Origin of the sequence: Streptomyces beihaiensis (assembly GCF_026274175.1) — a bacterium.
In the GTDB taxonomy this organism is placed as follows: Bacteria; Actinomycetota; Actinomycetes; order Streptomycetales; family Streptomycetaceae; genus Streptomyces; species Streptomyces beihaiensis.
Genome location: NZ_JAPHNL010000057.1, coordinates 1 through 50,763, shown reverse-complemented (window position 1 = coordinate 50,763; position 50,763 = coordinate 1). Strand labels below are relative to the sequence as shown.

The 50,763-nt window shown below is 70.9% G+C and carries 77 protein-coding genes and 2 tRNA genes (1 of these 79 only partly in view); 65 read left to right on the top strand and 14 right to left on the bottom strand.

What is annotated here, in order from left to right; genetic code table 11:
- Both efeB and efeO read right to left on the bottom strand, forming a co-directional pair.
- Positions 1-1,260: the 5' portion of an iron uptake transporter deferrochelatase/peroxidase subunit gene (gene efeB / locus OFY01_RS07580; RefSeq protein ID WP_266597586.1), read on the bottom strand. Its footprint begins 90 nt before the window's first position; only the first 1,260 of its 1,350 coding nucleotides appear in the window; its start codon is at positions 1,258-1,260; its stop codon lies off the left edge, out of view.
- 46 nt (positions 1,261-1,306) lie between these two features.
- A complete protein-coding gene (gene efeO, locus OFY01_RS07575) occupies positions 1,307-2,449 on the bottom strand; it encodes an iron uptake system protein EfeO (protein WP_266597584.1) in 1,143 nt (380 codons plus the stop codon).
- Positions 2,450-2,690: 241 nt separating this feature from the next.
- On the opposite strand from efeO, the gene OFY01_RS07570 reads away from it, so the two are divergent.
- The gene (locus OFY01_RS07570; protein WP_266597621.1) at positions 2,691-3,377 is read left to right on the top strand and encodes a PhzF family phenazine biosynthesis protein; all 687 of its coding nucleotides are present in this window, start codon (positions 2,691-2,693) and stop codon (positions 3,375-3,377) included.
- On the opposite strand, the gene OFY01_RS07565 is transcribed toward OFY01_RS07570, so the two are convergent.
- Both OFY01_RS07565 and map read right to left on the bottom strand, forming a co-directional pair.
- The gene (locus tag OFY01_RS07565; RefSeq protein ID WP_266597582.1) at positions 3,340-3,990 is read right to left on the bottom strand and encodes a biliverdin-producing heme oxygenase; all 651 of its coding nucleotides are present in this window, start codon (positions 3,988-3,990) and stop codon (positions 3,340-3,342) included. The genes OFY01_RS07570 and OFY01_RS07565 overlap by 38 nt on opposite strands.
- 224 nt (positions 3,991-4,214) lie before the next feature.
- Positions 4,215-5,078: a type I methionyl aminopeptidase gene (gene map / locus OFY01_RS07560; RefSeq protein WP_266597580.1), complete on the bottom strand. Its 864-nt coding sequence runs from the start codon at positions 5,076-5,078 to the stop codon at positions 4,215-4,217.
- A gap of 66 nt (positions 5,079-5,144) precedes the next feature.
- Here map and OFY01_RS07555 point away from each other — a divergent pair, with 66 nt between their 5' ends.
- The 3 genes from OFY01_RS07555 (at position 5,145) to OFY01_RS07545 (ending at position 6,817) form a co-directional block, all read left to right on the top strand.
- Positions 5,145-5,387 (top strand): hypothetical protein, encoded by a 243-nt coding sequence (locus OFY01_RS07555; protein WP_266597619.1) that lies wholly within the window; start codon positions 5,145-5,147, stop codon positions 5,385-5,387.
- 389 nt (positions 5,388-5,776) lie between these two features.
- Positions 5,777-6,493: an NADPH-dependent F420 reductase gene (gene npdG, locus OFY01_RS07550; RefSeq protein ID WP_266597578.1), complete on the top strand. Its 717-nt coding sequence runs from the start codon at positions 5,777-5,779 to the stop codon at positions 6,491-6,493.
- A gap of 138 nt (positions 6,494-6,631) precedes the next feature.
- The gene (locus OFY01_RS07545; protein ID WP_266597576.1) at positions 6,632-6,817 is read left to right on the top strand and encodes a hypothetical protein; all 186 of its coding nucleotides are present in this window, start codon (positions 6,632-6,634) and stop codon (positions 6,815-6,817) included.
- A gap of 83 nt (positions 6,818-6,900) precedes the next feature.
- Here OFY01_RS07545 and OFY01_RS07540 read toward each other — a convergent pair whose 3' ends face one another.
- Positions 6,901-7,701: a site-2 protease family protein gene (locus tag OFY01_RS07540; protein ID WP_266597574.1), complete on the bottom strand. Its 801-nt coding sequence runs from the start codon at positions 7,699-7,701 to the stop codon at positions 6,901-6,903.
- Between the two features lie 142 nt (positions 7,702-7,843).
- Between OFY01_RS07540 and OFY01_RS07535 the strand changes: the two genes are divergently transcribed.
- Positions 7,844-11,428: an AfsR/SARP family transcriptional regulator gene (locus OFY01_RS07535; RefSeq protein WP_266597572.1), complete on the top strand. Its 3,585-nt coding sequence runs from the start codon at positions 7,844-7,846 to the stop codon at positions 11,426-11,428.
- Positions 11,429-11,483: 55 nt separating this feature from the next.
- Here the strand turns inward: OFY01_RS07535 and OFY01_RS07530 are convergent, their stop codons facing one another.
- From OFY01_RS07530 to panB, 3 genes are all read right to left on the bottom strand, one after another.
- Positions 11,484-12,326: an ABC transporter permease gene (locus tag OFY01_RS07530; protein WP_266597570.1), complete on the bottom strand. Its 843-nt coding sequence runs from the start codon at positions 12,324-12,326 to the stop codon at positions 11,484-11,486.
- Positions 12,323-13,345, bottom strand: coding sequence for an ATP-binding cassette domain-containing protein (locus OFY01_RS07525; RefSeq protein WP_407700293.1), 1,023 nt, complete (start codon positions 13,343-13,345; stop codon positions 12,323-12,325). Before OFY01_RS07525 ends, OFY01_RS07530 begins: the two co-directional genes overlap by 4 nt.
- Positions 13,346-13,527: 182 nt before the next feature.
- Positions 13,528-14,415: a 3-methyl-2-oxobutanoate hydroxymethyltransferase gene (gene panB, locus OFY01_RS07520; RefSeq protein ID WP_266597567.1), complete on the bottom strand. Its 888-nt coding sequence runs from the start codon at positions 14,413-14,415 to the stop codon at positions 13,528-13,530.
- 243 nt (positions 14,416-14,658) lie between these two features.
- On the opposite strand from panB, the gene OFY01_RS07515 reads away from it, so the two are divergent.
- The 3 genes from OFY01_RS07515 to OFY01_RS07505 all read left to right on the top strand — a co-directional run bounded on the left by OFY01_RS07515 (position 14,659) and on the right by OFY01_RS07505 (position 18,254).
- The gene (locus tag OFY01_RS07515; protein WP_266597565.1) at positions 14,659-16,254 is read left to right on the top strand and encodes a DHA2 family efflux MFS transporter permease subunit; all 1,596 of its coding nucleotides are present in this window, start codon (positions 14,659-14,661) and stop codon (positions 16,252-16,254) included.
- A 126-nt stretch (positions 16,255-16,380) separates the two neighbouring features.
- Positions 16,381-17,055, top strand: a complete 675-nt coding sequence (locus tag OFY01_RS07510) for a TetR/AcrR family transcriptional regulator (RefSeq protein WP_266597563.1) — start codon at positions 16,381-16,383, stop codon at positions 17,053-17,055.
- A 176-nt stretch (positions 17,056-17,231) separates the two neighbouring features.
- Positions 17,232-18,254, top strand: coding sequence for an endonuclease/exonuclease/phosphatase family protein (locus OFY01_RS07505; RefSeq protein ID WP_266597561.1), 1,023 nt, complete (start codon positions 17,232-17,234; stop codon positions 18,252-18,254).
- A 258-nt stretch (positions 18,255-18,512) separates the two neighbouring features.
- On the opposite strand, the gene OFY01_RS07500 is transcribed toward OFY01_RS07505, so the two are convergent.
- Positions 18,513-19,412 carry a hypothetical protein gene (locus OFY01_RS07500; RefSeq protein ID WP_266597559.1) on the bottom strand — a complete coding sequence of 300 codons (900 nt, stop codon included), beginning with the start codon at positions 19,410-19,412 and terminating at the stop codon, positions 18,513-18,515.
- Positions 19,413-19,551: 139 nt separating this feature from the next.
- The gene (locus tag OFY01_RS07495) at positions 19,552-20,043 is read right to left on the bottom strand and encodes a hypothetical protein (protein ID WP_266597557.1); all 492 of its coding nucleotides are present in this window, start codon (positions 20,041-20,043) and stop codon (positions 19,552-19,554) included.
- A gap of 149 nt (positions 20,044-20,192) precedes the next feature.
- Here OFY01_RS07495 and OFY01_RS07490 point away from each other — a divergent pair, with 149 nt between their 5' ends.
- The 52 genes from OFY01_RS07490 to OFY01_RS07235 all read left to right on the top strand — a co-directional run bounded on the left by OFY01_RS07490 (position 20,193) and on the right by OFY01_RS07235 (position 44,594).
- Positions 20,193-20,441, top strand: coding sequence for a helix-turn-helix transcriptional regulator (locus OFY01_RS07490; protein WP_266597556.1), 249 nt, complete (start codon positions 20,193-20,195; stop codon positions 20,439-20,441).
- Positions 20,442-20,559: 118 nt separating this feature from the next.
- Positions 20,560-20,748: a hypothetical protein gene (locus tag OFY01_RS07485; RefSeq protein WP_266597554.1), complete on the top strand. Its 189-nt coding sequence runs from the start codon at positions 20,560-20,562 to the stop codon at positions 20,746-20,748.
- A gap of 81 nt (positions 20,749-20,829) precedes the next feature.
- Complete coding sequence (locus OFY01_RS07480) at positions 20,830-21,054, top strand: hypothetical protein (RefSeq protein WP_266597552.1); 225 nt, start codon at positions 20,830-20,832, stop codon at positions 21,052-21,054.
- The gene (locus OFY01_RS07475; protein ID WP_266597550.1) at positions 21,047-21,388 is read left to right on the top strand and encodes a LapA family protein; all 342 of its coding nucleotides are present in this window, start codon (positions 21,047-21,049) and stop codon (positions 21,386-21,388) included. The genes OFY01_RS07480 and OFY01_RS07475 overlap by 8 nt, the downstream gene beginning before the upstream one ends.
- Complete coding sequence (locus OFY01_RS07470) at positions 21,385-21,714, top strand: hypothetical protein (RefSeq protein ID WP_266597548.1); 330 nt, start codon at positions 21,385-21,387, stop codon at positions 21,712-21,714. The genes OFY01_RS07475 and OFY01_RS07470 overlap by 4 nt, the downstream gene beginning before the upstream one ends.
- Complete coding sequence (locus tag OFY01_RS07465; protein WP_266597546.1) at positions 21,714-22,184, top strand: hypothetical protein; 471 nt, start codon at positions 21,714-21,716, stop codon at positions 22,182-22,184. The genes OFY01_RS07470 and OFY01_RS07465 overlap by 1 nt, the downstream gene beginning before the upstream one ends.
- 499 nt (positions 22,185-22,683) lie before the next feature.
- Entirely contained in the window at positions 22,684-23,625 is a 942-nt protein-coding gene (locus tag OFY01_RS07460; protein ID WP_266597544.1) for an AAA family ATPase, read from the top strand.
- Positions 23,622-24,164, top strand: coding sequence for a Holliday junction endonuclease (locus tag OFY01_RS07455; protein WP_266597542.1), 543 nt, complete (start codon positions 23,622-23,624; stop codon positions 24,162-24,164). The genes OFY01_RS07460 and OFY01_RS07455 overlap by 4 nt, the downstream gene beginning before the upstream one ends.
- On the top strand, positions 24,161-24,673 hold the full coding sequence (locus tag OFY01_RS07450) for a hypothetical protein (protein WP_266597541.1): 513 nt from the start codon (positions 24,161-24,163) through the stop codon (positions 24,671-24,673). Before OFY01_RS07455 ends, OFY01_RS07450 begins: the two co-directional genes overlap by 4 nt.
- A gap of 13 nt (positions 24,674-24,686) precedes the next feature.
- Positions 24,687-24,983 (top strand): hypothetical protein, encoded by a 297-nt coding sequence (locus tag OFY01_RS07445; protein WP_266597540.1) that lies wholly within the window; start codon positions 24,687-24,689, stop codon positions 24,981-24,983.
- A gap of 48 nt (positions 24,984-25,031) precedes the next feature.
- Positions 25,032-26,399, top strand: a complete 1,368-nt coding sequence (locus OFY01_RS07440; protein WP_266597539.1) for a hypothetical protein — start codon at positions 25,032-25,034, stop codon at positions 26,397-26,399.
- Positions 26,396-26,695 carry a hypothetical protein gene (locus tag OFY01_RS07435; protein ID WP_266597538.1) on the top strand — a complete coding sequence of 100 codons (300 nt, stop codon included), beginning with the start codon at positions 26,396-26,398 and terminating at the stop codon, positions 26,693-26,695. The genes OFY01_RS07440 and OFY01_RS07435 overlap by 4 nt, the downstream gene beginning before the upstream one ends.
- Positions 26,696-26,715: 20 nt before the next feature.
- Complete coding sequence (locus OFY01_RS07430; protein ID WP_266597537.1) at positions 26,716-26,913, top strand: hypothetical protein; 198 nt, start codon at positions 26,716-26,718, stop codon at positions 26,911-26,913.
- 48 nt (positions 26,914-26,961) lie between these two features.
- Entirely contained in the window at positions 26,962-27,213 is a 252-nt protein-coding gene (locus OFY01_RS07425) for a hypothetical protein (RefSeq protein ID WP_266597536.1), read from the top strand.
- Positions 27,210-27,653: a hypothetical protein gene (locus OFY01_RS07420; protein WP_266597534.1), complete on the top strand. Its 444-nt coding sequence runs from the start codon at positions 27,210-27,212 to the stop codon at positions 27,651-27,653. The genes OFY01_RS07425 and OFY01_RS07420 overlap by 4 nt, the downstream gene beginning before the upstream one ends.
- A complete protein-coding gene (locus tag OFY01_RS07415) occupies positions 27,650-27,904 on the top strand; it encodes a hypothetical protein (RefSeq protein WP_266597532.1) in 255 nt (84 codons plus the stop codon). The genes OFY01_RS07420 and OFY01_RS07415 overlap by 4 nt, the downstream gene beginning before the upstream one ends.
- 76 nt (positions 27,905-27,980) lie before the next feature.
- The gene (locus tag OFY01_RS07410) at positions 27,981-28,727 is read left to right on the top strand and encodes a VWA domain-containing protein (RefSeq protein WP_266597530.1); all 747 of its coding nucleotides are present in this window, start codon (positions 27,981-27,983) and stop codon (positions 28,725-28,727) included.
- Positions 28,728-28,848: 121 nt separating this feature from the next.
- Positions 28,849-29,214 carry an HU family DNA-binding protein gene (locus OFY01_RS07405; RefSeq protein ID WP_266597528.1) on the top strand — a complete coding sequence of 122 codons (366 nt, stop codon included), beginning with the start codon at positions 28,849-28,851 and terminating at the stop codon, positions 29,212-29,214.
- Positions 29,215-29,217: 3 nt separating this feature from the next.
- On the top strand, positions 29,218-29,700 hold the full coding sequence (locus OFY01_RS07400) for a WhiB family transcriptional regulator (protein ID WP_266597526.1): 483 nt from the start codon (positions 29,218-29,220) through the stop codon (positions 29,698-29,700).
- Entirely contained in the window at positions 29,697-30,266 is a 570-nt protein-coding gene (locus OFY01_RS07395; protein ID WP_266597525.1) for a hypothetical protein, read from the top strand. The genes OFY01_RS07400 and OFY01_RS07395 overlap by 4 nt, the downstream gene beginning before the upstream one ends.
- A 10-nt stretch (positions 30,267-30,276) precedes the next feature.
- Positions 30,277-30,519, top strand: coding sequence for a hypothetical protein (locus OFY01_RS07390; RefSeq protein WP_266597523.1), 243 nt, complete (start codon positions 30,277-30,279; stop codon positions 30,517-30,519).
- Positions 30,516-30,728 (top strand): hypothetical protein, encoded by a 213-nt coding sequence (locus OFY01_RS07385; RefSeq protein WP_266597521.1) that lies wholly within the window; start codon positions 30,516-30,518, stop codon positions 30,726-30,728. Before OFY01_RS07390 ends, OFY01_RS07385 begins: the two co-directional genes overlap by 4 nt.
- Before the next feature lie 3 nt (positions 30,729-30,731).
- A complete protein-coding gene (locus OFY01_RS07380) occupies positions 30,732-31,958 on the top strand; it encodes a hypothetical protein (RefSeq protein ID WP_266597519.1) in 1,227 nt (408 codons plus the stop codon).
- 3 nt (positions 31,959-31,961) lie between these two features.
- Positions 31,962-32,252: a hypothetical protein gene (locus tag OFY01_RS07375; RefSeq protein ID WP_266597517.1), complete on the top strand. Its 291-nt coding sequence runs from the start codon at positions 31,962-31,964 to the stop codon at positions 32,250-32,252.
- Positions 32,249-32,491: a hypothetical protein gene (locus OFY01_RS07370; protein WP_266597515.1), complete on the top strand. Its 243-nt coding sequence runs from the start codon at positions 32,249-32,251 to the stop codon at positions 32,489-32,491. The genes OFY01_RS07375 and OFY01_RS07370 overlap by 4 nt, the downstream gene beginning before the upstream one ends.
- A 2-nt stretch (positions 32,492-32,493) precedes the next feature.
- Positions 32,494-32,760 carry a hypothetical protein gene (locus OFY01_RS07365; RefSeq protein WP_266597513.1) on the top strand — a complete coding sequence of 89 codons (267 nt, stop codon included), beginning with the start codon at positions 32,494-32,496 and terminating at the stop codon, positions 32,758-32,760.
- Entirely contained in the window at positions 32,757-32,978 is a 222-nt protein-coding gene (locus tag OFY01_RS07360) for a hypothetical protein (RefSeq protein WP_266597511.1), read from the top strand. The genes OFY01_RS07365 and OFY01_RS07360 overlap by 4 nt, the downstream gene beginning before the upstream one ends.
- On the top strand, positions 32,965-33,723 hold the full coding sequence (locus OFY01_RS07355) for a WhiB family transcriptional regulator (protein ID WP_266597509.1): 759 nt from the start codon (positions 32,965-32,967) through the stop codon (positions 33,721-33,723). The genes OFY01_RS07360 and OFY01_RS07355 overlap by 14 nt, the downstream gene beginning before the upstream one ends.
- The gene (locus tag OFY01_RS07350; protein WP_266597507.1) at positions 33,716-34,168 is read left to right on the top strand and encodes a hypothetical protein; all 453 of its coding nucleotides are present in this window, start codon (positions 33,716-33,718) and stop codon (positions 34,166-34,168) included. Before OFY01_RS07355 ends, OFY01_RS07350 begins: the two co-directional genes overlap by 8 nt.
- Positions 34,155-34,721 (top strand): hypothetical protein, encoded by a 567-nt coding sequence (locus OFY01_RS07345; protein ID WP_266597505.1) that lies wholly within the window; start codon positions 34,155-34,157, stop codon positions 34,719-34,721. The genes OFY01_RS07350 and OFY01_RS07345 overlap by 14 nt, the downstream gene beginning before the upstream one ends.
- Before the next feature lie 184 nt (positions 34,722-34,905).
- Positions 34,906-35,256 (top strand): hypothetical protein, encoded by a 351-nt coding sequence (locus tag OFY01_RS07340; RefSeq protein ID WP_266597503.1) that lies wholly within the window; start codon positions 34,906-34,908, stop codon positions 35,254-35,256.
- Between the two features lie 28 nt (positions 35,257-35,284).
- On the top strand, positions 35,285-35,530 hold the full coding sequence (locus OFY01_RS07335; RefSeq protein WP_266597501.1) for a hypothetical protein: 246 nt from the start codon (positions 35,285-35,287) through the stop codon (positions 35,528-35,530).
- A gap of 111 nt (positions 35,531-35,641) precedes the next feature.
- A tRNA-OTHER gene (locus tag OFY01_RS07330) sits at positions 35,642-35,715 on the top strand.
- 32 nt (positions 35,716-35,747) lie between these two features.
- Entirely contained in the window at positions 35,748-36,254 is a 507-nt protein-coding gene (locus OFY01_RS07325) for a hypothetical protein (RefSeq protein WP_266597499.1), read from the top strand.
- 25 nt (positions 36,255-36,279) lie between these two features.
- Positions 36,280-36,349 (top strand) — tRNA-OTHER (locus OFY01_RS07320).
- Between the two features lie 89 nt (positions 36,350-36,438).
- The gene (locus tag OFY01_RS07315; protein WP_266597497.1) at positions 36,439-36,624 is read left to right on the top strand and encodes a DUF4236 domain-containing protein; all 186 of its coding nucleotides are present in this window, start codon (positions 36,439-36,441) and stop codon (positions 36,622-36,624) included.
- Between the two features lie 14 nt (positions 36,625-36,638).
- Entirely contained in the window at positions 36,639-36,833 is a 195-nt protein-coding gene (locus OFY01_RS07310; protein WP_266597495.1) for a hypothetical protein, read from the top strand.
- Complete coding sequence (locus OFY01_RS07305; RefSeq protein ID WP_266597493.1) at positions 36,830-37,204, top strand: hypothetical protein; 375 nt, start codon at positions 36,830-36,832, stop codon at positions 37,202-37,204. The genes OFY01_RS07310 and OFY01_RS07305 overlap by 4 nt, the downstream gene beginning before the upstream one ends.
- An 18-nt stretch (positions 37,205-37,222) precedes the next feature.
- A complete protein-coding gene (locus OFY01_RS07300) occupies positions 37,223-37,741 on the top strand; it encodes a hypothetical protein (protein WP_266597491.1) in 519 nt (172 codons plus the stop codon).
- Positions 37,738-38,109: a response regulator transcription factor gene (locus tag OFY01_RS07295; RefSeq protein WP_266597489.1), complete on the top strand. Its 372-nt coding sequence runs from the start codon at positions 37,738-37,740 to the stop codon at positions 38,107-38,109. Before OFY01_RS07300 ends, OFY01_RS07295 begins: the two co-directional genes overlap by 4 nt.
- On the top strand, positions 38,106-38,579 hold the full coding sequence (locus tag OFY01_RS07290) for a hypothetical protein (protein ID WP_266597488.1): 474 nt from the start codon (positions 38,106-38,108) through the stop codon (positions 38,577-38,579). The genes OFY01_RS07295 and OFY01_RS07290 overlap by 4 nt, the downstream gene beginning before the upstream one ends.
- Positions 38,576-38,764: a hypothetical protein gene (locus tag OFY01_RS07285; protein WP_266597487.1), complete on the top strand. Its 189-nt coding sequence runs from the start codon at positions 38,576-38,578 to the stop codon at positions 38,762-38,764. The genes OFY01_RS07290 and OFY01_RS07285 overlap by 4 nt, the downstream gene beginning before the upstream one ends.
- Complete coding sequence (locus OFY01_RS07280; RefSeq protein WP_266597486.1) at positions 38,761-39,015, top strand: hypothetical protein; 255 nt, start codon at positions 38,761-38,763, stop codon at positions 39,013-39,015. Before OFY01_RS07285 ends, OFY01_RS07280 begins: the two co-directional genes overlap by 4 nt.
- A gap of 107 nt (positions 39,016-39,122) precedes the next feature.
- Positions 39,123-40,850: a hypothetical protein gene (locus tag OFY01_RS07275; protein WP_266597485.1), complete on the top strand. Its 1,728-nt coding sequence runs from the start codon at positions 39,123-39,125 to the stop codon at positions 40,848-40,850.
- Complete coding sequence (locus tag OFY01_RS07270; RefSeq protein WP_266597484.1) at positions 40,847-41,080, top strand: hypothetical protein; 234 nt, start codon at positions 40,847-40,849, stop codon at positions 41,078-41,080. Before OFY01_RS07275 ends, OFY01_RS07270 begins: the two co-directional genes overlap by 4 nt.
- Before the next feature lie 2 nt (positions 41,081-41,082).
- Positions 41,083-41,469, top strand: a complete 387-nt coding sequence (locus OFY01_RS07265) for an HTH domain-containing protein (protein ID WP_266597482.1) — start codon at positions 41,083-41,085, stop codon at positions 41,467-41,469.
- 85 nt (positions 41,470-41,554) lie between these two features.
- Positions 41,555-42,256 carry a hypothetical protein gene (locus tag OFY01_RS07260; protein ID WP_266597480.1) on the top strand — a complete coding sequence of 234 codons (702 nt, stop codon included), beginning with the start codon at positions 41,555-41,557 and terminating at the stop codon, positions 42,254-42,256.
- Entirely contained in the window at positions 42,253-42,831 is a 579-nt protein-coding gene (locus OFY01_RS07255; RefSeq protein WP_266597478.1) for a DUF6248 family natural product biosynthesis protein, read from the top strand. The genes OFY01_RS07260 and OFY01_RS07255 overlap by 4 nt, the downstream gene beginning before the upstream one ends.
- On the top strand, positions 42,828-43,049 hold the full coding sequence (locus OFY01_RS07250) for a hypothetical protein (RefSeq protein ID WP_266597476.1): 222 nt from the start codon (positions 42,828-42,830) through the stop codon (positions 43,047-43,049). The genes OFY01_RS07255 and OFY01_RS07250 overlap by 4 nt, the downstream gene beginning before the upstream one ends.
- On the top strand, positions 43,046-43,360 hold the full coding sequence (locus tag OFY01_RS07245; protein ID WP_266597474.1) for a hypothetical protein: 315 nt from the start codon (positions 43,046-43,048) through the stop codon (positions 43,358-43,360). Before OFY01_RS07250 ends, OFY01_RS07245 begins: the two co-directional genes overlap by 4 nt.
- 98 nt (positions 43,361-43,458) lie before the next feature.
- Positions 43,459-43,722: a hypothetical protein gene (locus OFY01_RS07240; protein ID WP_266597473.1), complete on the top strand. Its 264-nt coding sequence runs from the start codon at positions 43,459-43,461 to the stop codon at positions 43,720-43,722.
- A 182-nt stretch (positions 43,723-43,904) separates the two neighbouring features.
- Positions 43,905-44,594, top strand: a complete 690-nt coding sequence (locus OFY01_RS07235) for a DUF4145 domain-containing protein (protein ID WP_266597472.1) — start codon at positions 43,905-43,907, stop codon at positions 44,592-44,594.
- Between the two features lie 7 nt (positions 44,595-44,601).
- Here the strand turns inward: OFY01_RS07235 and OFY01_RS07230 are convergent, their stop codons facing one another.
- From OFY01_RS07230 to OFY01_RS07220, 3 genes are all read right to left on the bottom strand, one after another.
- A complete protein-coding gene (locus tag OFY01_RS07230; protein ID WP_266597471.1) occupies positions 44,602-45,381 on the bottom strand; it encodes an endonuclease domain-containing protein in 780 nt (259 codons plus the stop codon).
- Between the two features lie 953 nt (positions 45,382-46,334).
- A complete protein-coding gene (locus OFY01_RS07225) occupies positions 46,335-46,811 on the bottom strand; it encodes a DUF3761 domain-containing protein (protein ID WP_266597469.1) in 477 nt (158 codons plus the stop codon).
- A gap of 78 nt (positions 46,812-46,889) precedes the next feature.
- Positions 46,890-47,111, bottom strand: coding sequence for a hypothetical protein (locus tag OFY01_RS07220; RefSeq protein ID WP_266597467.1), 222 nt, complete (start codon positions 47,109-47,111; stop codon positions 46,890-46,892).
- Between the two features lie 143 nt (positions 47,112-47,254).
- Between OFY01_RS07220 and OFY01_RS07215 the strand changes: the two genes are divergently transcribed.
- Positions 47,255-47,407, top strand: coding sequence for a hypothetical protein (locus OFY01_RS07215; RefSeq protein ID WP_266597465.1), 153 nt, complete (start codon positions 47,255-47,257; stop codon positions 47,405-47,407).
- Between the two features lie 231 nt (positions 47,408-47,638).
- Here OFY01_RS07215 and OFY01_RS07210 read toward each other — a convergent pair whose 3' ends face one another.
- Positions 47,639-47,854, bottom strand: a complete 216-nt coding sequence (locus OFY01_RS07210) for a hypothetical protein (RefSeq protein ID WP_266597463.1) — start codon at positions 47,852-47,854, stop codon at positions 47,639-47,641.
- A gap of 43 nt (positions 47,855-47,897) precedes the next feature.
- On the opposite strand from OFY01_RS07210, the gene OFY01_RS07205 reads away from it, so the two are divergent.
- From OFY01_RS07205 to OFY01_RS07190, 4 genes are all read left to right on the top strand, one after another.
- Complete coding sequence (locus OFY01_RS07205; RefSeq protein WP_266597461.1) at positions 47,898-48,137, top strand: hypothetical protein; 240 nt, start codon at positions 47,898-47,900, stop codon at positions 48,135-48,137.
- Between the two features lie 152 nt (positions 48,138-48,289).
- Positions 48,290-48,616 carry an HNH endonuclease gene (locus OFY01_RS07200; RefSeq protein WP_266597459.1) on the top strand — a complete coding sequence of 109 codons (327 nt, stop codon included), beginning with the start codon at positions 48,290-48,292 and terminating at the stop codon, positions 48,614-48,616.
- Between the two features lie 147 nt (positions 48,617-48,763).
- Complete coding sequence (locus tag OFY01_RS07195; RefSeq protein ID WP_266597457.1) at positions 48,764-49,132, top strand: hypothetical protein; 369 nt, start codon at positions 48,764-48,766, stop codon at positions 49,130-49,132.
- A 103-nt stretch (positions 49,133-49,235) separates the two neighbouring features.
- Complete coding sequence (locus tag OFY01_RS07190; RefSeq protein WP_266597455.1) at positions 49,236-50,606, top strand: hypothetical protein; 1,371 nt, start codon at positions 49,236-49,238, stop codon at positions 50,604-50,606.
- The last annotated feature ends 157 nt before the right edge of the window (positions 50,607-50,763 follow it).

Genomic DNA, 50,763 nt, shown 5'->3' with positions numbered 1-50,763 from the left:
CGCGAAGACCGCCGAACCCACGTGCTGGATGTACTCGTTGAGCGCGTCGTGCGCGGAGAGCTTGCGCTGCAGCGGGATGAACCCCTGGCGCACGTCCCGCTGGTACGCGATGAAGAACAGGCCGGCGTCGAGCCGCCCGAGCCCGTCCGTGCCGTCGGTGAAGGAGTAGCCGCGGCGCAGGATCGTGATGCCGTCGTTGGCGTCCGGGTGCGCGAGCCGCACGTGCGCGGTCGGCTTCATCGCCTTCAGGAACGGCTTGTCGCGTTCGTGAGCCTTGCCGACCGGGGCACCGGTGCCCTTGTCGCGACCGAAGACGTCCTCCTGCTCCCGCAGCGACGCACGGTCCCAGGTCTCGATGTTCATCCGGATGCGCCGGGCGACCAGATAGGAGCCGCCGGACATCCAGGCCGACTTGGCGTCGGTGTCGGCATCCTGCACCCACACGTGCTTGTTCAGGCGATCGGTCTCGGTGCCCGCGATGTTGTCGGTGCCGTCCTTGAAGCCCATCAGATTGCGCGGCGTCTGCGCGTCCGGCGTCGTCGAGGACGTCTTGCCGAAGCCGAGCTGCGACCAGCGGATGGCGACCTTGCCGAAGCCGATCCGGGCCAGGTTGCGGATGGCGTGCACCGCGACCTGCGGGTCGTCGGCGCACGCCTGGATGCACAGGTCACCGCCGCTGCGGGTCTTCTCCAGGTTGTCGCCCGCGAACCTCGGCAGGTCGACGAGGGCCTCGGGCCGCCGGTCCGCGATCTGGAACGCCTTGCCGTGCCGGTCGAAGAGCGAGGGCCCGAACCCGATGGTCAGCGTGAGGCGTGACGGCTTGAGGCCGAGCGCCTCACCGGTGTCGTCCGGCGGCGCCTCGGGCAGCCCGCCGTACGCGCCGTCACCGACGGTGTGCGCCTGCGTCATCCGGGCGGCGGCCTTCGTCCAGTCCTTGAGGAGCTGGACGAACGCGTCGCGGTCGTCGGTCGTCACGTCGAACGCCGCGAAGTGCAGCCGGTCCTGGACGGCCGTGGCGATGCCCGCCTGGTGCGCGCCGTGGAAGGCGACGGCGCCACCCATCTCGGCGGCGGTCTTCATCATGTCGTCGCCGTCGTCGCCGCCGGAACGGGTCAGGGCGACGGCGCCACCCGCGGCCGCGGCCCCGAGCGCCAGCCCGGCTCCGCCGACGGCCAGCAGCGCCCGACGGGACGGGGCGGCGGAAGCAGGGGGTTCGCTCCTCGAAGCAGGGGATTCGGTCTTCGGCGCGTCCTGCGACATGGTGGTCTCCTCCGTGTCCTTACGACTCACTGGCTTCACTCGTCGCCTACTTCACGACCGCGGCGGCCAGCTTCGACAGCGGCTCCGCGAGAGCGTTGACGGCGTCGGACAGCTCCTTGCGCTGCTGCTTGCCGACCTTGTCGTAGGAGATGAAGTCGTAACCGCCCTTGTCCTGGCGGTACTTGTCGAGCAGCGTGTCCAGGGCGGCGAACTGCTTGTCGAGCTCCTTGGCGAGGGCCGGGTCGTTCTTGGCGGCGACCGGCTTGAGCAGGTCGTACGCCTTCTCCGCGCCCTCCACGTTGGCCTTGAAGTCGACCAGGTCGGTGTGCGAGTAGCGCTCCTCCTCGCCGGTGACCTTGCCGGTGGCGACCTCGTCGAGCAGTTCCTTGGCGCCGTTGGCCATCGAGGTGGGCGTGATGACCGCCTTGCCGACCCGCTGCTGCCAGTTCCTGAGGTCCTTGTCGAGCTGCGTGGCCAGCGCCTTCTCGTCCGCGCCGATCTTCTTGTCCTGCCACAGCGCCTTCTCCAGGCGGTGCCAGCCGGTCCACTTCTGGCCCTGTTCGAGGCCGTCGGCGCGGGTGTCGGTCTTCGGGTCGATGTTCCCGAACGACTCGGCGATCGGCTCGGTGCGCTCCCAGCCGATGCGCGAGGGCGCGTACGCCTTCTTCGCGCCCGCCAGGTCGCCCTTGCGGATCGCGTCGGTGAACGTCTTCACCTTCGGCAGCGTCTGGTCGGCCTGCTCCTGCGCGTAGGTGCGGTAGTCGGCGACGGCCTTGTCCAGGCGCGGGTCGCGCTCGGCGACGGTGCCGCCGGTGGCCGTCACGTCCTGGCGGTGGCCCTTGCCCTTCATGCCGGGGACGCAGGCGATGCGGTAGGAGCCGCTCTTCACCTCGGCGGTCAGGCTCGACTTGGTACCCGGGCCGATGTTCTCGCGCTCGGAGACGATGCGGTCGTCGGGGAAGAGCAGTTCGACCTCGGTGACCCGGGAGCCCTTGTTCTCGATGGCGAGCTGGACGTGCCCGGCGGGAAACTTCGTCGTGGACACCTTGCACGCGTCGTCGGTCGCGGTCACCTTGACGGCGCCGGAGCCGTCGGCCTCGGCGTCGCTCTTCTGGGTGCAGCCCGTGACGGCGGTCAGCGCCGTGACCGTGGCGACGGCGGTGGCGGCGGAGAGGCGGACGGCTCGCATGCGGGCTCCCGGTAGGTACACAGCTTTATTTAGGCGAACCTAACTTATATGAGGCTTGCCTAAGTACTGCCCACTGGGGTCGTGATTCACCTCTCATCCGAGTCCGCACCGGCGGCGGGGCCGCGGCGGTGCGTGGTTCACTGCCCCGGTGAACGACGTCACCGAGACCGAGACCGAGGTCGGGACCGAGACCGAGGTCGGGACCGAGGCCGGGGCGAGGACCTGGGCCGGGACCGGCGTACTGGCCGAGTACGACGTGCTGGCCGTCTTCTGTGGCCCCGACGGCCGGTACGGCAACGAGCTCGGGGTCGTCCGCGACGGCTCGCGCATGCCGGACCGGACCGACCGTCAGGCCTTCGCGGGCAGACTCGGCTTCAGCGAGACCGTGTTCGTCGACGATCCCGAGCGCGGTGCGATCGACATCTACACGCCGACCCTGCGCCTCCCGTTCGCCGGGCATCCCTGCGTCGGCACGGCCTGGCTGCTCGACGTGCCCGAACTCGTCGTGCCCGCGGGCGTCGTCGGGGCCCGGCTCGACGGCGAGTTCAGCTGGATCGAGGCGCGCCCCGAGTGGGCGCCGCCGCGCACCCTGCGGCAGTACGGGTCCGCCGCCGAGGTGGACGCGCTGGCGGTACCCGCCCCGGGGGAGTGGATCTACGCGTGGGCGTGGGAGGACGAGGCGGCGGGCCGGGTGCGGGCCCGCGGCTTCCCCGGCCGCGACGACGGCATCGTGGAGGACGAGGCGACCGGGGCGGCGGCGCTGCTCCTGACGCACGAGCTGGGCCGCGCCCTCAACGTCCGCCAGGGGCGCGGCTCGCAGCTCCTGACGGCCCCGCAGCCGGACGGGCTGATCGAGGTCGGCGGCCGGGTGCGGCTCGGCCGATCAGCGTCTACGCGGCCGGCCGGAACTCCTCGCCCAGCGCCCTGAACACATCGGTGTTCAGGGCGAAGGCCCGCTTGCACTCCGCCACGACGCGCTGCTTCTCCAGCTCGTCGACGCCGATCCCGTCGAGCAGCTCGCGGTAACTCCGCTTGAACGCCGCCGGGTTGCCCACGCCCTCGAAGACGTAGAACCGCACCCCGTCGCCCTTGCGCGCGAACCCCCACGTCCGCTCCGCCTTGTCGCGGATGATCTGGCCGCCGGACAGGTCGCCCAGGTAACGGGTGTAGTGGTGCGCCACATAGCCGCCCGGCCAGGACGCCGCGCAGTGCGCGACCCGGTCCGCGTACACCCGCGTCGCGGGCAGCGCCGACACCGTCTCCCGCCAGTCCGCGCCCCGCAGATGCGCGAGGTCGCGCTCCAGCTCGGGCACGCGCAGCAGCTCCGGCCGGATGAAGGGCCCGGCGACCGGGTCGTCGGCGAGTCGCTCCGCCGCGTCCTCCAGCGCCCGGTACACGAACCACAGCTGCTCGGTGTAGCGGGCGTACGCGTCCACGCCCAGCGCGCCGCCCAGCAGGTCGCTCATGAACGTCGAGGTCTCGGCCTCGGTGTGCTGTGCGTGCGACGCGGTGCGGATGAGCGTGGAGAACGGGGTGTCCATGGGGAAAGGACCTCTCTTGGTTTCCCGTCTTGGTTTTCCGACGGTCTGTCGGTAAAAGAGCTTACCCGTTTCCCGACAGGTTGTCGGCAAAAACTTCCGCACACGGGACGCGGAGCACGGACGCGGAGCACGGACGCGGAGCACCGAACAGCGCGAAGCCCGCCCCTCGAAGGAAGGAGGGACGGGCTTCGCGTACGCCGGGGGAGGGGAGGGGAGGGGAGGGGTCAGGGCAGCGTCAGGATCTCCGCGCCGCTGTCGGTGACGACGAGCGTGTGCTCGAACTGCGCCGTCCGCTTACGGTCCTTGGTCACGACGGTCCATCCGTCGTCCCACATGTCGTATTCATACGTGCCGAGGGTCAGCATCGGCTCGATCGTGAACGTCATGCCGGGCTGCATCACGGTCGTCGCGTGCGGCGAGTCGTAGTGCGGGACGATCAGGCCGCTGTGGAACGACGTGTTGATGCCGTGCCCGGTGAAGTCCCGTACGACCCCGTACCCGAAGCGCTTGGCGTACGACTCGATGACCCGGCCGATGATGTTGATCTGGCGGCCCGGCTTCACGGCCTTGATGGCGCGGGCGAGGGACTCGCGGGTCCGCTCGACGAGCAGCTTCGACTCCTCGTCGACCTCGCCGACGAGGTACGTGGCGTTGTTGTCGCCGTGCACGCCGCCGATGTACGCCGTCACGTCGAGGTTGATGATGTCGCCGTCGCGCAGCACCGTGGAGTCCGGGATGCCGTGGCAGATGACCTCGTTGACGCTCGTGCACAGCGATTTCGGGAAGCCGCGGTAGCCGAGCGTGGACGGGTAGGCGCCGTGGTCGCACATGTACGCGTGGGCGATCCGGTCCAGCTCGTCCGTCGTGACACCCGGCGCGATGGCCTTCGCGGCCTCGGCCATGGCCTGCGCCGCGATCCGTCCGGCGATCCGCATCGCCTCGATCGTCTCCGGGGTCTGCACCTCGGGTCCCTTGTACGGGGTCGGCGCGGGCTTGCCGACGTACTCGGGGCGCCGGATGGCACCGGGAACGGAACGGGTGGGGGAGATCTCCCCCGGCACGAGCAGTGACTGCGACTGGGCGGACATGCCAGCGAGTGTAACGAGCGCCGGTGGGGGAGCATGGCCCTGACGACCTCAGGAGAGGAGCGGGCCGTGGCCCTGTTCAAGAAGCGGACCGTAGGCAAGCCCGGCGAGTGGTTCTACTGCCTGAAGCACCACAAGGCCGAGGAGGGCCCCGAGTGCCCCTCCAAGGACCGGTTCGGTCCGTACGCGTCCCGCGCGGAGGCGGAACACGCGATGGAGACCGCGCGCGAACGGAACCTCGAATGGGAGAACGACCCGCGCTGGAACGACGACACGTCGGGGCGCGGCCAGGACGGCGACCAGGCGCCGTAGTGGCCGGGCGTCCTCGTCGGCCGCGGGTCAGTCGTGGCCGCGCGCGGTTCCCGGGGATCGCCCTCCCTCCGTGATCGACCACCTCCTCGGCGGCGGCGCCGTCAGCCGGTCCGCCCGCCGGGGCGGCTGGTCCCGGACGGCTGGTCCCGGGGGGCGGCGCCGCCCCGCCTCCCCCCGGGCGGAGACGGGCGGCGCCGCATACGCCCCGGCTGCGGCCGTAGTGACCGGGTGCCGCGCCTTGCCCCGGCGACGCTCTCCGCGCCACGCCGCGTGCGGCGTCGGCGCCGGCTCGGGCGTGCCCGACCAGGTGGACTCGGCCACCGGGTCCCGGCGAGTTCGCCCGAACTCCGCCCGAACTCCGCCTGAACGGGGCCGACTAAAGTCACCGCATGACCTCTACTGAAAGCACCCAGCAGGCCCCCGCGAAGGCCCCGGCGAAGGACCCCTGGGACCTCCCGGACGTGTCCGGTCTCGTGGTCGGCGTGCTCGGCGGCACCGGCCCCCAGGGCAAGGGCCTCGCCTACCGGTTCGCCCGCGCGGGCCAGAAGGTGATCATCGGCTCCCGCGCCGCCGAGCGCGCTCAGGCGGCGGCGGACGAACTCGGCCTGGGCATCGAGGGCGCCGACAACGCCGAGTGCGCGCGGCGCAGCGACATCGTGATCGTGGCCGTGCCCTGGGAGGGGCACGGGGCGACGCTGGACGCCCTGCGCGACGAGCTGTCCGGCAAACTGGTCGTCGACTGCGTCAACCCGCTCGGCTTCGACAAGAAGGGCGCGTACGCGCTCAAGCCCGAGGAGGGCAGCGCCGCGCAGCAGGCCGCGGCCCTGCTCCCGGACGCGCGTGTCACCGCCGCCTTCCACCACCTGTCCGCCGTGCTGCTCGCCGATCCGGAGATCGACGAGATCGACACGGACGTGATGGTGCTCGGCGAGAGCCGCGCGGACACGGACATCGTGCAGGCGCTCGCCGCCCGCATCCCCGGCATGCGGGGCGTCTTCGCGGGTCGGCTCAGGAACGCCCACCAGGTCGAGTCGCTGGTCGCGAACCTGATCTCGGTGAACCGCCGCTACAAGGCCCACGCGGGCCTGCGGATCACGGACGTGTGACGGGCGGGCGCGTACGTACGACCGGCCCATGACGACGTCCGGGGTCCGTTCGGGGCCCGGCGGGGGCATGGGGGACACTGGTCGGCGAACACCGGCGTATCACCGCCGCACCGCCGTGCCGTATTGGAGCCGCCCCCCATGCCCCGCATCGCTCTCTTCGCCCTCGTCCTGTGCGTCCTGGCCGTCGTGGCGGCGGTGGTCTCCTTCGTACAGGGCAGTTTCCTGGGGATCGTGTGGGTGCTGATCGCGGGCGTCACGTCGAACATGACCTGGTTCTACGCGCGCAAGGCGAAGTCCGAGAAGGCGGCGCACAGGCCCGCCTAGCCCGGCGAAGCCGCCCCAGACCCGCGGCGCCAGACCTGCGGCGCCAGACCTGCGGCGCCAGACCTCCCCGTCAGACCTCCCCGTCAGACCTGCGGCGTGCCCTGCCAGAACCGGTAGAACTGCTGCCCCCAGTACGTGTCCCAGTCGCTGACGCCCAGATCGCGCAGCACCGCGTGGACCAGGTCGAAGAACCACTGGTTGACCGACGGGATCCACAGGAACGCGAAGACGGCGAGCAGCCCGAACGGCGCGAACGGCTCCACCTGGCGGCGGACACCGTGCGACAGCCAGGGTTCGATCACCCCGTACCCGTCGAGCCCCGGCACCGGCAGGAAGTTCAGGATCGCCGCCGACACCTGCAACAGCGCGAGGAATCCGAGCGCGAAGCGGAACACGGCGGGCACCCCGTCGAGCGCGTGCAGCCAGAACGGGGCCGTGCACACGATCGCGAACAGCACGTTCGTCAGCGGTCCCGCCGCCGAGATCAGGCTGTGCCTCCAGCGGCCCCGGATCCGGTTCCGCTCGATGAAGACGGCGCCGCCGGGCAGACCGATCCCGCCCATGATCACGAAAAGGACCGGGAGCACGATGCTGAGCATCGCGTGCGTGTACGCGAGCGGGTTCAGGGTCAGATAGCCCTTCGCGCCGATCGAGATGTCGCCGCTGTGCAGGGCGGTGCGCGCGTGCGCGTACTCGTGCAGACAGAGCGAGACGATCCACGCGCCCGTCACGAACAGGAAGACGGCGAGGCCGGGCTGCGAGGCGAAGCCCGCCCACACCGCCCAGCCGGACACGGCCGTGACCGCGGCGATGCCGAGGAAGACGGGGCTGATCCTGTTGTGGCCGCCGCCGGTGCGACCGCGACGGGACGGGGCGGTGATCATGGACGGGGCTCCTGGGGTGACGGGGGTGAGGGACGGGGACAGCGCCACTGAACGTACCCGCCGTAGCGGGAAACGTGTCGGGCGAGGGGCGAGTTCCTCGCGCCGCCGCCCGCTCTCCCGACCCCTCGGGGACAATGGGCCCGTGCGCTACCGCATCCTCGGCATCACCCAGGCACTCCACGACGACGGCACGGCCGTTCCCGTCGGCGGGGCGAGGCTGCGCGCCCTGCTGACCGTCCTCGCGCTGCGGCCGGGACGCGCCGTGCCGGGCGCGGTCCTGGCCGACGAGATCTGGGGCGCGGACGGGCGGCCCGCCGACGTGCCGGGCGCGTTGCAGGCCCTCGTCGGCCGGCTACGCCGGACGCTGGGCGCGGGAGCGGTCGTGTCGGTCGACTCCGCGTACCGGCTCACGGCCACGGCCGACGACGTCGACCTCTTCCGGTTCGACCGGCTCGCCTCCGACGGTGTCCGGGCGCTCGACGACGGCGATCCGGGCAAGGCGCTCGCCCTGCTCGACGAGGCGCTCGCCCTGTGGCGGGGCCCCGCCCTCGCCGACCTGCCCGACCGTACCGCCGAAGCGGCCCGCTGGGACGCCCGCCACCTCGACGCCCGCCGCGCCCGCCTCGCCGCCGAGGTGGCGCTCGGCCGGGCGGAGGCGGTGCTGCCCGAACTGACGTCCCTGTGCGACGCGCACCCGCTGGACGAACCGCTCCAGGCGCTCCGGCTGCGCGCCCTGCGCGACGCGGGCCGCGCCGCGGAGGCCCTGGCGGCGTACGACCGGATACGCACGACCCTGTCCGACGCCCTCGGCACGGACCCGAGCCCGGAACTACGCTCCCTGCACGCTCAGTTGCTGGCCCCGTCCGACGACCTGACAGGCGCGCGCAGCCGCGCCGCCGCCTCGAACGGCCCGCTGCCCGGCGCGGCGGTGCCGCCGAGGCACACCCCGGCGCGGCCGCCCACACCGGACGCCCCGAACCCCGTCACCCCCACACCCACCGCTTCAACATCTGCGGCCTTCGCGCCTGCGCCCCCCGATCGCGGCGCTTCCGTGCCTGCCGCCCCCGTGCCTGGCGCTTCCGTGCCTGCCACTCCCGTGCCTGGCGCCTCCGCGCCTGCCGCCCCCACGCCTGGCGCTTCCGTGCCTGCCACCCCCGGCCCCGTCGCCGCCCCAGCCACCCCGCCCCCCGGCAACCTCCGTGCCCGCCTCACCTCCTTCGTGGGGCGCGGTGCCGATCTGGAGGCCATTCGGGGCGAGCTCAGGCGTGCCCGTCTGGTCACCCTTCTGGGGCCGGGGGGTGCGGGCAAGACGCGGCTCTCCCAGGAAGCCGCCGAAGGGCTCGCCCGGAGCGGCGACGGTGCCGCGCCGGACGGCGTCTGGCTCGCCGAGCTCGCGCCGGTCACCGACCCGGACGCCGTCCCCGAGGCCGTCCTCGGCGCGCTCGGGGCCCGCGAGACCGTGCTGCGCGGCGCGGGCGCGGAGGAACTGCGGGTGGCGGGCGAACGGCACGGCGACGACCCCCTCGTACGCCTCGTCGAGCACTGCGCGGGCCGCCGCCTCCTGCTCGTCCTCGACAACTGCGAGCACGTCGTCACCGCGGCGGCCGCCCTCGCCGAGCACCTGCTCGCCCACTGCCCCGGCGTCACCGTCCTCGCCACCAGCCGCGAACCCCTCGGCGTACCCGGCGAGTCCCTCCACCCCGTGGAGCCGCTGCCCGAGCCGTACGCCCTGCGGCTGTTCGGCGAGCGCGGCGCCGCCGTACGCCCCGGATTCGACCCGGCCCAGGACGAGCCCACGGCCGCCGCCGTCGCCGAGATCTGCCGCCGCCTCGACGGGCTCCCGCTCGCCATCGAGCTGGCCGCCGCCCGGCTGCGGATGCTCACCCCGCGCCAGATCGCCGACCGCCTCGACGACCGGTTCCGCCTCCTCACCTCCGGAGCCCGCACCGCCCTGCCCCGCCAGCAGACGCTCCGCGCGGTGGTCGACTGGTCCTGGGACCTGCTCGACGACGCCGAACGCGCCGTCCTCGCCCGCCTCTCCGTCTTCAGCGGGGGCTGCGACCTCGCCGCCGCCGAAGCCGTCTGCGGCCCCCACACCCTCGAAGCCCTCGGCTCCCTCGTCGACAAGTCGCTCGTCGTCGCCGCGCCGGACGACAGCGACCGCCCCGGCCGCCCCGGCGAGATGCGCTACCGCCTCCTGGAGACCGTCGCCGAGTACGCCGCCGACCGCCTCACCGAGGCCGGCGACCGCACCGCCGCCGAGCGCGCCCACCTCACGTACTACCGCGAACTCGTCCGCACCACGGACCCGTTGCTGCGCGGCGCCGGGCAACGCGCCGCCATCGCCCGCATCGAGCGCGACTACGAGAACGTACGCAGCGCCCTGCGCCGAGCCGTCGCCGACCGGGACGAGCAGGAGGCGCTCTGCCTGGTCCTGTCGCTCTCCTGGTTCTGGCAGATGCGGGGCCTGCGCACCGACGCGCGGAACTGGTCGCGGGAGGCCGGGGCGCTCGGCCCCGACCCGTTCGCGGGCCCCGTACGCCCCGCCCCACCGCTGCACACCAGTTGCACCGAGAACCCGCCGCCGCTCACCGGCGACCTCCTCGACGAGGCCCGCCGCGAGGCCCACCTCACCCGGCTCGCCTACATGGACATGGAAGTGGACATGTGGCAGAGCGAGGAGGGCCAGGCCCGTCTGCGCGCCATCACCGAGACCTACCATCCCGGTCTGCCCCAGGCATGCCGGCCGCCCGGCAGCCTCTGGTACTACGCGGTCATGATGTCCGGCGACACGGGCCGGCTGAGCGAGCTCACCGACGAAGCGGTGCGCACCTGCCGCGCCCTCGGCTACGAGTGGGAGCTCGCGCTCACGCTGCACCTGCGCGCCAACGTCCTCGCCAACACCGCCGTGTCCGCCGATGCCGGGCTCGCGTACGCCGACGAGTCGATCGCCCTGTTCTCCCGGCTCGGCGACGAGTGGGGCGTCGCCGAGGCGTTGTCCGCGCGCGGAGAGTGCCACGAGCGGCTGGGCCGGTACGCGGCGGCGGGCGACGACTACACCCGCGCCAAGGAGGCCGCCGAGAGTCTGGGCGCCCACGCCCAAGCCGCCATCCTCAAGGTCCGGCTCGCCCAGGTGGCCATCGAGGAGGGGCACGCCGAGCGCGGCGAGCGCATGCTGTGGGAGGTCCTCGACCCGGAGCACCGGCACACCCACGAGGCCCATCCGGCCGCCCGGATGTTCCTCCTGACCCACCTCGCGCTCAGCGGCCGCACCGCCGAGGCCCGAGAACAACTCGACCTCATGCGCAGCGAGTCCAAGGCCATGGAGTTCGTCTTCTTCCGCGGAATGAGCGCCGGGTTCGAGGCGCTGATCGACGTGCTCGACGGACGCGCCGAGGCCGCTCTGCGCAACGCGAGGGCCGCGCTGGAACTGGCCCTCGACAGGCTGGCCCTGGTGATCGTCCCGCACCTGGCCTCGCTGCACCTGCTGACCGCGGCCCGCGCGCTCGTCCTGCGTGCCGGGGACGGTGACGCCGCCCTCGCGGCGCGGCTCGTCGCCGCGGCCGACGCGGCGCTGCCGCCCATGCACGTGCCGGCCCGCATGGAGCGCGAGTGGCGTGCCGGAGCCGAGGCACGGGCGCGGGCGGTGCTGGGCGACGCCGCGTACGAGAGCGCGTACGCCGAGGGCGGTGGCCTCACCGCGGAGGAGGCCACCGCCCTGCTGTGACGCGTACCGAATCGACAGGCGGTACGTCGGACAGGCAGACCGTAGGTCGGCTCGTTCAGCTCTTCTTCGTGAACTTGCGGATCGCGACCGGCGCCATGACCAGCGTCAGTCCCGCCGTCCAGGCGAGCGTCACCGTCAGGCCGTGGGCGATCGGGTGGCCGCCGCCGAGCATCAGACCGCGCGCCGCGTCCGCGAGCCCGGACATCGGGTTGTACGTGGTGAAGCTCTGCAGCCAGCCGGGCATCGAGCCGGTCGGCGCGAAGATCGACGAGCCGAACTGCAGCGGCATCATCACCAGGAAGCCCATCGCCTGCACGGACTGGGCGCTCTTCATGGTCACACCGAGCACCAGGAAGATCCACATGACGGCCGAGCCGAACAGCGCCGACAGGCCGACGGCGGCGAACAGGCCGCCCCAGTGGCCGTTGATGTCGAAGCCGACGAGGACCGCCACGACCATCACGACCGAGGTGGCGACCAGCAGGCGCAGCAGCTCCACCGAGACCTTCGCGATCAGGACCGACGCGCGGCCGATGGGCAGGGACCGGAAACGGTCCATGATGCCCTTGTGGAAGTCCTCGTTGAAGCCGGTGCCGACGGCCTGCGCGATGTTCATGCTCATCATCGCGACCATGCCGGGGATCACGTACTGGACGTAGGCGTCCTGGCCGCCGCCGAGGGCCTGGCCGATCGAGCCGCCGAAGACGTAGACGAACAGCAGCGTGAAGACGACGGGCATCAAGATCGCGTCGAACATCGACTCCGGGTCCTGCCTGATCCACAGCAGGTTGCGGCGGATGAGCGCGCCGGTGTGGCGCAGATGACCGCGCAGGCCGATCTTCGGGTCGGCGTCGACCCTGATGGTGGGGGCGGCGGGGGACAAGGTGGTGGCGCTCATACGGCGACCTCCTCGAGCTCGGGCCTGGCGTCCTGCGGAGTGGACGCCTTCTGGCCGGTGATGGAGAGGAACACCTCGTCCAGGCTGGGCAGTTCGGTGGCGATCGAGCCGATCGTGATGCCGCGCGCGGTGACCGCGCCGACGACGGCCGTGAGCTGCTCGTCGCTGAGGACCGGCACGAGGACCGTGCCGGACTCGGGGTCCGCCGTGGACGTGGCCAGGCCGGTCAGGCCCGACTCGTCCAGGGCGGCGGCCAGCGGGCGCAGCTCCCGCGGGTCGGCCGGGCGGACGCGCAGGGTGCGGCCGCCGACCTTCGCCTTCAGCTCCTCGATGCCGCCGCTGGCGATGACCTTGCCGCGGTCGATGACGGTCAGCTCGGAGGCCAGCTGCTCGGCCTCCTCCATGTACTGGGTGGTGAGCAGGACGGTCACGCCGTCTCGCACCATCGCCTCGACCTCGTTCCACACCTCGTTGCGGGTACGGGGGTCGAGGCCGGTCGTCGGCTCGTCCAGGTAGAGGACGTGCGGGCGGCCGATCATCGAGGCGGCCAGGTCGAGGCGGCGGCGCATGCCGCCGGAGTACGTGCGGGCGGGGCGGGTCGCCGCGTCGGTGAGCGAGAAACGCTCCAGGAGGGCGTCCGCGCGGGAGCGGGACTCCTTGCGGGACAGGTCGAGCAGGCGCCCGATCATGTACAGGTTCTCGCGGCCCGAGAGCTTCTCGTCGACCGAGGCGTACTGCCCGGTGAGGCCGATCACGCGGCGCAGCTGCCGCGGCTGGCGCACCGCGTCGTAGCCGGCCACGATCGCGGTGCCGGCGTCGGGGGTGATCAGGGTGGACAGGCAGCGGACGAGCGTGGTCTTGCCGGCGCCGTTGGGCCCGAGCACGCCGAGGACGGTGCCCTCGTGCACATCCAGGTCCACGCCGTCCAGGGCCTTGGTCGCACCGAAGTGCTTGACAAGGCCCCGCACGGACACGGCGACCTGGCGGTCGCTCGCGGAGGTGTTGTCGATTCGCGTCATGCCCACCAAGGTGTCAGCCGCCACCGACAACCCACCGACAGATCACCGACAGCCCACCTACGGATACCGACAGCCGCCGATATATCGCCGACAGGTCTCGCTGCGACGCGCGCCGGTCCGCCCCTACAGCACGCGGCCCGCCGACGGGGGAAGATCGGCGGGCCGCGGTCGTGCCGCTGTGGCTAGTGGACGGAGTGTTCCTCCAGAGGGAACGTTCCGCCGATCACGTCCTCGGCAAACGCCTGCGCCGCGTCGGACATGACCGACCGCAGGCTTGCGTACTGCTTCACGAAGCGCGGCATCTTGCCACCGGTCAGGCCCAGCGCGTCCGTCCACACCAGGACCTGCGCGTCCGTGTCGGGGCCCGCGCCGATCCCGACGGTCGGGATGTTCAGGACCCGGGTGACCTCCGCGGCGAGTTCGGCCGGAACGAGTTCCAGTACGACCGCGAACGCGCCCGCGTCCTGGACCGCCTTCGCGTCCCGCAGCAGCTGCGCCGCCGCTTCCTCGCCGCGGCCCTGTACCCGGTAGCCCTGGGTGTTGACGGACTGCGGGGTCAGGCCGATGTGGGCCATGACCGGGATGCCGGACTCGACGAGCAGCCGGATCTGGTCGTACGAGCGCTCGCCGCCCTCCAGCTTGACCGCGCCGACGCCCGCCTCCTTGACCAGGCGCATCGCCGAGCGCAGCGCCTGCGTGGGGCCCTCCTGGTAGGAGCCGAAGGGCAGGTCGCCGACGATCAGGGCGCGGCTGGTGCCGCGGACCACGGCCGCCGAGAGCATGGTGAGCTGGTCCAGGGTGACCGGGACGGTCGTCTCGTAGCCGAGGTGGCAGTTGCCCGCCGAGTCGCCGACGAGGAGGACGGGGATGCCGGCCTCGTCGAAGACCGACGCCGTCATCGCGTCGTAGGCGGTCAGCATGGGCCACTTCTCGCCGCGCTCCTTGGCGAGGCCGATGTCCCGCACGGTCAGGCGACGGCTCGTCTTTCCGCCGTACAGCGCCTTGGGGTTGCTGCTGCCGGACGGCTGCGGCGCGGACTCGTTCCGCGCAGCCGAAAGCTGCTGCGTCATCGCAACGCTCCTTCATGTCGTCTCGAGGCGCCCTCACGGCGTCCCCGGATCGCCTCCCATGGTGGCATCGCGTGCCGCCCGCGCGCCAGGGGACCCGGTCCCCGTGACGGTGCGCAACGGTCCGTGTCGCAGCGCGCGGAGTTCCGTGAAGCCCCGCAAAGCCTCGTAAAGGCTCGGTAACGCTTCGAGCGTTCGTTCAAATACGAGACGGTTCCGTATCGAAATGGGTTTAGGCTCGTACGCATGACCAATCCCGCCGTTCCGCAGGCCCCGCGCATACCCGAGGCCGTGCACCGCCGTCGGTGGGCGATCCTCGGTGTGCTCATGCTGAGCCTGCTGATCGTCGTCCTCGACAACTCGATCCTCAACGTCGCCATCAAGACCATCTCGACCCCGGCGCCGACCGGCATCGGGGCCACCCAGAGCGAACTCGAGTGGGCGATCAACGCCTACACGCTCGTCTTCGCCGGGCTCCTCTTCACCGCCGGGCTCCTCGGCGACCGTCTCGGCCGCAAGAAGGTGCTCCTCGGCGGGCTCGCCGTCTTCGGACTCGGATCCGCGATGGCCGCCGAGTCCGGCTCACCGGCCCAGCTCATCGCCTTCCGCGCGGTCATGGGGCTCGGCGCCGCCTTCGTCATGCCGGCCACGCTCGCCGTCCTCATGAACGTCTTCGAGCGCGAGGAGCAGCCCAAGGCCATCGGCATCTGGGCGGGCGGCGTCGGCCTGGCCATCGCCATCGGGCCGATCACCGGCGGACTGCTGCTCGACCACTTCTGGTGGGGCTCGGTCTTCCTGGTCAACGTGCCGATCGTGATCCTCGCCATCGTGCTGATGATCGTGCTCGTGCCCGACTCCAAGGATCCCAGGCCGGGCCGGATCGACCCCGTCGGCGTCCTGCTGTCCATCGTCGGTCTCGTCCTGCTCGTCTACGGGATCATCAAGGGCGGTGACAAGGGCGACTTCGCCAACGCCACCGTCCTGTCGACCATCGCCGCGGGCCTCGTCGTCCTCGTAGGCTTCGTCGTCTACGAGAAGCGCTGCGACCACCCGTCGATCGACATCGACTACTTCAAGAACAAGGTCTTCTCCGCCGCGATGGCCGCCATCGCGCTCGTCTTCTTCGCCCTCATGGGCATCACGTTCTTCTCCGTGTTCTACACGCAGAGCGTGCGCGGATACTCGCCGCTGCAGACCGGAGCCCTGATGCTGCCGCTCGCCGCCGCCCAGCTGATCTTCGCGCCGCGCGCCCGGCTCGTCGTCGCCAAGATCGGCGTACGCGCCACTACGACCGGTGGCCTCGTGCTCCTCGCCGGCATGCTCGCCGCGTTCAACATCCTCGACAAGACCACGCCCATCTGGATCCTCGAGGTCATGTTCTTCCTCATGGGTACCGGCATGGCGCACGTCATGACCCCGACCAGTGTGGTGATCATGCAGGCGCTGCCGCGCGAGAAGGCCGGTTCCGCCTCCGCGCTCAGCAACACCTTCCGCCAGGTCGGCGGCGCGCTGGGCATCGCCGTGCTCGGCTCCGTGCTCGCCACCGCCTACCGCGGCGGCATCGAGAGCAAGCTCGGCATGCTCCCGGCCGGGCTGCGCGAGACGGCGGGCTCGTCCATCGAGGCGACGCTGGGCGTCGCGCAGAAGCTCGGCCCCAAGGGGCAGGCGCTCGTCGGCCCGGCCAACGACGCCTTCCTGCACGCCATGCACGTCACCGCGCTGTGGGCGGCGGGTGTCGCGCTGCTCGGCGCCGTCGTCACCGCGGTGTTCCTGCCGGGCAAGGCGCCGGCCCGGCCGGCCCCCGACGGCGATGTGCAGGAGAAGGTCGGCGCGGGCAGGTAGCCCTGGCGGAAGGGGAAGCGGGGGAGAGGAGAACAGCCCTGGGAGAATCGCTCCGGAGACCGGAGACCGGAGACCGGAGACCGGAGACCGGGGGGCGGGAGACCGGGGGTCGTAGGAAAGGCGGAAATGGTGGAGACCCAAGAGGCGACGACCGCTCGACGGGCGCGGTACGGCGGTCGGGCCCAGGGCGTGCCGGAACGCGGCGCTCCGGCGCGGGGCAGGCCGCGCAGTGAGGCCGTGGAACAGGCCATCGTCGAAGGGGTCGTCCAGCTCATCGAGGACGGAGTGCCGCTCGCCGAGCTGTCCATCGAGCGCATCGCCCGCACCGCCGGAGTGGGCAAGGCCACCATCTACCGCCGCTGGAAAGGCCGGGAGGCGCTCTTCGTCGACGTCGTGGCCTCCATGGAGGTGCCGGACGCGGTGCTGCCCGGCACCTCCATGCGCGACGACCTGATCCGTCTCCTCGAACACATGCGCAGGCGCGGCCTCAACATGCGCTCATCGGCGCTGCTGCACAACGTGTTCGCGCAGATGAAGACCCTGCCCAAGCTGTGGGACGCCTACCACGAAGTGGTCGTCGAACCGCGCCGCCGCGTCATGTACGACGTGCTGCGGCGCGGCCTGGCCGACGGCGAACTCGCGCCCGGCACGGACGTCGAGCTCGCGGCCGACCTGTTCACCGGACCGATGCTGCTGCGCAGCGTCATGCGCCCCGACGGGCCGCTCGCCGAGGACCTCGCCGAACGCATCGTCGACGGCGTCCTGACCGGCCTGCGCACGCAAGCGCCGACAACTGCCTGACACCCCGCCGAATATGCGGGTTTCGTCACAGAGTCCGTCATGCCCCTGGCGTCCGGAACTTCGAACACCGATCCGCTCGTCCTCGTGGCCGTACGGATGTGATGGAGCACCGTCGCCGATCGCCTAGTGTTTTCCGGGCGGGGCGGCGGGACGGCAGGCAGTGAGGCGACGAGGGCATGGCGCAGGCGCACGGCGGTGGATACGGCGACGGAACGGTGCGGCACACCGGACCGGGGGCCAGAGTCCGGCGCTTCGGCGAGCGACTGCGCACCGACCGCGGCTACTGGCGGCGTGGCGTCGTCGTCGCCGTGCTGGCGGCGCTGCTCGCGCTCGTCATGCTGGTGCACGCCCACATCCCCAACACCATCGGCAATCTGGGCTCCTTGACCGAGACGTTCCTGCCCTGGCTCGGGCTGCTCGTCCCGGTGCTGCTGGTCCTCGCTCTCGTACGGAAGTCGGCGACCGCCGTGCTCGCGGTGCTGCTCCCGGCGATCGTCTGGTTCAACCTCTTCGGCGGGCTTCTGACGCACAAGCAGCACGGCGACGGCGACCTCACCGTCGCCACCCACAACGTCAACGCCGACAACCCGGACCCGACCGGCACCGCCAGGTCGGTCGCCGCCTCCGGCGCGCAGATCCTCGCCCTGGAGGAACTGGCCGCGCGTGACGTGCCCACGTACGAGAAGGCGCTCGCCGCGACGTACCCGTACCACAAGGTGGAGGGCACCGTCGGTATCTGGAGCCACTACCCGCTCTCCGGTACCGAGCCCGTCGACATCAAACTGGGCTGGGTCCGCGCGCTGCGCACCACCGTCACCACACCGCACGGCCGGGTCGCGGTGTACGTCGCGCACATGCCGTCCGTCCGCGTCAAGCTGCACTCGGGGTTCACCGCCAGCCAGCGCGACACCAGCGCGAACGCGCTCGGCCGCGCCATATCCCGTGAGAGGCTCGGCAAGGTGATCCTGCTCGGCGACCTCAACGGCACCATGAATGACCGGGCGTTGAAGGCCGTGACCTCCCAGATGCGCTCCACGCAGGGCGCCACCGGCACCGGCTTCGGCTTCAGCTGGCCCGCGTCGTTCCCGATGGCCCGCATCGACCAGATCATGGTCAAGGGGATCGAACCCAGGTCGTCGTGGACGCTGCCGAGGACCGGGAGCGACCATCTGCCCATCGCGGCCCGTCTGGAGCTGTGAGGCAGCGGTCCATGTCTTCGTAACCTCGCGGGACACTGGGTGCGGGACACTTTGTTCCGTGCGTAAACTTATGGACTCCGGCCCCCGGACTCCGCTCGTCCCCACCACCCCAGGAAGATGCTTCATGCCTCTCGCCCTGCTCGCCCTCGCGGTGGGCGCCTTCGGCATCGGCACCACCGAGGTAGTCATTCGCCTGTGGGTAAAAACTGCGGCCGCCCCCGTATTCCGGTGACGGCCGCAGCCTGTGGTCAGCGATCTTCAGCCGTGGGCGCCCTTCCCGTGGGCAGCCGCGGCAGGACCTGGCTTGGGTCTGCCCCGCGCCTGACCGGGGGGCGCGGAGGGCCTGCTGTGGCCGCCCTCTCTGCTCTGGCCGTGAGGGGCAGGTTTGGGCGAGCTGCCGCGGTTGCCCCCCTCGCCTTTCCGGCTGCCTCTGCCATGCGGGGCATGCTGGTCGCTGAGCCGGTGGGTCCTGGGGGGAGCGGTTCGGGCGGGATCGGGGCTGCCGGCCACCACGCTCGGGAACGGCGAGAGTGTGAAGGCTTCTGACGGGCTGACGCTCGGCAAGCTGTCAGGGGAGGGCGGCTGGGTGAGCGCGCCGGTGGTCGGGCTGCTGCTGGGCGTGGGCGAGGTCTGGTGCCGAGTGGGCCGGGTGTAGGGCGAGGCCAGGCCGGTGGGGGCGGAGGCGGGCGCCTCGCTGTCTTCGGCGCTCCAGGGCTGCATGGTGATCAGGGCGGCCGTGGCCGAGGTGACGGCGACGCCTGCCACCGCTGTGGTGGCCTGGGCGGTGTGGAGGCGCAGCGCCTGACGGACGATCGTGGTGACGGACGTCAGGGCTGCGGCGATGCCGCCGATGTGGAGCCCCAGGTGGCCTTTGCGCCGCACCGGCCGAGCCACCTCGGCCTGCGGCTCAGTGATCGGGGCGTAGCCATTTGCCACCGCCCTCTGTGGCAGGGGGTCGTCCCCGTGCCTGTCGTCATCCTCGTCTTGGGCGAGCAGCTGTCTCAGAAAATTCTCACGGGCACGCTGGGCGCGCATCTGCCTGTCGCACCGTGTGATCTGTCGCCTCAGCTCGGCGATTTCGCCGAGGAGGCGCCGCAAGAACAGACCCCCACAGATCATGATGCCGCCGAGCACGCTCGCGACGATGGCCAAAATCATGGCCGACTCCTGTCGCTCGTGCGTCGGTTCCCCATGCATAAATGCACGGGGAAGACGCATCGTGCGTCGGAAGTGACAGGGGGTCACTGCATATGCCAAGACCGTGACTTAACCGTGATGTGCGGTTCGGGCGATCGAACTAACCCGCATGGCGAGGGCGTTGAGGCCCCCGCATGCGGGCCCGCTGTGCCATGACCGCCTCGTAGTCGGCTGCCATCTCGCGCAGAACGGTCGCCCTGTCTTCGGGGTCCACGTCCTCCAGGGCTGCGTCGATCATGCGGCGTACGTGAGCGGGAGCCGATTGCAGCACCTCCGGCATGGCGGGCGCCCGCTGCGCGTCCTGGTGCTCCATCTCCCGCAGGATCGCGGCGGCCTCGCGATGGTGCTCCTCCAGTCGGTCGGAGGTGATCCCGACGGTGCGTGCCATGGCGGCCACCGTGGACGCCTTGCCGGGGACTCGCTTGCGCTTCTCGCCGCTTCCCCGGTAGCCGGCCTCGATCTGGCGCCAGCTGGATCCCGAGAAGCGGAACGGCATGTTCGCCGCCGCGGTTTCCGGGCTCCAGCCCTTGGCCTCGCGGGCGATGCGGATGAGTGTGCCGTAGCCCGGTGGGCTGAGGTCCTGGTTGTTCATCTGCTCCCCCTCGTGGGCGCTCGTACTTTCTCGAACTTTATTGAAGGGCGGCAGGCCGCGCGAGACCGTGCACGACTCCTTCACGGGTGACAGAAGATTTCAGGACTAGTCACTTGTGGCGAGTGATACAAAGTCGTACTGTCGTATGCATGAACGAAGACCCCGCGGAGTTCCGCCGTCGGCGGATAGAGGCTGGCTTGAGTCAAGCCGAACTCGCCAGGCGGGTCGGTCTCGGCAGGAGCCGCATCAACGACGTTGAGAAGGCTCGCCCCAGACGCGGACTCGCCCCCAGGCATCTGAAGGCGGTCGCCGAGATCTTCGGCTGTACCGTCCATGACCTCCTGGTGTCCAAGTCCGGCGACGAGCCCGGTGGCTCGGACTCCCGGAGCGTGGCCTGATGCGCGCCCGCATCGACGCCGTCTGCCCGTGGGTGTGCAACTGCGGCCATCGCAACCCGGTCTGGCGCGCCCAGTGCCGGGCCTGCGGTGCCGACAGGGAGTTCAAGGCAGGTGTCTCATGAGCAGAGAGGTCGTCCTGACCATCCAGCCTGGCGAGTCCGCTGACGACTTCATCAGCCGGATCGCCGACACCGCCCCCGAGCCGTCGCCCAGCGTCCTGGACCGCATCCGCACGCTGCTCGCCGTCGACGGGCCAGCCATCCCGCAGCAGACCGCCCCGTCGCGAGCGGTCCGCGCAGCCGCCTGAACGCACTGAGGGCCCGCCGGACGCACCCGACGAGCCCTCGGCCCACCCCACCCATCACCAGAACGAACCGAGGTGGACCCGATGCCCACCAGCATCGCACACACCAGCCCTGCGGCCCTGAGGCCGACGTTCGTCCCTCCTCTCGACGTCGCCCGCAGCACAGCCCGCCAGGTGCTCGACGAGGCGAACGCCCTCGACATGGACACCGCCAACTCCTTCGCCGTGGCACGCGAGTTCGGCGGCGTCTGCGAAGTCCTGCGGCAGGTCTTTGCCGCCCTCGACGCCGAGGAGGCGCGCCGTGCATGAACCGCTCACCGGCGACTACCTGAAGCGCACCCAGCAGGTCATCCTCGGCCTGCCCAACGGTCCTTGGAAGGTCGAGCCCAGCGAGCACGGCGAGCCGGACCGGGTCGGCCCGATCTCCTTCCTGGAGACCTGGTCCGATGACGAGCGCCTGCCCGTCATCGAGTTCATCGCCTTCGCCCGCGAGGCCCTGCCCGCCTACCTCGGCGAAGTCGCCCGCCAGCGCGACCGGATCCGGGCCCTGGAGCGCCGCGTGCGCCAGCTGGAGCAGGAACGGGTCCGCATCGGGCACTCCCGACCCGCCGTCGGCAACGAGCAGCAAGGACACCACGCATGAGCATCGACAGGCCCGCGCGGCGGGCGGACTACCGGCCCACCGCCGTCATCGACACCAGCGAACCTCTCACGGTGCTGCTGGAGCACTTCGCCAAGCAGTGGCCGCAGTACCAGCCCGTTGTCCACCGCAAGTCGGGCTACTACGGCGTCGTCCGCAACGACACCCCCGCGAACTTCCTGTACCGGTTCGACGGCAAGCCCGGCCGCATCTGCATCGCTCCCGGCGGCGAGACGTGGGTCTCTGTCGTGTGGGAGCCAGCTTCGACGTTCCCGGTGCGCGCCTGGGTGCCCGCCAGCCTCCTCAAGACCGTCCCCCGGAGGTACTGATGCGGTACGCGATCGTGAGCGCCGACGGCGAACTCACCCACCACGACGGCAACGTCGACTGGAACGAGGTCATCGGGCCGGAGGGCAAGGTGCGCGTCAGCCTGCCCGGCCTGGCCGTGACCGGATGGGTCAACGACGTGGGCCTGCTGCGCCCGCGCCGGTACCCGCGCAACATCGTCGGCTCGTGCGTGGTCGCCGCGCTCGGCGCCAACGTGCAGCCGTACGCCGGACCGGTCGTGTTCACCGGCTGGAACCCGGCCAACACGCCGCGCGGCCTGCTGGAGATCGAGTCGCTGCCCCAGCCCGTCGAGACCCTCGACACCGTGCACGGCGACGTCCTCAAGGCCCTCGCCGGTCAGACGCCACGCGACATGTCGCTGTCGTGGGCCGAGCAGATACGCGAGATCGCCGAGCACGCCCGCACCGCGCCCACCCCCGGCATCACGATCCGGCCGGTGAGGCTGGCATGACCGAGACCACCCGCTCGACATCAACGTCACCCGCCGGGCCCCGAGTGCCCGCTGCGGGATCGAAGGCCGGAGAGGAGCCGTCCTCTGCTCCGGCTCCCGTGACCCGGCCTGTGTCGAGCGGGTCCCAGACCGCGCGTCCGGCGTCAACGCCGTCCACCGCCGCCGACCTGTCCCCGGCCGCCGTGGAAGCCAAGGCGGGAGAGGGGCCGACCGAAGCTGCCCCGCAGACCCCGCCTGCGCCGGACGCGCCCCCCACCACCCGTCCGGCGTTTGCGTCGTCCGCCGCCGAAAGGACCGGCGCAGCGGAAGCGAAGGCGGAGGAGGAGCGACTTCCGCGCGCTGCTTGCGCTCCGGAGATCCCGCCTGCGCCGGACGGGTCCAAGAGCGCCGGTCCGGAGGCGCGTTGGCTCGCTTCCGGCCCGGCCGCCGCACCGCAGGTCATGACCCTGTCCCACGGGGCGGCATCCATCACCCAGCACCGCCCTGCCCTGGAGTCCCGATGAACACCCCCGAGCTGAAAACCCGCCAGCCCAGCGGAAAACCGTCCTGGCCGATCATCCTCCTCGCCGGTTGCGAGAAGGCTGGGAAGACGTGGTCCGCCGCCGAACTGAGCGCCAGCGACCTGGTGGACCGAACATTCTGGCTGGAGGTCGGCGAGGGCTCGGCGGACCTGTACGGGGCGCTGCCCGGCGCCCGCTACGAGATCGTCGAGCACGACGGCTCGTTCAACAACCTCGGTCTCATGACCCGGCTGGCTACCGAGCAGCCCTTCGACGACCAGCCCCATGCCCTGGTCGTCGACTCGATGACCGCCGTGTGGGACATGCTCGCCGACGAGCAGCAGCTCATCGCCAACCAGCGCGCGGTCCGGAAAGGCCGCGGCGGCTCCGGCGACGCCACGATCACGATGGATCAGTGGAACGCCGCGAAGAAGCGGTGGGGTCGCCTGCTGGACGTACTGCGCCAGCACAACGGCCCGGTCATCCTCATCGCCCGTCTCGAACAGGTCGCCGTCGTCGGCCCCGACGGCAAGCCCACCACGGACAAGACGTGGAAGATCCGCGCCGAGAAGAACCTGCCGTTCGAGGTCGACGCGATCGTGGAGATGCCGCGCCCACGCGAGGCGTACCTGACGGGCGTCCGCTCAGTCCGTCTCCAGGTCCCGCCCGGCGCCCACGTGCCCTACCCGGACTTCACCATCGAGGGCCTTCTACGGGACATGGGCTTCGGCGAACTGGAGACCTCGCCGCGCGCGTACGCGACCACGGACGCGGAGACGTACGCGGCGTCGATCGCCGGACCTGAGCACGAGCAGCTGCGCCGCGACGTCCAGACGTCCGAGCGGCCCGCGCAGCGGACCCGGCCGAAGCAGCCACAGACCGACGAGTGGACGACCACAGCCCCAGCCGCCGACGCGCAGGACGGAGCACAGCAGTCGTGACTGCTCCCCGTGTCCTCGGACTGGACCTGTCGATGACCGCCACAGGTGTCTGCCTCCCCGACGGCAGTACCCGCACGATCAAGACGAACGCGAAGGACGGCGACCGGCGCCTTCAGCACATCGTCGACCAGGTGGGCATCGCCCTCGACGACGGCGCCCATGGCCGGGACGCCTGCGACCTCGTCGTCATGGAAGAGGCACCGCCGGGCCTGAAGGGACCGGCCATCAAGGCCATCCACATGGTGCACGGCGCGATCCGCCTGCGGCTCGTCGACTTCAAGACGCCGTACGCCGTGGTCAACCCGACGGTACTCAAGGCGTACGCCACCGGTAGCACGTCGGCCGACAAGACCGCGATGGCCATGGCCGCCTTCAAGCGCACCGGCCGCGAGTTCGCCGACGACAACCAGTGCGACGCCGCGTGGCTGCGCTGGGCCGGACTCGACTGGCTTGGCCATCCCGAGTTCTCCCTGCCCGCCGCCCAGCGCGACCGGCTCACCAAGGCCAACTGGCCCGTCCCGAAAGGCAACCCCGCGTGACTCAGCTGAAGTTCGACGCCAAGGTCAGCGCGTCGGCCCAAGAGGCGCTGGAACCGCACGTGCGGCCCCTGTACGACCAGCCCGGCGGCCGTCGCATGGCCATCATCGAGTTCGCCGCGATCGAGCGCACCGAGCCCGCGCCCGGCACCGAGAAGGAGCCGAGCGTCAAGGTCCGCATCGTCGGCCTCGAACTGCCCAACCGCGAGCAGGAGGGCGCCGTCCGCGAGGCGCAGCGCTTCCTCCACCTCCAACGCACTGCGCGCGGGACCTTCGACGACGACGGCCAGCTCGAACTCTCCGAGTCCACGCTGCGCCTGACTGGCGGAATGCTCGCCTACCTGGAGACCGCCCGCCTGCGCGCCGGTCTCGCCCACTGGCGCGAGTACGCGCAGCGCCTGGTCCACGGCCCCGACCTGACCGTCACCGAGGTCCGGCACGAGATGCAGGCCCTGGCCGAAGGGCTGACCGCACTGCTGAACACCGCCAGCGACCACAGCGACGACGACTGAGCCGGAGGCATCCATGACCAGCGTGAACATTGCGGGCCTGGACCGGGCCGCCGTACTGGCCGCGCTCTACAACGCGTCCAAGCCGCAGGGACTCGGGTTCCTGGACCCCCGCTCGATCGCACCGATGACGGCGCAGCGCGCGGCGGAAGTCCTCGCCGAGGCAGGCCAGGACCCGTACTTCGATTACCTGCAAGGCCGCGTGATGAAGATCCGCCTGAGCGACGAACTGGACCCGCGGCTGTACGACCGCGACAACGGCGACGGCGCCTGCGCGGCCGCTATCGACGGCCTGCGTAACGCCGCCAGCTGACCGCATCCCCGCACTGCTCCCGCCAGCTCCGGAGAGGAGGTGACCCCCATGCCCCAACGCGTCCGTGTGCCGCTACGCGTGATCGTCGGCTTCTACAGCGACGCCACCGTGTCCGTGTACACGAAGGTCGCCGCCCTGGAGCGGCGCAAGACCGGCTGCGAGGCCGGGGTCGCCTACCTCGCCGCGCTGCTCGGCATATCCCGGTCGACCGTCGAACGGGCCCTGACCGAGCTGATGCGCCCCGCGCCGGACGACGACATCGCCGAGGTCACCAGCTACCGGCGCACCCTGCCCGGCGGCACCGGAACAACCGCCGTACGCCGCGTACGCGCCGTCGGCCGGACCGAACACGGGGCATGGGTGCCCACCCGCGCGGCCGAAGCCCTCAACCCGCGCCAGCTGCGCGCGTACGCCGCCCTGTCGTACGCCACCGCCACCGGCCACCACATCACTCTCACCGACCTGGGCAGCCTGCTCAGGCACCGGTCCGGGAAGAAGGCCGGCCAGCCCCTCGACCCGCGATCGGTGCGCCGCATCCTCCGCGTCCTGGAGGGCCTCGGCTGGATCAGCGTCGACCGGCGGGCGGGATACCGGGGGCGGCACGTGTACACCGTGCACGACGAGCCGGTGCAGCCTCCTCTCACTGCGGACTCTGATGAGGGATCGGGTACGGATCTTGGTGAGGGGTCCCTCGCGTCTAAGGAACACCCCCAGACTGACTCACCGGACGAACCACCGGCCGGTGGTTCCATCCGCCGGAGGCGAACTACCGGTAGTAGCGCGCGACCGGCCGTGGAAGACCTGCCACGTACGCCGACGTTCCGCCGCGCGCCCGAGCGGCCTGAGGCGACATTCGCTCCGCGGATCTGGCGAGTCCTGGAACCGGTGAAGCTGCTGCTTCCGGGCCTGTCGCCGTACGTGGTGCGGGAGCTGGCGCGGGAGATCGGCCGCCAGCTCGACGAAGGCCAGGAGCCCGAGCGGCTCCGGACCCGGCTTCAGCTTCGGTTCGCCTCCACGGAGACGATCCGCGATCCGGGCCGGTGGCTGCTTGGCGCCGCAGTAGTTCGCCGCGGCTGCGGCCTGACCGCGTGCGAGTCCGGGCGGATCTGGCACACCGGCGTCCGGTGCGACGTGTGCGCACGCGACCGCGCTGCCGCCGCCAAGCTGCGCCGCATCGAAGCCGAACTCGCCGAGCGGGAACGGCAGCTCGGCATCGACATCCCCTACCGACTCGCCGACGGTCAGCGTCCGCCTCGCCCGCCCGGCCCGCACCGCCCCGGCCACCCGCGCCCGCCCGGCCGCTGGCACGAGTGCGACGCCTGTCGGGCGCCCTCGCGCACACCGCTGCCCGGCGGCGTGTGCCGCGCCTGCCGACCACCGGACCTGACGACCCTGCTGAGGAGGCTGCCGATATGACCGACGTGCCATGCCCGGCCACGCCGCAGCTGCTCGCGCTCACCGCGGCCTGCCGCCCCGACTGGTCGAGCGACCAAGTCCGCGACGTCCTCGGGCAGGCCCGCACCGAGGGCATGACCTGGGGTCACGTCCTGGTCGTCGTCGCCCAGCTGATCGCCGACCCCGACGCCGAGCCCCCCGACCTGCTCGCCGCCCGACGCGAGCTGTGGCGCCACCGTCGGCGGCCGCCCGGCCCCGAGACCGCCCACAGAGGCGCCGCCGCTGTCCGCGCGGCCCTCACCACCCGATCCGACTGACCCCTGAAGGGCTACTCGCGATGACCCACTCCAGCACCCGAGCCAAGACGGCTGGCCGACTCGTCGGCTTCGCCGTGGAGATGCCGCCGCTCGCATACGTCGCGCTCACCGGCCGCGCGCCGGGGTGGGTGCGCGCCTGGCTCGTGGCGTGTCTGGCCGTGTGGCTGGTCAGCGTGATCGTCACCGCAGCCGTCCACGAGGCCCAGCAGAGCAGCTGAGCGCCTCGACCCCACCCGACAGCATCACCCGACCGAAAGGAGACGGCGATGACCGCAACGACGCACATCGCCGCACACGGCCCGCTGACCCACGTGCGCACCTGGTGGTACGACTTCCGGCTCAAGCACTCCCGGCGCGTCCAACAGGTCGTCTTCCAGCGGCTGCACGACAGCCTGCCCCTGGACGACCCCGACCGGTACGCCATGGAGCCCCCGGCCCTGGAGCACGCCCTCCAGCACCTGGTCATCGACCACCCGGACGCCGTCACCTCAACCGACGGCATCGGAGGTGCGGCATGAGCGACGCGACCGCCGCCCACAGGGCCGACATCGCCACGCGCGATGCGCTGCGCGATCAACTGCGCGCCGTGACCGGCCACCGTCTCGCCGAGGTACGCGTCACCCTCGTCCGCTGGGACGAAGGACTTCGCTGGGTTGTCCTCGCGCTCACCACGGACCCCCGCCCGCCGTTCGGGCACCGCGAAGTGCCGCTCCACGGCAGCCAGCATCACGACATCGCGATCCTGCTGCGGGACACGTTCCCGGCCGCCGACTGGAGCACCGGCCAGGACTACGACGTCGAGACCGGCATCCTGCGCACGCACATCGTGCGCCTCCCCGACTGCCTGCGCGACGACGACTTCCGCGAGTCCATCGCCAGCGAACTCACCGAGTCGTTCGACCGCTTCGACCGTCGCATCGGCCCTCCCCGCTCGACCCGCACCGCGAGGCACGCATGAAGATCCCCAGCATCATCCGCAGGTGGCGGACCCGCTTCAACGACGCCCAGACCAACCGGCTCCGCGCCCAACTCGCCAGCGAGAAGGACCGCACCCGGAAGCTCGACGAGCGCCTGGCCCAACTCCAAGCCGCCAACGAAGCCGCCGACCGCCAACTGCGCGAGCACAGCGGCGGCGCGCGCTTCGACCCCACCCAGCCATTCGGCAGCCAGCCTCACGTCCCGCTCGCTCAGGAGCAGGCCGGGGCATGACCCAAGACCCCGCCCGCCGCCGGGTGACACCGGCCCCGGCGGCGGGCGGCACCACTTACACCAAGGAGAAACACCCGTGTTCCACCGCAAGAAGCCCCACACCGCATCCCCGAACGCGACGGCGGCGCCCCCTACCACCGCCGTCCCGACCGAACTCGTCTCGCTCGTCAAGACCGCGGGCATCTCCCTGACCAAGGCAGGCATCCCCGCCGGGCAGCGGGCCGCCGTATACCTGGTCATCGACCGCTCGTACTCGATGAAGGCCTACTACGCCAACGGCAGCGTCCAGAAACTCGCCGACCAGGTGCTGGCCATGTCCGCGAACCTCGACGACGACGGCACCGTGCCGCTCATCATGTTCGACAGCCAGCCATACCCGACCGTCGACATCAGCCTCGACCACTACCACGGCGCCGTCGCCCAGCAGCATCAACTCCACGGCGGCGAACACTCCATGGGCGGCACCCAGTACACGATCGCGATGCGCGCCGTCATCGCGCACTACCTCGACGCCCGCACCACCGACCCGGCACTGGTCATCTTCCAGACCGACGGCGAGCCGCAGGACCACGACGCCGCCCGCCTCCAGCTCGCGCAGGCATCCAAGCTGCCGATCTTCTGGAGCTTCGTCGGCTTCGGCCGCAACGAGGTCGACTTCCTCAAGCAGCTCGACTCGATGGGCGGCCGGCTCGTCGACAACGCCTCCTACTTCCACGCCGGGGCGCTCCCGTCGACGCTGCCCGACCGCGACCTCTACGACGGCATCACCCGCGAACTCGGCTCCTGGCTGACGGCCGCCCGTGACAAGGGCCTGCTGCCGTGACTGGTCGACGGCGGAGCTGCCCGGCGCGAGCACGGGAGAACTGCCCGGTCTGCATGCAGCCCCACCCCTGCTCGTGCGGGGCCCCAGTCCACGCGCCCCACTTCAACTCCCGGAGGAACATGTGAAGAAGAAGCCCACACCCGTCAAGAACCGTCTGAACACGACCCAGCTCATCGCGGTCGTCGCCGCCGACCTCGGCACCGACCCGGCCGCCGTACGGGACACGGTCATGGCCACGTTCGACGCCATCGCCCGCGCCAACGCCTCCGGCCACGACGTGGCGATCACCAACTTCGTCACGTTCATCTCCCACCGCGTCAAGCGCACCAAGCGACGCAACCCGCAGACCGGCGACACGTTCACCGCGCCCGCGCACCAGGTCGTCCGCGTCCGTGTCTCTCCGACCCTCGCCGACGCCGTACGCCGCCGTGACCGCAAGGTCACCATCCGCAAGGCGCCCAAGGGCGCCCGCACGCCCGCGGAGTGAGCCATGAACTACACCGGATCCGTCCCCGACACCGCGGGCCGCCGCCTCGACTGGATGGCGCACATGGCCTGCCGCGACCAGGACCCGAACCTGTTCTCCGAGAAGGAACACGAGCAGCAGGCGCGCATCATCTGCGCGGTGCACTGCCCGGTCCGGGCCCAGTGCCTCGCCAACGTGCAGCGCTTGGAGCACGGCGAGCCCGAGATCCGCCGTGACGGCGTCGTCGCCGGACTCACCGCACACGAGCGGTGGCGCCTCGACGCCGACGCCCCCGGCCACGACGCCGACAAGCCGCCCCTCGTCTTCACGGGTGCCCCGCCGAGGTGCGGCACTCAGGCCGCGTTGCTGCGGCACCTGTGGCTCGGCGAGCGCATGGACCCGGAGTGCTGGAGCGGCGAGGTGCGGCGCGAACGCCTCAACCGGGTTGCCGGGGCCGCCCACGGCCCGAAGCCGCCCACCGCCCACCGCCTGAGGGCAGCTTCATGAGCCGCGGCGTGCCGCGCGCGGACATCGTGGCCATGCTCGGCGAGGGCCACTCCAACACGGCCATCTCCCGAGCGCTCGGCTGCGACCGGCACCGCGTCGCCGACATCCGGCGCGCCCTGAACCTGCCGAACGCCGTACCGCAGCCGCTCACCCTGGAGCAGAAGTGGCGCAGCCTGACGCGCCCGCTGGAGGGCGGCCACCTGGAGTGGCTCGGCGAACGCGTCGGAGCAGCCCGCACGCCCGTCATGCGCTACAAGGAGCAGTCCTACAGCCCGGCCGCGATCGCGTTCACGCTCCAGCACGGGCGGCAGCCTGAGGGCCAGGTGAAGGCCGAGTGCGGCATGCGCCAGTGCGTCGCACCGGCCCACGTCGAAGACCAACCGGGTCGCCTGCGCCTGCGCGCACAGCTGCGCCGCATCCTCGGCAGCCGCGAACCCAAGACGTACTGCGTCCACGGCCACCACCAGGCGCTGCACGCCCGGCTCTCGCCCGACGGACGCACCGCCTACTGCGCGGCGTGCAAGACCGAACAGAAGAACCCCCACCCGGCACCCACAACCGCCTGAAGGGCGTCTCATGTCCACCCTCATCCTCATCGCGATCGGCATCGCGCTCGTGGCCATCATCGGCCTCGCCTTCGGCCTGTCCGACCGCTGGTTCGCAGCCCTCCTCGCCCTGGCCTGCCTCCTCAGCGGCATCGACGCCGTCTACCGCGGCCTCACCGGGTGGGCGGCGGGGTTCCTCCTCTCCGGCGCGATGTTCGCCGGGGCGTCCGTCCACGCCGTGTACACGGCCAGCCGCGCCCGGAGGCAGCAGTGACGCCGGCCCAGGTGCTCACCGTCTCCGCCCTCGGCGGCTTCGCAGCCGTGCTGGGGCTGTCCGTGCTTGCCGTCGTCGCCCTCTGCCTCTTCGCCGCAGCCACCCGTCTCGTGGAGGTGCACGAGCGACACCGCCACCACCGGCGGGCCCTGAAAGACGGGCGCCGACGCCTCGAAACCTTCACCACGATCGACGACCTGAAGGACTGACCGATGCCCCACCCCATGCCCCGCCTCTTCGTCCTCCGCCGCGACCAGGACGTGACAGGCGTCTCCGGCCGAGGAGATGTGGCCGACGGCGTGCAGTGGCCGGACGGCACGGCCGTCCTCCGCTGGCGCGAACGGCCTTCCACCGCCGTGTGGGACAGCCTCGACCTGATGCTGTCCGTCCACGGCCACGATGGCGCCACCCGCGTCGTCTGGGCCGAAGACGAAGCCCAGGCACGCCACGACTTCACAGCGAGCATCCTCAATGCGTACGACCTGCCCGCGTCCGCACTCGGCGCCGAGGCGGAACGGGCTTACCTGCACCGGCAGATCCTGCGGACCATCACGGCCGCGTGGGAGACGGCACAGGCATCCCACGGCGAGGCTAAGCGCGCCCGCGCGGACCTCACCGACGCAGTCATGCCGATCGTCGGCCAGGTCCTGGACCAGCGCGACCGCGCCCAGGCTGCTGCCGGGCGCGCGTACCAGCTCGCCGACCGCTGGCGGGCAGCGCACGGCGCCGCCATGTGCCCCGTGCGGGCCGCCGGCGTCGAGCTCCGCGACGAGCTGGACGGCAGGTTGGAGCGAGACGACGACATGGACGACGTGCGTCGGCACTACCTCAGCCCTGACATGCAGCCGTGCACGAAGCAGTACGGCCGGGCCGAGCGGCAGCGGTACGGCTGCAATGGCCCCGATCCAGTCGACCAGGAGCCGCCGAACCAGGGCCCGTTGACGGGCATCGAGGTTCGGGACCCGTGCCCGTACTGCGAAGGGTGCCCGCTCATCCCGCGCGTGCTCATGGACGGCCACATTCGCGAGCACCACCAGGACGTCGTCCTTGCCAGCCACGAGAACGGCAGCCCGGCAGCGAACGAAGCGACCGGGGCGCCGACGTGTGAGGAGCATGACGTGATCGAGTGGGCCTGCATTCCCAACCGGCAGACCGGCGAGACCCTCCACTACAAGCGAGTGCGTCCGGGACTCCGTATCGACTTCACCGGCAGCTCACTGCACAGCGCCGACCTCGACGACGACACCCGGCTCGGCGCCAACGACCACCAGGCATGCCCGTACTGCACCGGCGGCCCACAGTTCCTTCGCAGCGAGCTGGGCGCGCATGTGCAGGAGAAGCACGCCCGCGTCCTGGCCGCCCTCGCGGTCGGCGCCCTCGACGAGCAGCTCGCCGACCCCGAGACCCGTTGCACCCTCCCGCACGAGATGGAGACCTGACCCGTGAACCCGATCGTCCGACGCTGGGGAACCAGCCCGGTTCAGCGTGGCAGCGCCAGCGGTGCCACCTGCCCAGACGTCCTCGAACTTCGCTCCAGCGACTTCATGGTCATCGGCAAGGCGCCCGGCGTGCCCCACGTCACCGCCGCAGAGCTGCGTGAACACGGCGCCGGGATCGGTCCGGGCGAGCAAGCCGTCATCATTCCGCGCGACGTCATGCTCGCCGCTGCCCGGCAGATCGTCCAGGAGTGGGCCGTCCTCAACACCGCCGAACTCGCCAAGGAGCACGAGTGATCTGCCGCCCCTGCATGGAGGCCGCCGACGGCGTGCCCGGCGCCCGCCACTGCGACGAGACCGGCGGCCCGTCCTGGGCGTGCGCCTGCCAGCACCGCACCGACCGACACAGCACCGCAGCCCGCGGTCCCGCCGACGACTCCGTGACGACCACGCTCGTCGTCCGCACCCAGCCGGACGCGCCGCTCACCGCCGAAGCCGTTCGAGACATCCACCGCCGCGGCGTCGGGAGGCGATGACCATGGCCCGTCGCATCAAGGCCGCCGACGTCGAACGGCTCCTCACCGACCAGGGCCACGGGTTCAGCGAGTTCGAGGCAGGAGAGTGGGACCCCGGCTTCCGCGTCGCCCAGGCCGGACCCCGACAGGTCAACGTCTTCTACGACGGGCCGGGCGAGGCCGACCAGCTCACCGCCATCACCACCGAACTGCGCGCCAAGGGCCTCCACGTCGTCGCCACCCAGCAGGACCGCGGCGGTCGCCGACGGCTGGAGGTGACCCGACCGTGAGCGACCAGATCGACCGGCTGCTGTTCCTCGACGACTTCGAACTCTGCCTCACAGGCGGCTGCTTCGCCTGCGGCCTCGAAGCCGATCAGATGTGCGTCGCCTGCGGCCTCTGTAACTGCGACCGCCATGACACGTGCACCCGGGAGCCCTCCGAGAGGACCGCAACCCCAAGCGGGCCGCCCGCGAACTCACCACCGACGAGCCATGACCACCGCTGAGCCGTACACCTCGGACTGGCGGCAGCAGGCCGCCTGTGCGGGCCAGGACACGGACCTCTGGTTTTCCACCAACCCCATCCGGGCCCGGAGGATCTGCCGTGGCTGCCCGGTCCGGCCCGAGTGTCTGTACGACGCGCTCCAGACCGAGACGCCCTCGACTGCGCACGGTGTCCGCGGCGGGTTCACCCGCACCGACCGACAGAGCTTGCCCGCCCTGCCCGGCACGAAGTCCGAAGCCATCGCCGCGCTCCGCGAGTTGCCGCCGCCCCAGGACGTCACCCCACCAGACGAAAGGACCCCCCAGCCCATGAGCGGTACCCAGACCCCGCCCAGCCCGGCGGAGCCGAAGCAGCCCGCGCCAGCCACCGACCCGGCGAAGCTGCCCGTTGGCCGGCTCCTCAAGTGGGGTGACGAGCACCCCGCCCCGTCGGTTCAGGACCAGGCGGCCCGCGCCCGCGCGGCTCTCGCGGGCCTGCGCCAGAAGTACGCCGACGAACAGGAGCTGGCCGCCCTCACCTCGGAGGCCGAGCAGCTGGAGAAGCGCCTCGCCGAGCTGCACGCCCGCAGGGAGGAACTATCGCCCGCCAGGTCGAAGAAGACCCGCAGGCCTGTCGACTACCCGGCCGCCGAGGTGCGCGCTTGGGCGGCAGCGACCGGCTACGACTGCCCGCCCGTCGGGCGCGTCCCGAAGAAGATCGTGGACGCCTGGCGGACCGCACAGGGCAAGGAGACCGCCGATGCCTGACCGCACACAACCCCGTCGTCCGCTTGCTGTCGGTGACATCATCCACGGCTTCGCACACGGCGCCTTCGGCCGCGACCACTACGACTGCGTCCACATCGAAGCTGTCGGCCCCGACTGGATCGTCGCGCGCGACCCCGACGAGAAGTGGAGCGATCCGTCGTTCACCTCCGGGCGCCCCGCCCTCGAACTGTGCCAGCAGGCGCGTGACGAGCCCTGCCCACGAGATACCCCGTGCCCCCTCGCAGACACCCCTGCACTGCTTACGTCGAAGGCTGACGAGAACTGGTGCCCGTGCGGCCACACGGTCGGCGACATGGAGCGCTGCATCGCTGGCCGCATCTACGGGCCGTGCAGCTCACCGGGCTGCGGAGGCGTGTGCGAGCACCAGGCCGACTGCACGTCGCGGCGCTGCCGCTGTAAGGAGGCCGCCGATGCAGACGCTTGACGACCTGGTCGCCGACCTCGTGGACCGCTACACCGGCGACGAGGAGCACCCCGGCGACGGCGAACCCGGCCTCATCTACCGCCTGGACACGCTCGGCCTGCGCACCCGGCAGCCCCGAGATGGCGGGCATGCGCCTCCCGGCTCCAGGCCGCCGACGTCGCTGGAGGCCGTGTCCTGGTCGCAGCGCATCAAGACAGAGGCCATCAGCCTGGACATGCGGCTGCGCGGCTCGGCGCGGACACAGCCGTGGCACCGGGCGTTGAAGGCGATCCCGCCGGGCGCCGAGAACGCCGGCCGGGTGCCAGAGGTGATGCGTGTGGTGGGCCGCTGGCACGGCACCGTGCTCACGGTGCTCGGTCTGCGGGGGCCGTCGGTGCACTTCAGGCACGCGCTGTGCCTGGCCTGCGGTCAGCGGACGGTGTACGGCCGGGCGGACAGTGACCGGCCGCGCGCGTGGTGCATCAACGACGAGTGCGACGACGGCGAGACGGGCCAACCGGCGCGGTACGAGGGGGCGCGAATGTATCTGCTGACGGAGTCCCGGGTGCCGTGACCTGGGCGGCACCTTAGGGCGGGTGATCGCCAACGGGTGTGGGCGAGAGAGAAGTTGTCAAAGAAAGTACGACTCACCCCTTGTAGTGAGTCGTACTTTCTCGTACTCTTTTTGTATGGCCAAGGGCGAGAGTCCACCGCCAACACCCCACCCGTTCCGTCGCCTTGACGCGAGGAGGACCCCAATGAGCGTGTTCCCGGCCCGCAGGACCACCGTCGCCGAATACCTCGTACGGCGCGGCCTGCCCGCCGACTGGCGCTTCGGTTCCCCTCTCGGCCGCGTCGCCGCCGACATCTACCGCCGCACCTACCGGCACGAGCCCGGCAAGGCGTTCCGGTTCATCAACGGCCGCTTCCGCCGTGTCATGGCCTACCAGCCCGCCGAGGCGCACGTGCTCGCCGAGGCGTGGGACCGCTACGGGCGCACCGCTGAGATCCGTGCCGCCCGTCCCGTGCACGTTCCGGCGCCCCGGCTGGTCAGCGGCGACGCCATGCGGTGGACCCCGACCAACACGCCCGTCCGCAGCCACCCGTAACCACCCGTCCATCCCGAGAGGGGCAGCCATGTCCGACACCCTGATCCGCGCACTCGACCTGATCGAGCCCGGCGACCTGGTCGTCTACCACGGCTCCATCGAGAGCTGCCACGGACTGTGGCTGGCCGTCCCGTGCCCGTGCGAGGTCTGCCGGGCGATGGACGCGTTCGGAGTCCCGGACCCCCGCCTCCTGCTCATCGACCCGTGGGGCGAACTGCCCGGACCCCACCACGTGCGCCGTCAGTCCATCACCCGCTCGGCCGCCTGCGACTGAGCGCGCAGACCGGCGGCCGGGTTCCGTTCCCCCGGCCCGGCCGCCACCACGGCCGCGCCGCGTTCGCCCCTCACTCCTCGACGGAGCGCGGCGACCACAACTCAAAACCGAGGTGCTGTAGCTCAGTTGGCAGAGCAGGCCCACTTATAAGGGTCGTGTCGCAGGTTCGAGTCCTGTCAGCACTACGTCCGAAGGCCAGACGTAGAAGGGGCCCGCCGTGGGCTACGACATGTACATCGAGAACACTCCCGACGACGCGGTGGAGGGCGAAGACACCTCGTACTTCCGCCTGAACATCTGGGGCATGTCCCAATACCGGGAGATCATGCACCAGCTCGGCATGGTCACCATGGACTACCAGAAGCCGAACTTCCCTGAGAAGCCCGACAGCATCGACTGGGAAGACGTGTCGGCCATCCGCTACCCCGAGGACTACGAGAGCCAGCAGCCGGTCAAGCCGGAGGCCGTCACCTTCGCCAAGACGATCGACGAGCACCTCGCCTGGCACCCCAACCCGCCGTTCGGGATCGCGCTGCACAAGTTCGCCTCGAACGACGGCTGGTTGGTCACGCCGGAGGAGATCGCTGCCGCGCTGGAGACCTATCGCACGCACAGCGGCGACGAGGTCGAGGTCATCGTCGGCGCCGACCGCCTCGACTACTGGCTCGAATGGATCGCCTACCTGGAGCGCGCCAGGCAACGGGGAGGCTTCCGCGTCCACTGACTCCCGGCCGCCCCGGCGGCCATCAGTCTGCGTAGCTCAGCTGGCAGAGCGGCCCCACTTGAGGGTGTGCAGGGGTTCAACCGCCCTCGTAGGCACGTCCCCAGACCGCCCGGCGGCCGGACACGCGACCGCGCAACAGCGCACCGACTCGCTTCCCGCCGCCGGGCCCCACCAGGAGAACGCCATGGCCTTCCTGTTCCGCAAATCGTTCCGCATCGCCCCCGGAATCCGGATCACCCTCGGCCGCCGGTCCGCCTCCGTATCCGCCGGGGCCGGGCCACTGCGCCGCGCCTGGTCGAGCACCGGTCGCACCACCGACACCGTCAGCCTGCCCGGCGGCCTGCGCTGGCGCCGATCCCGCCGTCACTGACCACGAGAGCCGTCATGACCATCCCCGCCTGCCACCACGTCATCGCCCACTGGGTCACCGACGAAGACAGACAGCAGATCAACCACGCCGTCGCCTACGCCCGCGAGATCGGCGACATCCAGGCGCTGCCCCTGCTGCTCGCCCGCCTCACCCAGCCCTGCAACGCGCGCGACAGCTACCGCGCGCAGAAGGAGAGCCGCCCATCATGACCACACCCCACCGCGTGATGTCCCAGGCCGGTGACCTCGTACGCCAGTTCAACCACGACACCATCACCACCGGCGACGACTGGCAGTACCCGCCGCACGCGTACGACGCGATCGGCTCCCTCGCCTCCCTGGTCCGCCTGCTGCCGCAGGCCATCGAACAGACCCTGCGGCCCGTACAGCGCACCCACGAGCAGGGCCGCGTCACCGTCGACAGCGGCCGGGCCCCGGAGCAGGCCGTCACCGAGCTGCGCGCCCTCACCGCCGACGCCGCCGCCCACGCGCAGGCCCTGAGCCGCGCCCTCGACCGCATGCACGCCGCCGCCTCCCCACTCGGCCTCGACACCCGCGGCCTTCCCGAGTTCGACGACTGACCTTCAGGAGATACCGCCATGACCACACAAAACGTCCCCATGGTGCCCATCAACGAGCGGCCCGACGGCTTCGAAGAGCACACCGTCCAGGTTGCCATCCTCCGCGACACCCTCACCGCCGCAGGCATCGAACTCGGCGCGTACGAGCGGCAGATCATCGACTGGCTGTCCCACTGGGAGTGGGCCACGATCGCCGTCATCGCCTCCTGGGTGGCGCGCGCCGCCGCCAGCCACGAGCCCACCCCGCCCGTCGCCCTGCCGGACCGCTTCGACGCGACGCCGGCCGAGGTCGACCGGCACCTGCGCCAGATCCTCTCCGAGGACACCTACCGCCGCTACCAGCAGGACAGCGCGCACGCGGCAGCCGCAGCTCGCGGCGCAGAGGCCCGGCCGGTCGACGACGACGCGAGCGCCCACACCGCCGAGGAGGAGTCGGCGGACCGGCTGACGCGACTGCTGGCGCCGACGCAGACCCTCGGCGACGACGGCCCGGCAGAGCTGCGCGCCCAGAGCACCGAGGCGGGTGAGGTCCGGTGAGCGCGACCAGCACTTCCCTCCGCCGCCACATCGCGACCGGCGTCAAGGACCTCGGCCTCCCGCTCACCCCGCAGGACACCGACCGGCTGATCCGCTACGTCATCGGCTGCGCCAACGAGAGCTACCCGACTGCCACCGTCGAGCTGACCAACCAGCGGCGGGCGGTCCTCACCGGCCTCGCCCTCGGCGAGACCGTGGCGCAGACGGGCCGCCGGTTGGGCATTTCGGAGCACACAGTCAGGACTCACCGGCGGTTGCTCTACCGGCAGCTGGGGGTTCACACGGGGCCCGCGGCGGTTGCTGCCGGGATCCGGTTCGGGGCGCTGCGTGTGCCGTCCGCTCCTTCTGTGCCGGGCGGTGAAGCATGAGCGCCCGCGCTGCGATCCGTGAATCACTGCTCATCCGCTACCAGGACGCCCCCAACCCGGGGCTGGTCGCGCGCGTGATTGCCATGAACGCGCGCTCGGAGGAACTGCGCGAGGCCGCCGACGCACTGAATCACGGCGGGTTCCAGATGCCCGCTGACCTACTGCGGCAGATGGCGGCGGACCCACACGCCTGCCGTACGGTCGACGGCTCCGCACTGGTGCTTCCGATCTTCCGCGCGTCGCGCGAGTCGATCACGTTCGGCCTCTACCTCACGGCCGCGCCCGCTCGCGCGCACTGCGAGGCGTACGTCCGTCGCGAGCAGCCGACCGCCTCCCTCGACTGGATCGAGGACGAAGAGGACGGCGTCGCCGAGCTGGTCGCCACGATCGACGGCATCGAGTGGATGACCGGTTACGTGGTGAGGCGGTTGAAGGTCGCCGCCGCCTACGACGAGGACGGTGACGAGTGACCCCCACCACCGACGCCGCCCGGATCATCGGCCAGATCGAGCGCGGTGAGATCCGCTGCGGCCCGGACGCCGCCCGCGAGATCGCCGCCCGCGCGGAGGCCGCGTACGGCGCGGCGTGGCCCGCTGACCACGCGTGGGCCGAGGCCCTCACCACCCTCAACACTCGGAAGGACGGCCGCTCATGACCGGCCCGCAGCACTACCGCGAGGCCGAGCGCCTCGCCGGGATGGCCCACCACTTCACCTACGGCGACGGCGGAGACCCGGTGACCGGCGCCGCTCTGGCCGCCGAGGCCCAGGCCCACGCGACGCTCGCTCTCGCCGCCGCGATCGCGATGAGTTCCCCCGTGGACGGTGCCGAGCCCGGCATGGGCTCGCCAGAGTACGCCGCCTGGTACGAGGCCGCGGGTGTGAAGCCGCAGAAGGGCGATGCCTGAACCTGCGATGACCGAGGAGCAGCCCACCCGATGACCCAGCAGTGCAGCGCCCGGGGGATAGCCGGGCGCTGCTCCCGACAGCCTGCCACCTCACCCCGGAGATGACCATGGACCTCGGAGACCTGATCACCACCCTCGAAGTCGCCGACCCGACACTCGTCGTGCAGCACGGCTTCGCCAACCCGCACTCTTACCGCGGCGACTACATGGATCTCGCCTTCGAGCCCGCGGAGAGCATAACCGTCGGCGGCATGCTTGCTGCTGCCCGCTCCGCCCTCGGCGCCACCTACGAGGGCTGGAAGGGCGGCCAGTACACGATGGGCGAGCACACGTGGTGCTGGCTGTCGCAGGAAGGCGACGCGTCCGGCGAGACGATCAGCCCGCTGCTGCTGGAGTACATCCTCGCCGACATCGTGGAGCAGCCCGCCGCCGCGCCGTCCACGCCCGCCGAGTGCCGGTTCCTGGACCACGCCGGACGCCTCGGCCGGGAGCAGCACACGTGGGTGGCGATGGAGCAGCCCGCACCCGCCGACGCGCAAGTACGTGGCGTGCAGGCGTGGATGGCACTCGACCTGCACCAGGCCCTCGGCAGGCCCATCGACCACACCGCCGAACACCAGGGACACGCATCGTGGACCGACTGGTGGGCTGACCTCATCGCCGCCACCCGGACCGCGCAGATGATCCGACGCCACCGAGGCGAACTGGCCGACGAGAAGCCGCCCGCCGACCGGGCCGCTGTGGTGCGCGAGGCGGTCGCCGCCGTGCGGGACGGCGACCTCGGGCCCCGTGGCGGCATGAGCCGCGACTACGAGAACGGCTGGTGGGACTCACGCGCCGCAGCTGAGGAACGAGTCCGCCGCCTGGCCGACGAGGCGCAGCCCGCCGAGGTGGTGCACGTCGTCGCCGACAGCAGCGATGACCCGGAGCACGTGGACGACTGCCCCGGCTGCGAGACGCAGCCCGAGCCCGAGCAGCTCGTTCATGTCGGCTGGTGGTGCTGGCGCGGCGACAATCACGGCCACCTCGCCACCACGGCCTGCCGCAGCGACAACGTGCCCCTCTACGTGCCCGCCGAGTGGGCGGACGAGATGCGGGCGGTGATCCAGTGCATCGAGGACGGCGACGACGAGGCGCAGCAGGAATGCGATGGCTGCGGCCACGCCCCACACCCAGCCGACCAGTGCCAGGGACTCACCTTCAACGAGAGGTGCGAGTGCGACGAGCCTCTGGCCGCCGAGACCTGCCGCGCCATCAACGTCGCCAACGTCACCGTGACCGTGCGCGGCAGCGGCAACCTCACCGAGCAGGAGCAGGACTACCTCGCCGAGATCGTTCGCGCGGCGAAACGCCGGTACGCAGCCGAGCACCCCGAGCCGCAGCCCGTGCGCCCCATCGCCCTCGCCACGCCCTGCTTGAACTGCCCACACCCGTACAACTGGCACGCCAGCCGGGGGGCCTGCGAAGCCCAAGACGGCGCCTGCGGCTGCACGTCGTTCGAACCTGGCGAACGCCCCACGGCGGTCAACCCTCGCCGCATCCTCGGCGCCTGGGCACAACCCGCCGACGAGACGCAGCAGGACGGCCCGCGCTGCACCTGCGCTGTCGCTGGCGACAGCGCCGTCCCCCTCGGCCACTACGCCGACTGCCCACAAGCAGGCGAGACGCAGCAGGACGAGGTGGTGCACGCCTGCCCGCCCGACGGCTCCGGCCTCACCCCGTGCTGCGGACTCAGCCCCTTCGAACTGCCGCTCACCGACCGCATCAGCAGCGAGGAGACCGTCACCTGCACCGGGCCCGCGACCGAAGCGCAGCAGGACGGAGCGCAGCCGTGACCGCCGTCCTGGCCTACATCGCCCTCGTCATAGCAGCCACCGGCCTCCCCCTCGCCGTCTGGGCCCACATGCCCAGCAGGCGCGCCACCACCGACCCCACGAGCACGCCCGCCGCGCCCTCGTCGCCGTCAACGGCCCGGCAGCGACCGAAGCGACGCACACCGCCTGAACACGACGGACTGGCGCGCGCCACGGCGCGCGCCGACCACCACACAGGAGTCAGCCAGTGAACATGCCTGCGCCACTCACTATCGCCGCACGCCGCGCCATGGTCGAGGAACTGCTGCGCCAGGAGCCAGCCCTCAGCGCCCGCAACATCGCAGCCCGGCTCGGAGTCGGCAAGGACACCGTCCGCCGCGACATCGACGCCATCGAGACCGAGAAGCGCCAGCGCACGCCACAGCGGCCGACCGCCGAGCCGGAGCGTGCGCCGGACACCGACCGGATCACCCTCGTCCTCGACGCCCGACTGCGCCAGGCGCTCGCCGTGCTGCGCGCCACCCGCGGCCTGCCGGACACCCGGCAGGTCAACGCGGTGGCCGCGCGCACCGCGATCCTCTCCATGGCGAGCATCGTCCTGGAGGCCCGGCAGAACCCCCAGGAAGGCACCCACCGATGACGCCCCGCCTCGAAGCCCTGGCCGCCTCCGACTGGCGGGCGAAGAAACTCGCCGACGCCCGCCGCCGCTCCCTCGGAGAGACATCGTGAACTACCACCCGTACCCCGACGCCGACCGCGCCCTTGCCCAGGTGGAGCGCGGCCGCGCACCCGAGCCGGACCGCTGCCCAGTCTGCACCCACTTCGTCAGCCGCCACGCGCTGGAAGACGGAACACCCGTCTGCACGCGCGGCGTCGGCCTGGTCTCCTGCCGAGACTGCGCCGAGACATGGGCTCAGAACCCCACGGTCGCCGCGCTGACGGACCTCGGCCGTGTCCTCCAACTCGGCTCCGGCCGCCAGGTCCTCGCCGAGCACCCGCGCCGGACCGGGAAGACGGCCATCACTGCGGCGGTCGCCGAGCAAGCGCTGAGGGCTGGCGAGCACGTCCACGTGTCTTCCCGTGATGGCGTTCGATGCGCCGGGGGAGACCCGGCCTGCCCGCTGCCCAGATACACCCCGGACCGCCCGATCGCCCTTGCTCGTGTCGTCCGCACGTGCAACGCCGTCCCCTCGCAATGGAACGCCTGGACCGTCGACGGCCAGTACCTGTACCTGCGCTACCGGTCCGGGACCGGCACCGTCGACGCCTACGACACCGAGGACAGCGCGCATTGGCCCCGCATCCCCGACGGCGCCGTCGCCCGCTTCGACACCGGCGACCGCCATGACGGAGAGATGGACCTGACCGAGTTCTGCGAGCGAGCCGGCCTCCAGATCGCCGAAGATGCGGAGGTGACTGGCGAGTGAGCGCGCCGATACGCCGGCCGCAACGGAAGCTGACAGACGAGGACTTCGAGACGATCAATCGCGCCGCGCTGTTGAACCTCCACGGGGCGCTCATCATGGGCATCGTCGACCCGGTGCCCAACCCGAGCCCGATGAGCGAGGCCGAGGGCGCCTGGGTGCGCGAGCACGTGTGGCCGGAGCACTTCCGGGAGATCGACCGGAAGTATCCGTTCGGCTTCCAGCGCTGGTCGATGTGCGAGCGCGGTACCTGCTGGAACTGCCTCAACCACCGGTGCGACCTGTGCGTACACCGGCAAGAGGGCGGCCCCGCGGTCGACGACAACACGGACTGGGTGTGGGCGCCTGGCGGCTTCGCTCTGGCCCGGCTCATCGTCCGCCCGGGCGGCGAGCCGTGCGTCTGGTGGTGCCGCTGCCCGTGCCCCAAGACCGGCGAGGCCCCGGCCAAGCCCGAGCGCCGCCGTACAGTGCCACAGCCCGCCCAGGAGCTACCACCCCCGCGCCCGGCCCCGGCCGTCACTCGGCGAGCACCAGACACGCACCCTGCCCTGTTCGACGTGGAGCTGATGCCCCAGTGAGCGCGCCCCTTCAGGTCCGGCCAGCCAGCTTCCCGCCGGTCGGCTTCAGCACCGCGGCCCCGGTACGCGCCTGGGCAGCCTGGTGCGGCCCCTGCGGACGCGACGGGCTCAGCCTCCTCATCGGCCGGTCCGCGCGGCTCGACCGGGCCGGCTGGGATGCCTGCATGGCGACCGCGCACGCCCACATCGGCCAGCACGCGAAAGGCGGACGACTGTGACGGATCCGAGCACAGACGTCGCCGACTGGCGCACACGCACCGTGCGCCAGTGCGCAGACCTGTGCGCCACCTGCATCTACCGGCCCGGCAACCTGGCCCACCTGGTGGCCGGACGCGTCCAGCAGATGACGCGGGCGGCGATCGCCGCCGAAGGGCATGTCGTCTGCCACGCCACCACCGGCACCCCGCAGCCGGCCATCTGCGCTGGGTACGCACGCCACCCCATCGGCGCCGCCCGCTCCCTGGCGCTCCGCATGGTCCGCGCCGGCGCCGCGCACCTCGCTCTCATCACCCCACCGACCAAGAGGTGATACCCGCCGGTCCGTCACGAACTCCTGAGTAACTCCGTAGCATCCAGACACACTCCGACCCTGGGGGCACCGTGACATCGCGACGCCGCAAGCAGTTCATGCTCGAAGCCAGCCAGCGGCAGGCCGACCGAGAGCGCGCCCAACGCCAAGCCGAGGAACAGTCAACGGAACGGAGCGAAGACTATGCTGCGTTCCTTCGTCGGATGGATGAGCTGAAATACAAGCGCCCGGATCCACTGCCTCCGGCGTCCATGTCCAAGAACGCCGACCGGCTGCCGCTCTTCTGGCTGGCGTACTTCACCATCCCGATTGTCGGAACTTGGCTGCTGATCCACTTTCTCGACTGGTGGGAACGCCTGTAGTACCCGCGGCGGCGTACGCTGACCGTGAGCCCCCAAGGGGCAGGCGTACCGGGCGGCCGTACACCGCCCGCGTTCCGGGTGGGCCGCGCGAACCCGTGCGCCCGGGAGGGGTAGAACCCCGGCCCACCCACAAGCGCCAATACCCTCGCGAATCTGGCGAGTTGCTGCGTATCGTCTGCACCATGGCAAGCACAATCTGCGGCTGGTGCGGCGACCGGACGCACATGATCATGGTGACGGACCCGTACGAACTGCCCTCGGCGGTGTGGCCCCGGGACCGGGCCGGCTCGCCTGACAGGGATAGGCCCGTCTACATGGCGGCCTTCAAGTGCTCGAACGAGAACTGCGAGCGTCTGTCGATCGGATGGGCGAGCCTGTACAAACCCGCGGCGGTCCACCCGAAGCAGCAGCTCCCGAAAGAGCACCTGCAGTGGGATCCCGTCAGGGCGCGGCGTCTAGATTTTCCCGACGTTCCGGAGGAGATAGCTGCGACAGCTAGCGAGGCGCACGCGTGCCTAAGCATCGGCGCTGCCCGCGGGGCTGTCGCACTGGCCCGTGCCGTGGTGGAGGCCACCGCCAAGGCGAAGGGATTCACGTCCGGTGGCATTCAAGGGAAGATCAACGCCTTGCGTGACCAGGGGGTGATCAGCCCGCTCACGGCGGATACCAGCCAGCAGATCCGCGACGACGGCAATAGCATCGCCCACGGTGACATCGGTGACGAGCCGATCTCCGGTGGCGACGCAGAGGCCATCCTGGAGTTCATGGACGAACTGTTGGGTGAAGTCTTCCAGCGTCCGGCGAAGCTTCAGCGACTCAAGGAGCGACACGAAGAGCGCAAGCAGGGCAACAGAACCGCAGCGGCCAGCTGAACAAGAACTACCGCGGTTCGTCGAAGGGGTCGAAGCCGAGGTCGCCGATTACCTGAGCGCGCCTGGCCGCGCTCGGGTTCCACTCCAGATGCCTCGGATACGACAAGCCCAGCGCGGCAGCCGGCGGTCGGGCCATGTATTCAGCCTTCGGACAGCAGTCGACGTGCGGGCACTCCTCAAGCGACCGGTTGCACAGAGCGCACAACAGCCCGCGGACCAAGCCGGTCTCGTGGTCATGATCCACCATGCGCCCCGGAAACAGCCCGCACAGATGGCAGTACGGGCCCAGCGCCTCGACCAACGCCGCGCGCATACGGCGCACCGCCGCAGTCTTCGCCGGGGCCGGCGGCCAATCATGCTGCGTTCGGTGCCACGCGCCCCGGCAGCGCTCATGCGGGGGCACCTCGAAGACGCCGGACCGCTGCTGTGCGGGCCGGACGTGCCACGCTGCCACCACGCTCTCCAGCTGGAACCCGGCGGGCACGGCCGCACTCGTGCGCTCGTATGCCCCATCGCTGTCCTGGTGGAAGTCGCAGTGCTGCTTGTGTAGCCACCCCCGCTCGGTCTCGGCTTCACCGCACAGCATGCGATCGCCGCGCAACAGGTGGGCCCGTCCGTCATCACCGACCACGGCGACGGGCGGTGTGAAGCCCGGGCGTGGACCTTCCATGCACGGGCGGCCAGCACATTCACGCATCATCTCTTCGATTCCAGCCACGCCGAAGTGCGCGAACGCCCACAACAGCTTCGCGCGACGGTACGGCGCCAGATCGTCCAGGCTCGGCATGCGGGCATCGTCGCGCACACCACTGACATTCGGATGACCGAGGCGCGGGCACACTGGACACGTGAGCACCCCATTTCTCAGGTTGCTCGATGCCCCCTCGTACGAGCCCCACCATGGCGCATTCGGTCCCTTGGCACCGCCTGCCCAGCCGCGTGACACTGCTGCTCAAGCGCAGGCAATCGTTGAACGACACAGGGGGAGACGTATGTTGCGCGGAAAGATCAAGAAGGCCATGACCGCTGGAGGTGCCGCTCTCGGACTCTCGGCAGGACTCCTATTAGGGCCGCTGGGCGCCACACCAGCGTCCGCCACACCCTCCGATTGCCACACCGGCACGATCATTGACTCGCCGGAGGGTGGTTGGGCGGACTGCTACTCGGGGACCGGCCACTTCCGGGCAGAGATCTACTGCACGAACAATCCGAAGTCCGGCTGGGGCATCTACCGCTTCGGACCCTGGCTGCGGCCCGAGGCAAATGCCACCTCGAGCGCGTACTGCACGAGCGATTACCCGTACGTCGTGGACGAAGCCTACGACCTCGCTAACTGGTAGGTCGGCGGACCGTGTCGGTACCCGGGCCGCGACCACGGCGACCCGGGGCGCGTACAGTCGGGTCACGGCATGACACGAACGCCGAAGCCGGACGCGGCTAAGGTCTCTCGGGGCCCGTGCAGGAAGTCGCCGGCAACGGGGACGACCGAGGGCGGCGTGCGACGCCCGAGCCGCAAGGCCAAGGGTCACAGACTCCGCGCGAACGGCAGGGCGCGCACGCCGATCCCTTCGGGGCAAAGGTCCACAGGGTCCCGCGCACCACAGAGTTCCCGAGGGGTGGCTGCCGCTCTCCCGCAGCGTGGTGCACTCGGCAGATCACTTCGGGAAGCGGTAACCGCAAGGCCCGTGACGGCGTCCCGCCCTAGGCAACGGGACGCCGTGAGCCGCAGCTCGGCCCGGGCTACTTGTAGAAGACGGCCACGCCCCCGTGGTGGGAGCACGCGCCCTGGTGGTGCGCGGCGAACGAATAGGTGCCGTCATTGCACATGGCCGTAGCCCCGTTCCCGGCATCGCTGCCCGACGAGCTGGAGCCGCCGTCGGACGAACCACCCGACGAACCACCGCTGCTCCCCGAATCCACGGCCGCCGCATGCGCCGTGACGGTCACCTTCACCTTGACCGTCTTCGTCGCCGTGATCGTCGGCGCAGGCTTCGCAGCCGCCGTCTCCGTCGCCGTGGCCGTCACGGTCACCGTCGCCGCCGGCTGCACCTTGTCCGATGCCGGCTTCGCATCGGCCCCGTTATGTTGTCCACTCGCGCCGGCACCGATGCCGACGAAGAAGGCGAGGCCCATCGCTGGCAGCACGTATCGCTTCCGCGCCCACTTCGGCGCCGTTCGTACGAGCGGCTGCGACGGCATCGTGTACGGGTTGCTCATGCGTCCCCCAGGGTGTGTTGGAGGGAAGACCGTAGCGGCGGATGTGACGCCTGTGTGGAGCTTCCGTGTAGTAGTCGCCTATTCGTGACGTATCGGCTGCTGGTCAACGACATCACCGGCGCAGTAGAGCTGGACGCCCGGTTCGAACCCTGCCCGCTCGATCATCGCGTCGGCGCTGTCTACCTTGTACCGGCAGTGCGCGCCCGCCACCGTCGGGTGCGGAAGCCGGATTTCCCCGACCCCCTCAGTCATCGTGCCGGTCTCGCCCTGGTGCGGGCCGTTCATCACGTAGTAGTGCATGGCGCGCACTCTGGATCCGGCCGCCTGGATTCGCAAGCCGTCTCGCAAACGACCAGATCACCCGCAACGGCTGCTAATCGAAGGGTCGTTGTCAGACCCTCGTGCCATGCTGCACTTCAACTACCTGAAGGAGGTGAGTAAATATGACCAGAAAGCAGCAGGCGGCCGTCGCCATGGTCGCGGCCCTGGCCGCGCAGGCGTACCTGGGCAAGGTCGCCAAGCAGCAGGGCGCCGCGCTCGGCCTGTCCGTCGTGACCGTGGGCCTGATCGGCTACGCCATCAGCACGGCTCTGTAGCCGAAACCGGGCCCTGGCTCTGCCGCCCAAATCGGCGAAGCCAGGGCCCGACTTGACCTATGCGACGTGCGATGGCGTGCTACCGACCTTGCGGTCCCCGACCCGGTATCCCAGCCTCCGGTCGAGTTACACCATGGCCGCCCTGCTGGGCGCGTCCAGCGGGACTCGAACCCGTGCTTCCACGCACTAACCGGCACGTCGCCAGCCGGATGCGCCCAGCATATGGCCCGATCAGGCCTCGTCGTCGTACAGCGCGGGGAAAGAGCGGCGGGCAACACCTTCGGCATAGGCCATCGCCTGAGCCAGCTTCTCGGGATCCGGTGATCCCGGGTTGCGGATCCCCTCGGCCCAGCCCTCGGCTACGCACCGCGTCAGGTGGGCCATCGCGGCGTCGTACTCCTCAGCCGGGCTCTTCACGCCGAGCAGGCGGCGAATCAGACGGCGCATGCGGCCAGCATGGCACGCCCAACCATCCGGGCACACTGGCAGCGTGAGCACCACACGCACCGGCCGCGACGGCCGGCCTCTCGTCCTGACCACCCAGGCCGCCTACTCCCTCGGCATGAGCCCCAAGCAGTTCCGCGACTGGGCGCGCCGTCGCACCCTCACCCCGGCCGGCTTCCGGCCCAACCCCAACCGCGGCCAAGCGCTGGCCCTGTGGGACCTCGCCGACATCGCCGACGCCGTACGCCACCGGCACGCCCAGAAGCCCATGCGCCAGAGCGCCTGACCTGCACCGGCTTGACATAGATCACGTACGACGCTCATTCTGTGAGACGTTGGCAGCGCTGTCGTGAGGGTCTCCCACCAAATCACTGCCACCCCGCAACATTCCGAGCCCGGCCATAGAGCCGGGCTCTCGCATGTCCCGGGGGTGGAGCCGTGCCCCAGCTGTCCGAGCAGGAGATCGCCCGCCGCACCCGGCAGGCCCGCAGCGGCCGACCCTGGCGCCGCCTCCAAGCCCAGGTGTACGCCGAGGAGACCCACTGCTGGTGGTGCCACAGGTGGGTCGACCAGGCTCTGCCTGGCACCACACACCCCATGGCGCGCACCGTCGACCATGTCGTCCCGCTCTGGCTCGGCGGAGATCCGCTCGACAGATCGAACGTCCGGCTCGCCCACCGCCGGTGCAACACGGCCCGGAACAACCAGCTGCGCGCCGCGCAGCAGCCGCGCCCCAGCTTCACCGTCGACGCTGCAATCCTGTGACCTGGGAAAACGTTGGAATGTCCGAATTTCCGGACCATGATCGACTTTTTTTGATCAAGGGCTGGACGACCCCGCCCCCACCTGACCCTCCCTCTCCCCCCGCGATTTTTGGGCAGCGCCAAGCGATCATGGAGGGAGAGGGAGACGGTGTCTGATGAGCCTGCCAGTCTCGGTGAACGGGGTCGCCGGATGTGGCGGGAATCCCTGGCGATCTGGTCTCTGACCCCAGCTCACCTGGTGCTGCTGGAGGAGGCTTGCCGGATCGCTGACCGGCTCGAACTTCTTGACTCCATACTGCGCGCGTCCTCGGCGGATGTCAACACTGATGTCACGCAATTCCCTGATATTTGGGGAGTGTTGGGGGAGTCTCGGCAGCAATCTGCGGCTCTCAAGGCCCTTCTGGCGGAGATCCGGCAAGGCCAGTACGGCGCCTCTCCGGCCACCGTTGATCCGACGGGGGGTGCGGGTGTCTCCGACCTCACCGCGCGGATCGCACGCAAGCAGGCCGAGGGTTGAGCTCGGGCCGCCGTCCGCATACACGCTCGGGCCGGAGGCGTGCGAACTCGCCGAACGCGCCGGGCTCATCGCGGACCCGTGGCAGGCCGACAGCCTCGACCTGATGATGTCCGTCCGCCCGGACGGGAAGTGGGCGTGCTTCGAGTTCGCCGAGTGGGTGCCGCGCCAGAACGGCAAAGGCGCGATCCTGGAGATCCGGGCCCTGGCCGGGTTCCTGCTCCTGGGCGAGCAGCTGATCATGTGGTCGGCGCACGAGTACAAGACGGCCATCCGCGCGTTCCGGCGGATGAAGCAGTTGCTGAAGCGGCTCGGCAAGCAGGTCGGCGCGAACGAGAACCTCCTCGAAGTCGACGGCATCCGCATCAAGGTCATCAACACCAACGGTGAGGAAGGCTTCGAGCGCCTCGATACCAACGCCGAGCTGAAGTTCATTGCCCGCAGCAAGGGCAGCGGCCGAGGATTCACCGGCCACCTCAACATCATCGACGAGGCGTTCGCCTACACGTGGGAGCAGAACGAGGCCCTCATGCCGACGATGCGGGCCGTCCAGAACCCTCAGATCGTCTACACGTCGACGCCGCCGCTCTCCGGCGACACGGGCGCCGTGATGTACGCGCTGCGCGAGCGAGCCGAAGCAGGCGGGGACGCCTCACTCGGCTACCGCGACTGGGGCCTCGACGGCGACCTGGACCACCTCACGGACATCGACCTGGACGACCAGGCGCTGTGGGAGGAGACCAACCCGGCGTGGGGCCAGCGGGTCACCGAAGAGGCGACCGCGCGCGACCGGCGCGGCATGTCCGATCAGGGCTTCGCGCGGGAGATCCTCGGTATCTGGCCCAAGCGCGCCGAAGGCTCCACGGTCATCGACCCGGCCAAGTGGGCGGCCATGCTCGACGAGGCATCGCAGCGCGACCGGGACGCCGGCCTGGCGCTCGGTGTCGACATCAGTCCGCTGCGGGACTCGTCGGCGATCTGCGTGTACGGGCTCCGCGCGGACGGCATGGGGCACGCTCAGATCGCCGACTACCGTCCCGGCACCAGGTGGCTCATGCCGCGCCTGGTGGAGCTACGGGAGGCGCTGGAGCCGCTGACCATCGCGATGGGCAAGGGCACGTTCGCGTTCCTGAAGACCGCGCTCGACAAGGAGAACTTCGAGCTTCCGGACGATCCGGAGGAGCCGGAGCCCGGTGACCTCGCGGTGACGGGTGCGCTCGACATGGCGGCCGCCGCCGGGCAGGTCCTCGACGGCGTCCGGGAGCAGGCGTTCCGGGTCGTGCCGAACCGGCACCTCGACGTCGCCGTGGCTGGCGCGAAGACGAAGGCCTCTGGCGACACCATCGCGTGGACCCCGACCAAGTCCGACGTGGACATCACTCCGCTCGTCGCGATGAGCCTCGCCCGCTGGTCGTACGACGCCCGCTCGCACCTACTCGCCGACGCCGAATACGACGTCACGGAATCGGTCTACTAGGGGGTGCGCGTGGACGTCCCGGAGCACATCGAGGTGCGGAGGTTCTCAGCGTTCGTTCCGGTCACTGCGCAGCAGCTGCTCGACGCGGGGCTGCCGCTGCTGGAAGGCATGGAGCCGCCGCCCGCGCGGCCCGCGCCGTCGCGGCGCGTCCGCTGGC

What these genes read in the sequence shown, in the direction of transcription:
- OFY01_RS07265 (WP_266597482.1), top strand. Translation starts at nt 41,083, where the DNA reads ATGCCTGCGCCACTCACTATCGCCGCACGCCGCGCCATGGTCGAGGAA.
- OFY01_RS07380 (WP_266597519.1), top strand. Translation starts at nt 30,732, where the DNA reads ATGCCCCACCCCATGCCCCGCCTCTTCGTCCTCCGCCGCGACCAGGAC.
- OFY01_RS07355 (WP_266597509.1), top strand. Translation starts at nt 32,965, where the DNA reads ATGACCACCGCTGAGCCGTACACCTCGGACTGGCGGCAGCAGGCCGCC.
- OFY01_RS07515 (WP_266597565.1), top strand. Translation starts at nt 14,659, where the DNA reads ATGACCAATCCCGCCGTTCCGCAGGCCCCGCGCATACCCGAGGCCGTG.
- OFY01_RS07530 (WP_266597570.1), bottom strand. Translation starts at nt 12,326, where the DNA reads ATGAGCGCCACCACCTTGTCCCCCGCCGCCCCCACCATCAGGGTCGAC.
- map (WP_266597580.1), bottom strand. Translation starts at nt 5,078, where the DNA reads ATGTCCGCCCAGTCGCAGTCACTGCTCGTGCCGGGGGAGATCTCCCCC.
- OFY01_RS07525 (WP_407700293.1), bottom strand. Translation starts at nt 13,345, where the DNA reads ATGACGCGAATCGACAACACCTCCGCGAGCGACCGCCAGGTCGCCGTG.
- OFY01_RS07210 (WP_266597463.1), bottom strand. Translation starts at nt 47,854, where the DNA reads ATGCGCCGTCTGATTCGCCGCCTGCTCGGCGTGAAGAGCCCGGCTGAG.
- OFY01_RS07400 (WP_266597526.1), top strand. Translation starts at nt 29,218, where the DNA reads ATGAACTACACCGGATCCGTCCCCGACACCGCGGGCCGCCGCCTCGAC.
- OFY01_RS07440 (WP_266597539.1), top strand. Translation starts at nt 25,032, where the DNA reads ATGCCCCAACGCGTCCGTGTGCCGCTACGCGTGATCGTCGGCTTCTAC.
- OFY01_RS07345 (WP_266597505.1), top strand. Translation starts at nt 34,155, where the DNA reads ATGCAGACGCTTGACGACCTGGTCGCCGACCTCGTGGACCGCTACACC.
- OFY01_RS07415 (WP_266597532.1), top strand. Translation starts at nt 27,650, where the DNA reads ATGAAGATCCCCAGCATCATCCGCAGGTGGCGGACCCGCTTCAACGAC.
- OFY01_RS07470 (WP_266597548.1), top strand. Translation starts at nt 21,385, where the DNA reads ATGAGCATCGACAGGCCCGCGCGGCGGGCGGACTACCGGCCCACCGCC.
- OFY01_RS07540 (WP_266597574.1), bottom strand. Translation starts at nt 7,701, where the DNA reads ATGATCACCGCCCCGTCCCGTCGCGGTCGCACCGGCGGCGGCCACAAC.
- OFY01_RS07505 (WP_266597561.1), top strand. Translation starts at nt 17,232, where the DNA reads ATGGCGCAGGCGCACGGCGGTGGATACGGCGACGGAACGGTGCGGCAC.
- OFY01_RS07480 (WP_266597552.1), top strand. Translation starts at nt 20,830, where the DNA reads ATGCCCACCAGCATCGCACACACCAGCCCTGCGGCCCTGAGGCCGACG.
- OFY01_RS07395 (WP_266597525.1), top strand. Translation starts at nt 29,697, where the DNA reads ATGAGCCGCGGCGTGCCGCGCGCGGACATCGTGGCCATGCTCGGCGAG.
- OFY01_RS07315 (WP_266597497.1), top strand. Translation starts at nt 36,439, where the DNA reads ATGGCCTTCCTGTTCCGCAAATCGTTCCGCATCGCCCCCGGAATCCGG.
- OFY01_RS07215 (WP_266597465.1), top strand. Translation starts at nt 47,255, where the DNA reads ATGACCAGAAAGCAGCAGGCGGCCGTCGCCATGGTCGCGGCCCTGGCC.
- OFY01_RS07335 (WP_266597501.1), top strand. Translation starts at nt 35,285, where the DNA reads ATGTCCGACACCCTGATCCGCGCACTCGACCTGATCGAGCCCGGCGAC.
- OFY01_RS07500 (WP_266597559.1), bottom strand. Translation starts at nt 19,412, where the DNA reads ATGATTTTGGCCATCGTCGCGAGCGTGCTCGGCGGCATCATGATCTGT.
- OFY01_RS07305 (WP_266597493.1), top strand. Translation starts at nt 36,830, where the DNA reads ATGACCACACCCCACCGCGTGATGTCCCAGGCCGGTGACCTCGTACGC.
- OFY01_RS07280 (WP_266597486.1), top strand. Translation starts at nt 38,761, where the DNA reads ATGACCGGCCCGCAGCACTACCGCGAGGCCGAGCGCCTCGCCGGGATG.
- OFY01_RS07430 (WP_266597537.1), top strand. Translation starts at nt 26,716, where the DNA reads ATGACCCACTCCAGCACCCGAGCCAAGACGGCTGGCCGACTCGTCGGC.
- OFY01_RS07275 (WP_266597485.1), top strand. Translation starts at nt 39,123, where the DNA reads ATGGACCTCGGAGACCTGATCACCACCCTCGAAGTCGCCGACCCGACA.
- OFY01_RS07420 (WP_266597534.1), top strand. Translation starts at nt 27,210, where the DNA reads ATGAGCGACGCGACCGCCGCCCACAGGGCCGACATCGCCACGCGCGAT.
- OFY01_RS07230 (WP_266597471.1), bottom strand. Translation starts at nt 45,381, where the DNA reads ATGCCGAGCCTGGACGATCTGGCGCCGTACCGTCGCGCGAAGCTGTTG.
- OFY01_RS07235 (WP_266597472.1), top strand. Translation starts at nt 43,905, where the DNA reads ATGGCAAGCACAATCTGCGGCTGGTGCGGCGACCGGACGCACATGATC.
- OFY01_RS07445 (WP_266597540.1), top strand. Translation starts at nt 24,687, where the DNA reads ATGACCAGCGTGAACATTGCGGGCCTGGACCGGGCCGCCGTACTGGCC.
- OFY01_RS07545 (WP_266597576.1), top strand. Translation starts at nt 6,632, where the DNA reads ATGCCCCGCATCGCTCTCTTCGCCCTCGTCCTGTGCGTCCTGGCCGTC.
- OFY01_RS07225 (WP_266597469.1), bottom strand. Translation starts at nt 46,811, where the DNA reads ATGAGCAACCCGTACACGATGCCGTCGCAGCCGCTCGTACGAACGGCG.
- OFY01_RS07240 (WP_266597473.1), top strand. Translation starts at nt 43,459, where the DNA reads ATGCTCGAAGCCAGCCAGCGGCAGGCCGACCGAGAGCGCGCCCAACGC.
- OFY01_RS07495 (WP_266597557.1), bottom strand. Translation starts at nt 20,043, where the DNA reads ATGAACAACCAGGACCTCAGCCCACCGGGCTACGGCACACTCATCCGC.
- OFY01_RS07510 (WP_266597563.1), top strand. Translation starts at nt 16,381, where the DNA reads ATGGTGGAGACCCAAGAGGCGACGACCGCTCGACGGGCGCGGTACGGC.
- OFY01_RS07485 (WP_266597554.1), top strand. Translation starts at nt 20,560, where the DNA reads ATGAGCAGAGAGGTCGTCCTGACCATCCAGCCTGGCGAGTCCGCTGAC.
- OFY01_RS07310 (WP_266597495.1), top strand. Translation starts at nt 36,639, where the DNA reads ATGACCATCCCCGCCTGCCACCACGTCATCGCCCACTGGGTCACCGAC.
- OFY01_RS07565 (WP_266597582.1), bottom strand. Translation starts at nt 3,990, where the DNA reads ATGGACACCCCGTTCTCCACGCTCATCCGCACCGCGTCGCACGCACAG.
- OFY01_RS07290 (WP_266597488.1), top strand. Translation starts at nt 38,106, where the DNA reads ATGAGCGCCCGCGCTGCGATCCGTGAATCACTGCTCATCCGCTACCAG.
- panB (WP_266597567.1), bottom strand. Translation starts at nt 14,415, where the DNA reads ATGACGCAGCAGCTTTCGGCTGCGCGGAACGAGTCCGCGCCGCAGCCG.
- OFY01_RS07350 (WP_266597507.1), top strand. Translation starts at nt 33,716, where the DNA reads ATGCCTGACCGCACACAACCCCGTCGTCCGCTTGCTGTCGGTGACATC.
- OFY01_RS07365 (WP_266597513.1), top strand. Translation starts at nt 32,494, where the DNA reads ATGGCCCGTCGCATCAAGGCCGCCGACGTCGAACGGCTCCTCACCGAC.
- OFY01_RS07435 (WP_266597538.1), top strand. Translation starts at nt 26,396, where the DNA reads ATGACCGACGTGCCATGCCCGGCCACGCCGCAGCTGCTCGCGCTCACC.
- efeO (WP_266597584.1), bottom strand. Translation starts at nt 2,449, where the DNA reads ATGCGAGCCGTCCGCCTCTCCGCCGCCACCGCCGTCGCCACGGTCACG.
- OFY01_RS07340 (WP_266597503.1), top strand. Translation starts at nt 34,906, where the DNA reads ATGAGCGTGTTCCCGGCCCGCAGGACCACCGTCGCCGAATACCTCGTA.
- OFY01_RS07190 (WP_266597455.1), top strand. Translation starts at nt 49,236, where the DNA reads ATGATGTCCGTCCGCCCGGACGGGAAGTGGGCGTGCTTCGAGTTCGCC.
- npdG (WP_266597578.1), top strand. Translation starts at nt 5,777, where the DNA reads ATGACCTCTACTGAAAGCACCCAGCAGGCCCCCGCGAAGGCCCCGGCG.
- OFY01_RS07490 (WP_266597556.1), top strand. Translation starts at nt 20,193, where the DNA reads ATGAACGAAGACCCCGCGGAGTTCCGCCGTCGGCGGATAGAGGCTGGC.
- OFY01_RS07300 (WP_266597491.1), top strand. Translation starts at nt 37,223, where the DNA reads ATGACCACACAAAACGTCCCCATGGTGCCCATCAACGAGCGGCCCGAC.
- OFY01_RS07465 (WP_266597546.1), top strand. Translation starts at nt 21,714, where the DNA reads ATGCGGTACGCGATCGTGAGCGCCGACGGCGAACTCACCCACCACGAC.
- OFY01_RS07390 (WP_266597523.1), top strand. Translation starts at nt 30,277, where the DNA reads ATGTCCACCCTCATCCTCATCGCGATCGGCATCGCGCTCGTGGCCATC.
- OFY01_RS07460 (WP_266597544.1), top strand. Translation starts at nt 22,684, where the DNA reads ATGAACACCCCCGAGCTGAAAACCCGCCAGCCCAGCGGAAAACCGTCC.
- OFY01_RS07220 (WP_266597467.1), bottom strand. Translation starts at nt 47,111, where the DNA reads ATGCACTACTACGTGATGAACGGCCCGCACCAGGGCGAGACCGGCACG.
- OFY01_RS07425 (WP_266597536.1), top strand. Translation starts at nt 26,962, where the DNA reads ATGACCGCAACGACGCACATCGCCGCACACGGCCCGCTGACCCACGTG.